51 protein-coding genes are annotated in these 41,603 nt (G+C 70.2%); 44 read left to right on the top strand and 7 right to left on the bottom strand.

The features are described 5' to 3' along the window. Positions 1-26: 26 nt before the first annotated feature. Genes ACH4S9_RS46865 through ACH4S9_RS46855 form a run of 3 tightly spaced genes read right to left on the bottom strand, consistent with a single transcriptional unit; the run spans position 27 to position 2,332 of the window. On the bottom strand, positions 27-1,667 hold the full coding sequence (locus ACH4S9_RS46865) for a recombinase family protein (protein ID WP_398377775.1): 1,641 nt from the start codon (positions 1,665-1,667) through the stop codon (positions 27-29). Then, positions 1,664-2,017 (bottom strand): hypothetical protein, encoded by a 354-nt coding sequence (locus tag ACH4S9_RS46860; protein WP_398377773.1) that lies wholly within the window; start codon positions 2,015-2,017, stop codon positions 1,664-1,666. The genes ACH4S9_RS46865 and ACH4S9_RS46860 overlap by 4 nt, the downstream gene beginning before the upstream one ends. 30 nt (positions 2,018-2,047) lie before the next feature. After that, positions 2,048-2,332 carry a hypothetical protein gene (locus ACH4S9_RS46855; RefSeq protein ID WP_398377771.1) on the bottom strand — a complete coding sequence of 95 codons (285 nt, stop codon included), beginning with the start codon at positions 2,330-2,332 and terminating at the stop codon, positions 2,048-2,050. A gap of 626 nt (positions 2,333-2,958) precedes the next feature. Between ACH4S9_RS46855 and ACH4S9_RS46850 the strand changes: the two genes are divergently transcribed. From ACH4S9_RS46850 to ACH4S9_RS46760, 19 genes are all read left to right on the top strand, one after another. Continuing rightward, a complete protein-coding gene (locus tag ACH4S9_RS46850; protein WP_398377769.1) occupies positions 2,959-3,141 on the top strand; it encodes a hypothetical protein in 183 nt (60 codons plus the stop codon). Between the two features lie 68 nt (positions 3,142-3,209). After that, complete coding sequence (locus ACH4S9_RS46845; RefSeq protein WP_398377767.1) at positions 3,210-3,563, top strand: hypothetical protein; 354 nt, start codon at positions 3,210-3,212, stop codon at positions 3,561-3,563. Beyond that, entirely contained in the window at positions 3,560-3,937 is a 378-nt protein-coding gene (locus tag ACH4S9_RS46840) for a hypothetical protein (RefSeq protein ID WP_398377765.1), read from the top strand. The genes ACH4S9_RS46845 and ACH4S9_RS46840 overlap by 4 nt, the downstream gene beginning before the upstream one ends. Continuing rightward, on the top strand, positions 3,934-4,998 hold the full coding sequence (locus ACH4S9_RS46835) for an ERF family protein (protein WP_398377763.1): 1,065 nt from the start codon (positions 3,934-3,936) through the stop codon (positions 4,996-4,998). The genes ACH4S9_RS46840 and ACH4S9_RS46835 overlap by 4 nt, the downstream gene beginning before the upstream one ends. Continuing rightward, complete coding sequence (locus tag ACH4S9_RS46830; RefSeq protein WP_398377761.1) at positions 4,995-5,564, top strand: hypothetical protein; 570 nt, start codon at positions 4,995-4,997, stop codon at positions 5,562-5,564. The genes ACH4S9_RS46835 and ACH4S9_RS46830 overlap by 4 nt, the downstream gene beginning before the upstream one ends. After that, complete coding sequence (locus tag ACH4S9_RS46825) at positions 5,561-6,190, top strand: hypothetical protein (RefSeq protein WP_398377759.1); 630 nt, start codon at positions 5,561-5,563, stop codon at positions 6,188-6,190. Before ACH4S9_RS46830 ends, ACH4S9_RS46825 begins: the two co-directional genes overlap by 4 nt. 74 nt (positions 6,191-6,264) lie before the next feature. After that, on the top strand, positions 6,265-7,221 hold the full coding sequence (locus ACH4S9_RS46820) for a mucin-2 (RefSeq protein ID WP_398377757.1): 957 nt from the start codon (positions 6,265-6,267) through the stop codon (positions 7,219-7,221). Beyond that, entirely contained in the window at positions 7,218-7,922 is a 705-nt protein-coding gene (locus tag ACH4S9_RS46815) for a cell surface glycoprotein (RefSeq protein ID WP_398377755.1), read from the top strand. The genes ACH4S9_RS46820 and ACH4S9_RS46815 overlap by 4 nt, the downstream gene beginning before the upstream one ends. Continuing rightward, positions 7,919-8,398 (top strand): hypothetical protein, encoded by a 480-nt coding sequence (locus ACH4S9_RS46810; RefSeq protein ID WP_398377753.1) that lies wholly within the window; start codon positions 7,919-7,921, stop codon positions 8,396-8,398. Before ACH4S9_RS46815 ends, ACH4S9_RS46810 begins: the two co-directional genes overlap by 4 nt. Then, on the top strand, positions 8,395-8,565 hold the full coding sequence (locus tag ACH4S9_RS46805) for a hypothetical protein (protein WP_398377751.1): 171 nt from the start codon (positions 8,395-8,397) through the stop codon (positions 8,563-8,565). The genes ACH4S9_RS46810 and ACH4S9_RS46805 overlap by 4 nt, the downstream gene beginning before the upstream one ends. 129 nt (positions 8,566-8,694) lie before the next feature. Further along, positions 8,695-9,207, top strand: coding sequence for an HNH endonuclease signature motif containing protein (locus tag ACH4S9_RS46800; protein ID WP_398377749.1), 513 nt, complete (start codon positions 8,695-8,697; stop codon positions 9,205-9,207). Next, positions 9,207-9,692 carry a single-stranded DNA-binding protein gene (locus tag ACH4S9_RS46795; RefSeq protein ID WP_398377747.1) on the top strand — a complete coding sequence of 162 codons (486 nt, stop codon included), beginning with the start codon at positions 9,207-9,209 and terminating at the stop codon, positions 9,690-9,692. The genes ACH4S9_RS46800 and ACH4S9_RS46795 overlap by 1 nt, the downstream gene beginning before the upstream one ends. A 118-nt stretch (positions 9,693-9,810) precedes the next feature. Continuing rightward, positions 9,811-10,524, top strand: coding sequence for a hypothetical protein (locus ACH4S9_RS46790; RefSeq protein ID WP_398377745.1), 714 nt, complete (start codon positions 9,811-9,813; stop codon positions 10,522-10,524). Between the two features lie 282 nt (positions 10,525-10,806). Beyond that, on the top strand, positions 10,807-11,652 hold the full coding sequence (locus ACH4S9_RS46785; protein WP_398377744.1) for a hypothetical protein: 846 nt from the start codon (positions 10,807-10,809) through the stop codon (positions 11,650-11,652). Between the two features lie 177 nt (positions 11,653-11,829). Then, positions 11,830-13,056 (top strand): hypothetical protein, encoded by a 1,227-nt coding sequence (locus tag ACH4S9_RS46780; RefSeq protein WP_398377742.1) that lies wholly within the window; start codon positions 11,830-11,832, stop codon positions 13,054-13,056. 66 nt (positions 13,057-13,122) lie between these two features. Beyond that, positions 13,123-13,656 carry a hypothetical protein gene (locus ACH4S9_RS46775; RefSeq protein ID WP_398377740.1) on the top strand — a complete coding sequence of 178 codons (534 nt, stop codon included), beginning with the start codon at positions 13,123-13,125 and terminating at the stop codon, positions 13,654-13,656. Positions 13,657-13,735: 79 nt separating this feature from the next. Continuing rightward, a complete protein-coding gene (locus tag ACH4S9_RS46770; RefSeq protein WP_398377738.1) occupies positions 13,736-14,029 on the top strand; it encodes a hypothetical protein in 294 nt (97 codons plus the stop codon). Positions 14,030-14,260: 231 nt separating this feature from the next. Beyond that, entirely contained in the window at positions 14,261-14,785 is a 525-nt protein-coding gene (locus tag ACH4S9_RS46765) for a helix-turn-helix domain-containing protein (RefSeq protein ID WP_398377736.1), read from the top strand. Continuing rightward, the gene (locus ACH4S9_RS46760; RefSeq protein ID WP_398377734.1) at positions 14,775-16,001 is read left to right on the top strand and encodes a PBSX family phage terminase large subunit; all 1,227 of its coding nucleotides are present in this window, start codon (positions 14,775-14,777) and stop codon (positions 15,999-16,001) included. Before ACH4S9_RS46765 ends, ACH4S9_RS46760 begins: the two co-directional genes overlap by 11 nt. A gap of 9 nt (positions 16,002-16,010) precedes the next feature. Here the strand turns inward: ACH4S9_RS46760 and ACH4S9_RS46755 are convergent, their stop codons facing one another. Then, on the bottom strand, positions 16,011-16,337 hold the full coding sequence (locus ACH4S9_RS46755) for a hypothetical protein (RefSeq protein WP_398377732.1): 327 nt from the start codon (positions 16,335-16,337) through the stop codon (positions 16,011-16,013). A gap of 281 nt (positions 16,338-16,618) precedes the next feature. Between ACH4S9_RS46755 and ACH4S9_RS46750 the strand changes: the two genes are divergently transcribed. Further along, complete coding sequence (locus ACH4S9_RS46750; protein ID WP_398377729.1) at positions 16,619-18,094, top strand: phage portal protein; 1,476 nt, start codon at positions 16,619-16,621, stop codon at positions 18,092-18,094. Positions 18,095-18,484: 390 nt separating this feature from the next. Here ACH4S9_RS46750 and ACH4S9_RS46745 read toward each other — a convergent pair whose 3' ends face one another. Then, the gene (locus tag ACH4S9_RS46745; protein ID WP_398377727.1) at positions 18,485-19,495 is read right to left on the bottom strand and encodes a hypothetical protein; all 1,011 of its coding nucleotides are present in this window, start codon (positions 19,493-19,495) and stop codon (positions 18,485-18,487) included. 60 nt (positions 19,496-19,555) lie between these two features. Here ACH4S9_RS46745 and ACH4S9_RS46740 point away from each other — a divergent pair, with 60 nt between their 5' ends. The 21 genes from ACH4S9_RS46740 to ACH4S9_RS46640 all read left to right on the top strand — a co-directional run bounded on the left by ACH4S9_RS46740 (position 19,556) and on the right by ACH4S9_RS46640 (position 36,825). After that, a complete protein-coding gene (locus ACH4S9_RS46740) occupies positions 19,556-21,775 on the top strand; it encodes a phage minor capsid protein (RefSeq protein WP_398377725.1) in 2,220 nt (739 codons plus the stop codon). Positions 21,776-21,785: 10 nt separating this feature from the next. Beyond that, on the top strand, positions 21,786-21,956 hold the full coding sequence (locus tag ACH4S9_RS46735; RefSeq protein WP_398377723.1) for an Rmf/CrpP fold protein: 171 nt from the start codon (positions 21,786-21,788) through the stop codon (positions 21,954-21,956). An 84-nt stretch (positions 21,957-22,040) separates the two neighbouring features. Continuing rightward, positions 22,041-23,030, top strand: coding sequence for a hypothetical protein (locus ACH4S9_RS46730; protein WP_398377722.1), 990 nt, complete (start codon positions 22,041-22,043; stop codon positions 23,028-23,030). A gap of 259 nt (positions 23,031-23,289) precedes the next feature. Continuing rightward, positions 23,290-24,039 carry a hypothetical protein gene (locus ACH4S9_RS46725; protein ID WP_398377720.1) on the top strand — a complete coding sequence of 250 codons (750 nt, stop codon included), beginning with the start codon at positions 23,290-23,292 and terminating at the stop codon, positions 24,037-24,039. Positions 24,040-24,104: 65 nt separating this feature from the next. Next, complete coding sequence (locus ACH4S9_RS46720; protein WP_398377718.1) at positions 24,105-24,962, top strand: phage head protein; 858 nt, start codon at positions 24,105-24,107, stop codon at positions 24,960-24,962. A gap of 20 nt (positions 24,963-24,982) precedes the next feature. Next, the gene (locus ACH4S9_RS46715; RefSeq protein ID WP_398377716.1) at positions 24,983-25,123 is read left to right on the top strand and encodes a hypothetical protein; all 141 of its coding nucleotides are present in this window, start codon (positions 24,983-24,985) and stop codon (positions 25,121-25,123) included. Between the two features lie 4 nt (positions 25,124-25,127). Further along, positions 25,128-25,520, top strand: coding sequence for a hypothetical protein (locus ACH4S9_RS46710; RefSeq protein ID WP_398377714.1), 393 nt, complete (start codon positions 25,128-25,130; stop codon positions 25,518-25,520). Continuing rightward, on the top strand, positions 25,517-25,834 hold the full coding sequence (locus ACH4S9_RS46705) for a hypothetical protein (protein WP_398377712.1): 318 nt from the start codon (positions 25,517-25,519) through the stop codon (positions 25,832-25,834). Before ACH4S9_RS46710 ends, ACH4S9_RS46705 begins: the two co-directional genes overlap by 4 nt. Then, positions 25,831-26,184 (top strand): minor capsid protein, encoded by a 354-nt coding sequence (locus tag ACH4S9_RS46700; protein ID WP_398377710.1) that lies wholly within the window; start codon positions 25,831-25,833, stop codon positions 26,182-26,184. The genes ACH4S9_RS46705 and ACH4S9_RS46700 overlap by 4 nt, the downstream gene beginning before the upstream one ends. Next, entirely contained in the window at positions 26,177-26,605 is a 429-nt protein-coding gene (locus ACH4S9_RS46695; protein WP_398377708.1) for a minor capsid protein, read from the top strand. Before ACH4S9_RS46700 ends, ACH4S9_RS46695 begins: the two co-directional genes overlap by 8 nt. A gap of 11 nt (positions 26,606-26,616) precedes the next feature. Then, entirely contained in the window at positions 26,617-27,072 is a 456-nt protein-coding gene (locus ACH4S9_RS46690; RefSeq protein ID WP_398377706.1) for a phage tail tube protein, read from the top strand. Continuing rightward, positions 27,069-27,527, top strand: coding sequence for a hypothetical protein (locus ACH4S9_RS46685; protein ID WP_398377705.1), 459 nt, complete (start codon positions 27,069-27,071; stop codon positions 27,525-27,527). Before ACH4S9_RS46690 ends, ACH4S9_RS46685 begins: the two co-directional genes overlap by 4 nt. Positions 27,528-27,775: 248 nt before the next feature. Further along, on the top strand, positions 27,776-30,001 hold the full coding sequence (locus ACH4S9_RS46680) for a hypothetical protein (protein ID WP_398377703.1): 2,226 nt from the start codon (positions 27,776-27,778) through the stop codon (positions 29,999-30,001). A 3-nt stretch (positions 30,002-30,004) separates the two neighbouring features. Continuing rightward, entirely contained in the window at positions 30,005-30,883 is an 879-nt protein-coding gene (locus ACH4S9_RS46675; protein WP_398377701.1) for a phage distal tail protein, read from the top strand. Between the two features lie 12 nt (positions 30,884-30,895). Beyond that, on the top strand, positions 30,896-31,894 hold the full coding sequence (locus tag ACH4S9_RS46670; protein ID WP_398377699.1) for a hypothetical protein: 999 nt from the start codon (positions 30,896-30,898) through the stop codon (positions 31,892-31,894). 35 nt (positions 31,895-31,929) lie between these two features. Further along, complete coding sequence (locus ACH4S9_RS46665) at positions 31,930-33,006, top strand: hypothetical protein (protein WP_398377779.1); 1,077 nt, start codon at positions 31,930-31,932, stop codon at positions 33,004-33,006. 2 nt (positions 33,007-33,008) lie between these two features. After that, positions 33,009-33,722, top strand: coding sequence for a hypothetical protein (locus ACH4S9_RS46660; protein ID WP_398377697.1), 714 nt, complete (start codon positions 33,009-33,011; stop codon positions 33,720-33,722). A gap of 25 nt (positions 33,723-33,747) precedes the next feature. Further along, positions 33,748-35,355 carry a phage tail protein gene (locus ACH4S9_RS46655; RefSeq protein ID WP_398377695.1) on the top strand — a complete coding sequence of 536 codons (1,608 nt, stop codon included), beginning with the start codon at positions 33,748-33,750 and terminating at the stop codon, positions 35,353-35,355. A gap of 81 nt (positions 35,356-35,436) precedes the next feature. Continuing rightward, entirely contained in the window at positions 35,437-36,240 is an 804-nt protein-coding gene (locus ACH4S9_RS46650) for an N-acetylmuramoyl-L-alanine amidase (RefSeq protein WP_398377777.1), read from the top strand. A gap of 73 nt (positions 36,241-36,313) precedes the next feature. Further along, complete coding sequence (locus ACH4S9_RS46645; RefSeq protein WP_398377693.1) at positions 36,314-36,562, top strand: hypothetical protein; 249 nt, start codon at positions 36,314-36,316, stop codon at positions 36,560-36,562. Next, positions 36,559-36,825 carry a hypothetical protein gene (locus ACH4S9_RS46640; protein WP_398377691.1) on the top strand — a complete coding sequence of 89 codons (267 nt, stop codon included), beginning with the start codon at positions 36,559-36,561 and terminating at the stop codon, positions 36,823-36,825. Before ACH4S9_RS46645 ends, ACH4S9_RS46640 begins: the two co-directional genes overlap by 4 nt. A gap of 76 nt (positions 36,826-36,901) precedes the next feature. On the opposite strand, the gene ACH4S9_RS46635 is transcribed toward ACH4S9_RS46640, so the two are convergent. Both ACH4S9_RS46635 and ACH4S9_RS46630 read right to left on the bottom strand, forming a co-directional pair. Continuing rightward, a complete protein-coding gene (locus tag ACH4S9_RS46635; RefSeq protein WP_398377689.1) occupies positions 36,902-37,120 on the bottom strand; it encodes a DUF397 domain-containing protein in 219 nt (72 codons plus the stop codon). Beyond that, a complete protein-coding gene (locus tag ACH4S9_RS46630; protein WP_398377687.1) occupies positions 37,117-37,977 on the bottom strand; it encodes a helix-turn-helix domain-containing protein in 861 nt (286 codons plus the stop codon). Before ACH4S9_RS46630 ends, ACH4S9_RS46635 begins: the two co-directional genes overlap by 4 nt. Positions 37,978-38,214: 237 nt before the next feature. On the opposite strand from ACH4S9_RS46630, the gene ACH4S9_RS46625 reads away from it, so the two are divergent. The 3 genes from ACH4S9_RS46625 to ACH4S9_RS46615 all read left to right on the top strand — a co-directional run bounded on the left by ACH4S9_RS46625 (position 38,215) and on the right by ACH4S9_RS46615 (position 41,387). Further along, positions 38,215-38,649, top strand: a complete 435-nt coding sequence (locus tag ACH4S9_RS46625; protein WP_398377685.1) for an ATP-binding protein — start codon at positions 38,215-38,217, stop codon at positions 38,647-38,649. 714 nt (positions 38,650-39,363) lie between these two features. Beyond that, entirely contained in the window at positions 39,364-40,251 is an 888-nt protein-coding gene (locus ACH4S9_RS46620) for a radical SAM protein (RefSeq protein ID WP_398377683.1), read from the top strand. Beyond that, positions 40,191-41,387: a methyltransferase domain-containing protein gene (locus tag ACH4S9_RS46615; RefSeq protein ID WP_398377681.1), complete on the top strand. Its 1,197-nt coding sequence runs from the start codon at positions 40,191-40,193 to the stop codon at positions 41,385-41,387. Before ACH4S9_RS46620 ends, ACH4S9_RS46615 begins: the two co-directional genes overlap by 61 nt. Positions 41,388-41,603: the final 216 nt, after the last annotated feature.

Here is a 41,603-nt window from a genome sequence, read left to right as displayed (position 1 = left end):
CCCAGCTGTCTCTGTAAAACACTCGACTACGGCGCGGTAGCTGTCCCCTGCTCCTTGGCCTTTTTCTGCCAAGGGTCCGGCTCCCACACCGGGTGAATCTCTACCTTCGCCGCGCTCGCTTCGCCGTCCTCGCCGTCCTCGGCGTCTGTCCGTACCAACGCCACCCGCCGAATCAGCTGCTTCAGCAACGCGTTCTGCTCGCTCACTTCCAGCGTCGACCACTCGGCGGCGAGACTGACGATCATGGGCTCAAAGTCTGTGCGGTCCGGTGCCTGCTCGACCTCGACGCACTTGTCGAGGGCGGCTTGTGCGGTGGCCTGCTGGCTTCTGATGCGGTCGCGGGCCGCCTCGTACGCCCCGGGAGGGTAGTCCTGCGGGTTGACGGCGCGGTCGGCCTGTAGCCGGGCGAGGCCGGCGTCGAGCTTGTCGAGTTCGGCCTGTAGGCGTTTCCGTTCACGTGCGGCGTGGGCCCGCTCGTCGAGGACGGCGGCGCGCTGCTGCGGTACCGACGGCGCCGCATCTACGCCCGCGGCGGCCTCTCGCAGCACCCATTTCCACACCTCCCGTTCGATCTCGTCGCGGTGCATCCGTACGCCCTGGCAGCCGGCCCCGCCGGTCTTGGCCCGCACGCTGCATCGGTAGGCGTTAGGGCCGATGACAGTTGCGCTCCCCCGGCATCCTGCGCAGCGCATGAGTCCGGTAAGGCGGTAGAGCGCTTGGCGGGCCCGGGGCGGCGTGGCGCGCACCTCCCTGCGGCGCCGCTGGTACGCCTCCCACAGGTCCGGCCCCACGCATTCCTCATGAGCGCCGTTGACCAGTACATAGTTCGGGCACCGAAGACCTTGTTTGGCCCGGTCACAGGGGCACTCTCGGTCGTGCACACGCAGCAGGCCCGCGGGAAACCCGCTGTCCATGTAGTGCTTGATCGTGGATTCGCTCCACAGGCCACCCGCGTTGGTGCGGTAGCCGTGACGGTTGAGCCACCCTGCCAACACCTCGAATCCGTGGCGGCCTTCTGCATAGTCGCGGTAGAGGTCGGCCAGGACCGGGCCCCTGTCGGGGTGGATCTCGTACCACTCTTTTTGGATCTTCCAACCGCCCTCGCCGTCGGGGATGCGGCGGGGATGCCATATGTACCCCCATCGCGGTCGGCCAGATGAGGGCAGTTCGAGTTTGGTTCGGCGGTGGTCATGGGTCTCGATCCATTGCTCGCCGGCTCGGTCGCTCTCGTAGTTGCCGAACGCGAAGATCATGTCTCGCTGGAAGCGGCCGATGGCGGTTCGTGCGTCGATCTGCTCGGTTGCTGATTCGAGCTGCCCGCCGGCCCCTTCGAGACGGGCGAGGTTGGTCACGTTGCCCGTGCGGCTGCGGCCGAACCGGGAGTAGCGCCATACGGCGATGCCTCGGGCCTCGCCGCGCTCTACGCGCTCGATGGCCCCCATGATCTTTCGTTTGAAGTTCCGGCCGGTGGCGTCAAGGTCGATGATCAGCGGTTCGAGCAGTCGGCGCCCGGTGCGGGCTGCCCATGCCCGGATGGCACTTTCCTGAAGCTCCGGGCTGATCTGTTCCTCCTTCCACGTGCTCACTCGGATGTATCCGAGCCACGGCTCGCCGTCCTCGGTGGTCGGCGAGCCGCGTAAGGCGGCTGGGATGTCGAGTTGGGTCACTGTGCTTTCCGTCCAGGTTGTTTCCAGTGGTGTGGGCGCAGTGTGATCACGTTGCCCGTGACCTGCTCGGCGCGGTCGCCTGCCCGGCTGCCCGGCGTGGGCGGGGCGGGTGCGTCGAGCAGGCCACGCGCGACGTGGTCGAGGGCGCGGAGGTATCCGGCGCGGTCAGCTTCGGCGAGCTGGTGAGCTGTGGCGAGCTGGGAGTTGTGCACAGTACGGATGATCGTTAGGGGGATGGCGGCCAGGACGATGAACAGCCCTACCCGCCAAAGGTCGTCGTTGTCTCCGAGTAGACCGAGGACGCCCGCGGATAAGCCCACCACGAGGAGGCCGAAAGCGAAGATGGGCATGTATCGGTGGGTCACTGTGCCTCCGTGCGGTCAATTCTCGGCGGTTTGTCCCTCGCCGCGCTCCGCCCGCTGCTGTCGCAATGTCTCGGTCATAGAGACGAACAGCGCACGCGACTGGGGGTCGGTAATGCCCAGTTCATCCGCTGCTTGCTCCGGGGTGAGGGGGTCGGGGCGGGGGCCCTTGCGTTGGACGGCTTGCAGCTCGTTGCGGCTGAGGACGCCAGCGGCGACGAGCACTTCGGCGAGTGGGAGTTCGAGGGCTTCGGCGAGCATCTGAAGTACTCGTGTCTCCATGGCGCCCTGCCCGCGCAGCATGCGGCTTACGGTGCCAGCGCCAATGCCGGAGTCTTGGGCGAACCGTGTCTGCCCGCCGCCCCTCGGTCGTAGATCGTAGCCGCGGCGTTCAAGCTGCCGCCTAAGCCAGGCAGCGAAGTCGGCGGGGGTGGCGTGGTTGTTCCCCTGCACATTCCTGTGTTCCATGGTTGGAACATACCGCGCATGGACAGTCCCGGGCGCACAACCGCTTGACCTTGTCCGGAATGCACTCCACCAACACGGACTACTCCCCTGAGCTGCGGCAATAGATCGAACTAGTGACCGATTGTTGTCGCATGCGTGCTCACTGTCAACGCGGTTCGAGACACACCTCGCGCATTCGTTCGACTCATACGTCACAGCATCATGCTAACGTTCCATCCGTGGACGGAACCTATCCGGCCACGGAAGGACGATGCCCGTATGTACGACCGCGCCGCCCTGGTCTCCGCCGCTCGAGAAGCGGGGGACCGCAATCCATCAGACACGGCAAGGCGGTTGAAGGTTGCACGTAACACCGCATGGCGTTTGTGGAACGGCCGCACCGCCCCGAGCGCTGTTGTAGCAGCGGCCGTTGAGCAGCATTACGGCGTTTCCGCTGGCCAGCTGGTCAAGCGAGCCGCCGCATGAACGGTGCCGTGATTCCGCGCGAGCAGGCGTTCGTGAACGCCCGCCGAATCCTCGACGCCGCCCGCGCACGGCGCGACCACGACCGCGCCGCCGGCCGCCTCGGCCCCGAGGTCGAACTCACCTTGCGCCGCCTCGAACGCCAGCAGACGCGCGCCGTCGAGCACCGCACCGCCGCCTGAAAACGAACGAGGGCCGCCCGGATGCGACCCGGACGGCCCTCCCGACCGAACCCCGAGAGGCACCGATCGTGAACACCCAACAGCCTACCGCCACGCCGGACGCCGAGGCCGAGCGGAAGCACCTCGCCCGCACGGGCGTGATCGCCCGGCAGCTGGACCAGATCGCCCCCGGTACCGCCCGAGTGCGGACCGTCCCCGTGACGACCAACCGCGACGGCGAGCAGCGCGTCGCGACGTGGGTCGCTCTCGACGACGCCCTCGGCGGGCCCATCGAGGCTGACCGTGAGGCGCACCGCGCCGCCCGCGGCCTGCTGCGCCGGATGTTCCCCGCCGCCGACTGGACCCACCCGCAGGTCTACGACGCGATCACGGGCGACCTCGCCCTCGACGAGCCGACCATGCCCGAGGAGCTGCACCGATGATCCGCCCCCAGCTGTCGGCCGACGGCCTCGCCGTCCGTCTGCCGATCGCCGCCCGCGTCGAGCAGTTGCTCGACGATCTCGCCCTCGCGTACGTCGAGGCACCCGACGACCTCGGCCGCCTGCTCGCCCACCACGGCGAGAACGTGCGCGCCCTCGACCACGCGATCTCCGCGCACGACGTGCCCGACCACGTGCGGGCGATGCGCGCCGCCGTCGCCGACGGGAGCCGCGAGGCACTGGCCGCCGAGGCGCCGATCGCCGCCGACCTCGACGACCTGCTCGACCCCGACACGGCGATCACCCTCGCCGGTCGGATCACCCGCCTCGCCGCTCATATCCGCCACCGCCGTACGAACCGGAGCCCGCGCCCGTGACCGTCACCACCCTGCCCACTGCCCGCGCGCACGCCGCGCCGTCCATGTCCGACGCCCTCGCGCGCGTTGAGGTCACGTACGTGCCCGCACCCGCGGGCGCCCCCGAGGACGCCCCGCGCATCTTCTCTGTGGTCAACGCCGTCATGCGCGACACGGTGCCTGTCGGCAAGAACCAGGAGAACCAGCAGCAGCGGTACAAGTTCCGGGGCATCGACGACGTTATGTCGGCCATGGCCGGGCCGATGCGCGCGCACGGCCTGTTCATCCTGCCGAGCATCGCCGACCACCGGGCCGAGCGCCGCGGCGAGAAGATGACCCACGTCGTGATCACGATGCGGTACCACGTTTACGGGCCCGCGGGTGACTGCCTGGTCGCGGACGTGCCCGGCGAGGCGAGCGATTTCGCCGACAAGGCCACCAACAAGGCCCAGTCCGCCGCCCTTAAGTACCTGCTGTTCACCCTGTTCATGATCCCCGTGGACGGCCGCAGCATCGACGACGGCGACCGCGAGCACCCCGTCGAGCCGACCCCGCAGCAGCGCGCCGAGCAGCAGCAGCGACAGCAGCGCCAGCAGGACCGGCGCCAGCAGCGCGGGCAGCAGCGGCAGCAGCCGCGCCGCAGTCAGCGCGCCGAGCCCGGCCCGTGGGAGCAGCAGGCCCCGCAACAGGGCCCGCGCCGCGACTACCTCGCCGAGGCCCGGAAGGCGCCGACACCCGAGGCGTTCGCCAAGGTGCGCGCCGCCGCCGTCGCCGACGGCGCCCCCGACAACTACCTCGCCCAGCTGGACCAGGTCGCGGAGCAGAAGCGGAGGGCCGCCCAGCAGCAGCCGCAGCAGGCCCAGGGCGGGCAGCAGCGCGAGACGCCCGAGCAGGCCGAGGCGCACGCGATGGCCGTCGGCGAGCTGTTCGAGGCCGCCCGCAGTGCGGGCGTGACCGACCGTGCCGAGGTCGAGCAGCTGTTCAGCGCGCGCCACGGCGTGAAGCCGACCGGGGCAACCGTCGAGCAGCTGCGCGAGATGCGCGACGACCTGCTCGACGCCGCGAAGGGGGCGAGCGCGTGAGCGCCGAGCAGCAGACCGGCGAGCAGCCCGTCGAGTCGCTGCGCGACCTCGCCACACAGGAAGCCGTGTTGAAGCTGCTCGCCGAGCGCGTAGCCGCGGCGCAGAAGGACGTGAAGGCCCGGACACAGAAGGCCCTCGACGCCGCCCAGAAGCGCGACGGGACCGAGCGCGTCGGGGCGTACCTCCCCACCGGCGAGCAGGTCGCCACGATCTCAATCCGCAAGGGCGAGACCGGGCCGGTCGTCGAGGACGAGGAAGCCCTCGCCCGGTTCGTTCGTCAGCAGTGGCCCGACGAGGAGTGGACCGAAACCCGCATCGTGCGCACGGTCAAGCCGTGGAAACTCGCCGAACTGCTTGGCGAGATGGACGCCGCCGGCGTCGCGAAGCTGGTCGACAAGATCACGGGTGAAGTCCTCGACGTGCCCGGCGTCGCCATCAAGCCGACGCGCGCCCGCACGCACGGGATCACGTGGCGCACGGGCGGGAAGGTGGCGACAGCCGAGGCGTGGCGCACGGGCGCCCTCGCCGGACAGCTCGCCGCGATCACCGCGGGGGGTGAAAAGTGACCGCCCGCGCCACCGAGGCCAGCCTCGACGCCACGCGCCGGCTGCTCGACGCCGGGCCGGTCGAGCAGGTCCCCGGACAGCTCGCCGTCGAGGGCGTGCCCGAGGAAGCCGGCCCGCACAACGTCCCCGAGGGACTGGCGAAGGCGTTCGCCGCCCGCACCCGCTCGACGGACGACGGACACCGCGAGTGGAGCGGACGCCCCGCCAAGGGTGGGGGAAGGTTCCGGCACAAGGGCCGCGACTACACCGCCTTTCAGGCCGCATTCATCCTGCGGACCGGGCGCGAGCCCGTGGGCAGCGTCCGCCCGTCGTGCGACCGGCCGCAGTGCTGCGACCTCGCGCACGTCGACGACCAGGCCACCCGGCAGCGCGACCGCGCGGCCCTCGCCGTCGTCAAGGGCATGCAGCACCGCGCCCCGTCGTGCGACCACGACCAGGCCGTACACGGCCGGCACCGCGGCGACGGCCGCCGGTACTGCAACGCGTGCAACAACCCCGGGTCGGCCGACGGATGCGCCCACGGGAACCCCCGGTGCGACGCCCAGCCGGTACGGCCGTACCCGTGCGGGTGGCGATGCGACGAGCACCAGCCGGCCCACACCCGCCCCTACTTCACCGCCGCATGACAGGCCCGGCGGCGAGGACGAGCCACCGACGCCCCTCCCCGCCGGCGCCCCTCCCCGACAGGAGCACAACCCCCGTGACGTGGTTCAAAGTCGACGACACCGCGCACGCGCACCCCAAGCTGTTGAAGGCGGGAAACGCCGCCCTCGGCCTGTGGGTACGCGCCGGCGCCTACGCCGCCCAGCACCTCACCGAGGGCGTAATCCCGGGCGTCGTCGCCCAGCTGTACGGCACCGCGCCCCAGGCCCGGAAGCTGGTCGCGTCCGGCCTGTGGCACGCCCACGGCCACGACTGCACCCGGTGCAAGCAGCCGCCCGCCGGCGACTACGTAATGCACGACTTCCTGACCTACAACCCGACCCGCGCGCGCGTCGAGGACGACCGCGCCCAGGCCGCCGAGCGCCAGCAGCGGGCCCGCGAACGGGCGGCCGAGCAGCGGAACCAGGAGCGTAATCCACTCGATTCGTCGGCGAATCGTCCGCGAATCGATGACGATCCGAGGCCGGAAAATCGCGAACCGTCCGCGAATCAGATCGAGTTTCCGGAAGACATCGCAGGTCAAGGCGACCCGTCACAGCGTGACGCCGTCGACCCGTCACGGTCCCCCCGACCCGACCCGGCCCGTCCCGCTGTACCTCCTACGGAGGTACAGCAAGCTAGCTACGGCTCGACCCCCGCCGTGCCGCCGAACCTTCGGCCGTTGCGTGACGCGCTCACCGCCGCCGGCGTCGTCGTCGAGTGGTCCCTCGCCGAGGCCGATTGGTTCCGCCTTGAGGCGATCGTGAAGCGGACCGCCGTCCCCGCCCTGGTCGACCACGCCCGCGAGCAGTGGCGCCGCGCCCGCTCCCGCCCGCGGTCGGTCCGGTACTTCCTGCCCGGCTGGACCGCGCTCCCCCCGGTGCGCGCCGGCGCCCCGACCTCGCCCGGCGCCGACGTTATCCCCCTCGACGCCGCCCGCCCCGGCCGCGTGCAGCGCGCCGCCGACCTGTTCCGCACGGCCGCCCTCGACGACCCCCAGGAGTCCGCCCAGTGAACCGCCGCGAAGTCGCCGCCCTGCTCGCCTACGCCGTGAAGCTGGACCCCCGCAGCGCTCCCGCCGACCAGGCCGCCGCCGATGAAACCCTCGACCAGTGGGCCGACCTGCTCGCCGACGTGCCGCCGACCGCACCGCACCCCAACGGCCGGCACTGGGACGCCTCACAGGTCGTACGCCGCCACATCGCGACCAGCCCGTACCCGATCAAGCCGTCGGACGTGTCCCGCCCGTGGCATGAGTTCCGCCGCGACGTGGTCGACCGCCACCACGACCCCGTTCCGGCCGCCGACCCGGACAACGCCGCCGCGTACCGCGCCGAACTGCTCAGCCTCCGGCACGCCGTCGCGACCGGAGCACTGACCGCCTCGACCGTCAAGGAACTGACCGGCGGGCCCGCCCCCGAGGTCGCCGAACGCCTCGCCGCTCTCGGCGAGTACGTCCCGCGCAGCGTCGCCCAGCAGCTCGCCGCCTACCGGCCGCGCCGCGCCGAGCGCGAACGCCTCGCCGCCGCCGATCTGCCCGACCCGCTCGACGTGGCGTGCACGTGGTGCGGCGCCCCCGCCGGCGAGCCGTGCCGAGGTCGACGGGTGAACCCCAAGGGCGGCGAGATCAAGAGCCGACGGAAGGCCAGAGCGCACCCGTGCCGCGCCGAGGTCGCCGCCGCCCACCATGCCGCCCGACAGGAGTCCGCCGCATGAACCGCAACCGGAAGCACCCGCAGCGCGCCCCGCACCGCCGCCGTGCCTCGGCGACCGACCGTACGAAGAACATCAGCGGGTACCGGATCACCGGATCGTGGGACCAGCGTCCGGACCGGCCCGCGATCAAGCCAACGCAGGACCGCAAGGCCGCCCGCCGCATCGCGCGCGAGTTGGCCGAGCAGGGGGCTTACGTGGTCGTCGAGCGGCACGACGGATACGGCCTGTGGTCGACATGGTTCGAGGTCGACGGTCCCGCCCTGCTCGCCGAGCGCCGAGCCGCCGAGGAGGAGCAGCGCCAGCGTGCCGCCGAGGAGTACCGCCGCGCCCAGCGGGAAGAGGCCGAACGCCTCGCCGCCGCGGAGCAGTGCGCCCGCGACCGCGACGCCCTCGCCCGCCTTATGGTGCGCCCGCCGGTCGCTCGCGAGCAGTGCGGGCGCCGCGACGCCCGGCACGTCACCGGGGCGCAGCGATGATTCCCGCCGCCGCCCTCGCCGTCGTACGCGCCGGCGTCGAGAACGCCCGGGGGAAGGGCCTCGACACGGCCGAAGATGTGGCCGAGCAGGTCGTCGAGGAACTGGTCTCCATGGGATGGACGATCGCCCTCGCCGAGCCCGACGACGACCGCCCAGGAGCCGCGTAACGCCCCGCCGGGGGGCGGTAATCCGAACGGACCACGCCGCCCCCTGACATGTATCTTCCATCCATGGAAGGCATACGCCGGCCATGAAAGAACATTCGGAACGACTACATCCCGACGGAGGTGCATCCCATGGAACGGCCCACCCCGGCCGCCCGGTTCGCCGACAAGGTGAACACCGCGGGCCCCTGGTCACTCCGCCGAGACTGCCCCGGCCCCTGTCACTTGTGGGACGGATCGCAGAACGAAAAGGGCTACGGCACGTTTTGGGTCGACGGCCGCACCGTCAAGGCCCACCGCTACGCCTACCAGCAGGCCAACGGCCCCATACCCGCCGGCCTCGAAGTCGACCACCGATGCCGCCGCCGCGAGTGCGTCGCCCCCAGCCACCTCGAAGCCGTCACCCACCGCACGAACATCCTCCGCTCGACGAACCACGTCGCCGCCCGCGCCGCCGTCACGCACTGCCCCGCCGGCCATCGCTACGACCAGGCGAACACCATCCGCGCCAAGAACGGAACGAGGAAGTGCCGGGCGTGCAAGAACGCATCCGCCCGCGCCATCCGCGCCGCAAAGCGCGAGGCCCGCCTCGCCGTCGTCGAGCCCATCCGACCGACCGCCCCCACCCTCGAAAGGGCCGCGTAATGAGTGGCGAGACCACCATCACCATGACCGGCAACGTCGTTGCGGACCCCGAACTCAGGTTCACCCCGTCCGGCGCCGCCGTCGCGAACTTCCGCATGGCCAGCACGCCCCGGAAATTCGACCGCCAGACCAACGAATGGAAGGACGGCGAACCCCTCTTTCTCGCCGTCGCCGTATGGCGTGAGCAGGCCGAGCACGTCGCTGAGTCCATACAGCGCGGCATGCGCGTGATCGTCGTCGGCCACCTCACACAGCGCCAGTACGACGACAAGGAAGGCAACCACCGTTCCTCATATGAGATTCAGGCCGACGAGGTCGCTCCCAGCCTGCTTCGCGCGACGGCCGTCGTCACCAAAGCCAGCAACGGCCAGAACGCCCAGCCGCGCCCGCAGCAGGGATACGGCCAGCAGTCCCAGGGATATCGCCAGCAGCCCGCCGCCGACCAGTGGTCGACCCAGGGATACAGCGACGAGCGCCCGTTCTGATCGAGCCCCCGCGACCGGCGCGCGTCCGGTCGCGGGCCCGCCCGCGCGCGTGAGCCCCGGGCGTACTTCACGTTCATCAACTTCCGTACGAAGAAACCAGGAACAGGAGCACCACCCCTTGACCCGCACTCCCGACGCCGTCGCCGTCGCCTCGCTCGACACTCACCGCCTGATCGTCACCGTGCCGAACGAGGGACCGGCCGACATCGCGTGCAACCTCCCGCACCCCGTGGCCGCCCGCGTGCTGCGCCAGATCGCCGACAGCCTCGACGGTCCCGCCGGCCAATGCGCGACCGCCCTCGCGACCGGCGCGCCGTGCCCGATCCACGACGGGCCCGCCTCGCCATCCGAGGCCATGCTCGCCGCCAGCGCCGAGGCACCCGCAGCGTTCACCCGCGGCATGGCGAGGCCGCAGCGCCCCGCCGGCCTCGACGCCCTACTCGACGCCGTCGCCGCCCAGCTGCCCGCCGATGACCCCGACCAGGCCGCGGCGGGCCTCGCCGAGATGAGCACCCCCGCCGAGCGGGCCGTCGACGAGGCCCGGCAGTGCCTCGCGTTCAACGCCGGCGAGCAGTCGCCGACCCTCGCCTCGCTGCGCGACATCCTGCTCGACACCGAGGAGCGCACCCCGGCCGCCGCCCTCGCGATCGCGTACGTCCTGCTCGCCGCCCACACCCGCGAACTGTCCGCCCTCGCCCGGAAGCGCCACGCCGCCACCCTCGACGAGCACGGCCTCAACCGCAGCACCCGCGGCCTGCTCACCGGCATGGACAGCGTTCGAAAGCTGCTCGACTCCCACGCCGACAGCCTCGACGCACAGGCACAGCGGTGATCCGAGGCCACTGGTTCCGCGCCGACCGTGCCGACGAGCCGTGCCGCTACAGCGGATGCGGCCGGCCGCAGTTCGAGCACGTCGAGTCGGTCGGCGAATGGCTGGACCCTCGCCACTGGTTTCGACCGAGGCCGCGCCGACTCTCGCACTGCGCACGCTGCGGCCGACCGTTCGACCACTCAACGCACCGCGGTAGCCGAGAGAACCGCCGCCTGTGGGGGCGCCGATGAGCAGCGCTGCCGCCCGCGCCGACCGCACGCACCGAAGACAGGAGCAGCCATCATGACGACCACCCTCGCCCCCGCCGCCCCGCCAGTCGCCCGCCGCGCCGCCGTCGACCTCGCCGCCGTGCGTGAGCAGTGGGGCGACCTGCTCGCCGCTATCGGCCGCCGGCCGGCCGCCGAGTGGCCGCCCCGCGACTCCCGCGCGTACATCGACGGACACCTCGCCGAGCAGGCCGACGGCGCCGAGGACGAGCAGCCGGTCGAGACCGTCGGCCGACTCCCCTTGTTGCTGCGCGAGCACCCCGCCCCGCTCAACCTCGACGCCCTCGACGCCGCGATCGAGGTCGAGCGCGAGCTGTTCGACCTCGCCGACGCCGTCGCCGAGCAGGTGCAGCGCTCCATACGGCCGGACCGCGACGCGCACGGCCGGTTCATCCTCGACCGAGCCGACGCCGCCGACCCGGCACGGTGGCACCCGCCCACGCACCGCGACGCCGGCCCCGCGAGTGCCGCCTCGGCCGGTTCCCGCGCGTTCGGTCTGCACTGGGCCGCCGTATGGCTGGAGGGCCGCGCCCTCGGCGAGCCGAATGGTGATCTGTTCGAGGTCATGCCGGCCCGCCTGCTCGACCACGTCGCCGAGAGCGCGCACCGCGCGCGCCTCATGGTCGAGCGGGCCCTCGGCCGCGACGGGCGGACGACCGTCATCGACGCCCCGTGCCCATTCTGCGGCGGGCAGCTCGCCGGCCACACCCAGCCGGGCGGCGAACCTGTGGTCACCTGCTCAACCGGCCCGGAGTGCGCGGCGCCCGTCCTGCTCGACAGCCGCCGGCGCCGGGCGTGGCGGGGCGCCGACCTGGTCGGCCTGTGGGTCGCCCTCGACGCGCGCCGGCGGGGCGAGGAGTAGCCGGCCCCCGGGCGCAGCGGCCGGCCAACCCGCGGGGGGCATAGGGCAGTTGCCCGCGCCCCCCATTTGTGAACTGACTTGTGAACCCGCTTGTGTAGCGACTTGTGAAGTGGCTACAGTGACGTTCCCGCCGGACTCCACCCGGCACCCAGACAGACGAACAGGGAGCAACCCCCAATGAGCGTCACGATTCCCGGAGCACTCGCCGACCACCTCGCCGCACAGTGGATCGGCGACGAGGAGACCGCCGCCACACTCGACGCCGCCCGCCGCGGTCGCGGCCGGACGCTGGTCATTGAGCCGACCAGCACGCGCGTACTGCACGTGATCAGCCGGCACGCCGAGCACATCCTCAGCATTCGCGGCGCCTACAGCCGCGCGCAGATCGCCGCCGCCCGCCTGTGGATTCAGCGCGCCGGCAACGCCCCCGCGATACTCACGCACCGGTTCGAGGACACCGAATCGGCGTACAACGCGACGCAGTGCCGCGACGACATCCGCGAGGGCGACGTGTTGATCATCAAGCGCGAGGGCGTCGTCGGTTTCCTCCGTAGCGCGTGGCCGGTCGCCGTCACCGTCGCGTACGGCGAGCTGCACCGCATCACGGGCGACCCGCGTACCCTCGACGACGGCCGATACGCCGACAGCGCCATTCGCGCCGAGCGCATCGCCACCGAGCACGGGTTCGCCCTCGCCGAGCAGCAGCTCGCCCCCATCGAGGCCGCGCCCGTCGAGGACGCCGAGGCACTGCTCGCCGCCCAGCTGGTCACCGAGGCCGAGGCCACCGACGGTACGTGGCGGGGCGACTGGATCGGCCAGCAGGCCGGCGACGCCCTGTTCGCCCTCGAACTCCCCGCGGAACAGGGCGCCCTGTTCGACGACCGCGCCGCCGCGCCGGCCGCCGAGGTCGAGGTCGAGGTCGTCGACACCGTCGCCCCCGAGGTGACCCGCGCGTCGGTCGACGCCTACCTCGCCCGCGAGTACCCCGCCCTGTTCGCCCCCGAGCAGCCGCGCCCCCTCGCGCTCGAGCCCGCGCTCATGTGGGCGGTGACGCACCGCGTCGTGATCCGTGGCGAGTGGCAAGGGCTGATCATGTGCGGACTCGGCCGCCGCGAGGCCGAAGACCGCGCGGGCGTGCTGCGCTACACCGGCAGCAAGGCCGTTGAGGTCGTGCCCTGCGAGCACGGCCCGAACGCCCACCGTGACGCCCGCCTCGCCGCACGCTGCGAGGGATGCGGGTACGTGATCCCGCGCGGCGAGCAGTGGCACGACTCGTGCCGCCCCCGCCCGCGCCTCACGACCGCCGAGCGCGCCCGCCGAGCCCGCGAGCTCGACGCCGGGCACGCGCGCGCCCTCGACGCGTCCGCCCGCGTCGCCGCCCTCGACGGCGAGCCCCCGTTCTAACTGACCCGACCGGCCCGCCCTCGACCCGGGGGCGGGCCCCAACCCGCACCGACAGGAGCAGCACACGTGAACGCCACCGACCAGCCCGACGACGCCGAGCAGCGCCCCGCGGCCGACGACCACCAGACCGGCCGCACCTACTCGGCCGCCGAGATCAGTCGGCGTGTCAAGGGCCGCCGCCTCGAGCCCACCGACGATGCCCGCAACCTCGCCGAGCAGCTGCTCGCCGAGGTGATCCAGCAGCACCGCGACCGAGCCACGGCCGACGACGGTCGGGGCGACCCGTTCACTCGCGCCAACCTGCGCAATTTGGCCAACGCGTACCGCGACGCCACCCGCCCCGACCCACGCGGCGACCTCGACCGCCTGCTCGACGGCCTCGCCGCCGAGCTCGACCTGTTCGACATTCGCGCCCTGCGCCTCGCAGGCGAGGCCGCCGTCGCCGCCACCCCGCGCGCCATCAAGGCCGCCCGCGACCGCGGCATGAGGCCGGGACCGATCGCCGCCGCGCTCGGCCTCACCCAGTCGCGCGTCTATCAGGTGTTGCGCGCCCTCGACGCCGAGCAGGGCGAGCAGCCGACTCCCGACGGCGACCAGTAGCCCAGACAGCAGCGCGGGCCCGCCGCGGCGACTCCACCGCCGGACGGGCCCGACTAACCACGATCGGAGCAACCCCGACATGGCCAAGCCCAAGCCTACCCAGCAGCCCACCGACGGCCCGAACCTCCCTCCGCCCATCGGCCGCTCCCTGTCCGTCCGCATCCTCGACGAAGGCATGTACGACGACCTACGCGTGATCATGCAGACCGGTTGCGACGCGAGTGCCGCCGTCCGACAGGCGTTGCTTCTCCTTTCGGAGGCGTATTACGCCGCATGGTCCCGCGGGATCTACCCGACCGGGACCGTCCCCCTGATCGAGAGTGTGACCTTCAGGCCGTACCGCCCCGTCCGACAGCCTGACCAGGACGTATGACAGCTGCGCGCCCCGCTGTATGACACGGCGGGGCGCGCCGTGCACCGGACGCGCGGCCCGTCATGCGCGTGTGGCGTGGGCGTCGTACAACGCCGGTTGCGTCGTTATCAATCTGTGATCTACAGTTGGGCTCGACCTCGGCGTGCCCGGAAACGGACGCCCTACCGAACGCCCCGCCGCTACCCGTCCAGCGGCGGGGCGTTCGCACGTCCGCCGGCGAGGGGGTGAGTCATGGCCCGCCCCATCGACGACAACGACCGCAAGCGCGTGCGCGAGTTGCACGCCGCGGGCAAGTCCCGGAACGACATCGCGAGGGAGATCAACAGGTCGCCCTCGACCGTGTCCAAGATCGCCGGATCGTTCGACCCGCCGCTCAAATTCGACCGCGCCGCCGAGGTCGAGACAGCCACCCGCGTACGCCGCGCCGACCTTGCCGCGCGCCGCGCCGACCTCGCGATCACTCTTCACGACATCGCCGAGCGCGAACTCGCGAAGATGACCGAGCGCACGCTGTATTTCGAGTGGGGCGGGAAGGATCACACCTACGCCCAGAAGTGGCAAGACGAGCCGATCCCCGCGGACCGCCGCACGATGATGGCGACCGCCGGCGCTGCCCTCGACCGCTCCCTCAAACTGGCCCCGCCGCGCGACGAGGCCGGCGAGCGGTCCCGTTCCGTGATCGGCCGCCTTATGGACGGTCTCGCCCGGAACTACGCCGAGCGCCACGGCGAGCGGGGCGGCGACGATGCCGACTGACCTCGCCCTATCCCCCAAGCAGATAGACAGCATCGTCGAGGCCGCCTCGTTCCTGAACCTGTGGGAAGGGTCGGTAAGAAGCGGGAAGACGATCGCCAGCCTCATACGGTGGTTGGGGTACGTCGCCGACCCGCCGCCCGGAGGCGAGCTGGTCATGGTCGGGCGCACCCGCGACAGCCTCGCCCGGAACGTGTTCGGACCCCTCATGAACCCGGACGTGTTCGGCGAGGTCGCGCAAGATATCCACTACACCAGCGGGGCGCCGACGGCGACCGTCCTCGGCCGGACCGTGCACGCCCTCGGCGCCAACGACGCCCAGGCCGAGCCGAAGGTACGAGGCTTGACGTGCGCCGGCGCGTACGTCGACGAGGCGACGACCCTCCCCAAGTCGTTCTTTGACCAGCTCACCGCGCGTTGCAGCGTGGCCGGATCGGCGATCTTCGGCACGACCAACCCCGATAACCCGAACCACTGGCTACGCCGCGACTACCTGCTCAGGCCGCGCGAGGCCCGACTCAGGTCGTGGCACTTCCAGTTGGACGACAACCCAGGCCTTGACCCCGAGTACATAGCGCGGATCAAGTCGACGCATACCGGCCTGTTCTACAAGCGGAACGTACTCGGCCTGTGGGTACAGGCCGAGGGCGCGATCTACGACATGTTCGACGAGTCCGAGCACGTCGTCGACGAACTACCCGACATGCGCCGGTACTGGATCGGCATCGACTACGGCACCGTGAACGCGACCTCGGCGATCCTGCTCGGCGAGGGCGTCGACGGCCGGCTGTACGCATGCGCCGAGTGGCGCCACGACTCCCGCACCGCGCACCGGCAGATGACCGACGCCCAGTACAGCGCAGCACTGCGCAAGTGGGTTGCCGAGCAGGGCGTCGCCCCCGAGTGGACGTTCATCGACCCCAGCGCGGCGAGCTTCATTACGCAGCTGTGGGCCGACTCCTATCCGGGCGTGGCCCGCGCTTCAAACGAAGTGGTGGGCGGTATCCGGTCCGTGGCGAGCCTGCTCGGCGCCAGCCTGCTCCGCGTCCATCGATCGTGCGAGGGACTGCTCGACGAACTGCCCGGTTACGTGTGGGACGAGTCCGCCGCCGACAAGGGCGAAGACAAGCCCGTCAAACAGAACGACCACTCATGCGACGCATTGCGCTACGTAATCCATAGCACGGCGCACGAGTGGCGCCATCTACTCACCAATTGATGAAGGCCCCTAGACTTCTGGCCGTTCCAACACGCTCCTCAGATGTGTCGCAAGTTCACGCTTGGCCCGTTCAAACTCGCCTATCCGCGCCCAGAGTCCGGTCTCAAAATCCTGGTGGATGGGAACCGTCCTTGAATCCCAGATTTTGACCAGCTCATCGTGAAATTGTCGCACTGCAACCCACATCTCATCCGAGCATTGCACGATTCCTTCCGGCCCGACCAATTGAATCCGAGAATTCAGCTGGTAGAGAGTGCGCGAAGCGTCGTAGACCCTCTCCGCGACTGCTTCCACAGCTGACCAGTCAGGCGATTCAGTAGCCAGCAGATTGTTCACGTATTCCGAATCTACTAAGTGAACAGCGTCATCCACGGGCTCAAGCGCTTCAAGAAACGCCAAGTAAGCCGAACGCCGTTCTTCCCTTAGCCGATGCGCGTGCTCAAAGCGCCCCTGATCGCTCGTCTGTCGCCGTGCAGCTACGTACGTCAAGCATGCGGTTCCCAAGGTCCCAACAACCGCTACTGACGCCCCGAGAACTGCCGCTAACCCTTGATCCATCGCAAGAGAGTGCCTTATGGCGCCCACTCACCACCAGCCCAGCAATGGAGGTGATCAGAATGGCTCTGCCCGAATCGGGCGCAGCGTGGCCGCCGCCGGCGTGGGCCCCGTACTACGCCGCGATGCGCGTCGACGACGCGTGGTACAGCGGCGACCGGAAACGCCTCGGCCGCGCCTACTCCCACCACGGGCGCCCCTCTGAGCGGCGCCGCCTATGGGGCCGACGATCGTTCGAGCACCGCGCCGACCGGCGCGACAACCGCCTACACGTCCCCCTCGCCGGCGACATCGCGGCGACCAGCGCCGACCTGCTGTTCGCCGACATGCCGACGATCACCATCGAGGACAAGACCACACAGGACCGCCTCGACCAGCTGCTCGACGAGGGCCGCGCCCAACAGGTGTTCCTCGGCGCCGCCGAGCAGGCCGCCGCCCTGTCCGGCGTGTTCCTCCGTGTGACGTGGGACCGCGACCTAGCGCCGCGCCCCCTGCTCACCGTCATGCAGCCCGACGGTGCCGTACCCGAGTACCGGTTCAACATGCTGCGCGCCGTGTCGTTCTGGCGAGAGTTGGACGGCTCGGCCGAGTCGACCGTATGGCGCCACTTCGAGCGACACGAGTCCGGCCGCATCGTGCACGCCCTGTATATGGGGACGCGCGACAACGTCGGGCGCCGCGTGCCGCTCACCGAGCACCCCGATACGGCCGAGCTGGTCGACTCCCTCGACACCGAGGGCGACAGCATCGCGACCGGCATCCGAGAACTGACCGCCACGTACATACCCAACATGCTGCCCAACCGGCTGCACCGAGGGAGCCCGATCGGACGCTCGGACTACGCGGCGCCGATCTACGACCTGTTCGACGCGCTCGACGAGACGTGGACGAGTTGGCTCCGCGACATTCGCCTCGCCCGCGCGCGGCTGATCGTCCCCGACGGATACCTACGCAACGAGGGCGCCGGCCGCGGAGCGTCGTTCGACGACGACCGCGAAGTCTGGCACAGCCTCAGAATGCCGCCCAACGAGGGCGCCGGCATCACGTTGAACCAGTTCGATATCAGGGTCGAGGAGCACGCCCGGACGGCCGAAAGCATCATGCGACAGGCCGCCCAAGCCGCCGGCTACTCGCCCCAGTCGTTCGGCCTCGACGGCGAGGGACAGCCCGTCACCGCGACCGAGGTCGACAGCCGCGACGCCCGGTCGATGGTGACCCGCCGGAAGAAGGCCGGCTATTGGCGCCACGGAATCGCCGACATGTGCCACGTCATGTTGCAACTCGACGCAGCGCTGTTCGGCAGCAAGGTCACGCCCGCCCACCCCCGCGTGGAGTTCGGCGACGGCGTCGCCGAGTCCGCCGAGCAGACGGCGACGACTCTCGACCTGCTCAACCGCGCCGGCGCCGTCAGCACGGCAACGAAAGTGAAGATCTTCAATCCGACGTGGGACGACACCGCCGTACAAGCCGAAGTGCGGGCGATCCTCGCCGAGACCGGTGCAGCCGCGCCCGACCCCGTCGGAGCGTTCCCCATGTGAGTGGCCCTACGCACGGAAGATGATACGGAGCAGCCGCTCAGCGCGGTCCCGCACAACTGGATCAGAGCACGCCAACGCCACGAGGATGAGGCACGCGAGAACTGCGCAGAGCAGGGACACACCAGGGTTCTGGAGCAGGTCTGTTGTCACGAGAAGGACCGTAGGCGTAGCGCCAACCTGGTCGCAAATACCACATTGACACATGGGGCGTCAACCCCGTTACGGTTGCGTCAACCCATCACCTTGAAACCACAGGCCACAGCACATCCCACCTTGAGGCTCAACAGGCATCAAGTGACACAAGTCACAGATAAGTTAGGGGGTAGTGGCGGTCCATCTGGGCCTAGTCGAAGACCTCGCCGCCACACAGCCCCGACAACGAGTCTCGGTTCAGGCGATGGGCCAACCAACGAACTTGTCGCCGTCCTCGTACACGAGTTTCATACCGGCGGACTCGACAAGCTCGGCCAAGTCATCAACCGGGCGCTCGGGAAGCAGTACAACAAGCTGCGCGTCGTTCGGGGGGATGTGCCGGTGGTAGTCGAGCAACTGCCCAATGGCCATACGGACGGCGTTGCGGCTGCTGCTGCCCTTGAGCTCGTACAGCACGTTGTCGGTCGCGTCGTAAAGGTCCGTCCAGAACGTTGACGTCAGGCCCTTAATGCGGATCTTGAAGCGGTCGACCGAGTGCCCCTCACCCTTGAGGAAGGCGAGGAAGCGGTCACTCAACTCCGCCTCCCGTCGCGTTACTTCGACGGCATCGCTCGCCTTACGGGTGACCTGCTTCTTACTGTTCTTCTCCGGCTTGGTGGCCTGTCCGCTGGTCGACTCTGCCGGCTGAAGCTCGAAGTATGGGTCACTGCTGACCGGAACGGCTGGCAGGGTCTCGGTGACGTCGTCGCCTGCCGCGGGAACGAAGTCCTCGGGCAGTTGCTCAAACTCGGCCACCGGGCGCAGCCGGAAGACGTAGACCCATCGCATGTCGTGGTTCTGGTCGAGGGCTCGTCGCCTCACGAACGGCTCGTCCTCGTCGACCTTGAACTCGCCGACGTAGCGATGCAGCTTGGGCCCGCTCTTGCCCTTGACGTAGCCGACGCACATGAACACGCGCAGCGTGCGCCCATCGTCGGCGTGGTTCAGTACGGACCCGTTGTTGCCCTTCAGGGTCTGGTCGCCCTCGACGCCCTGACCGGTGTACTCAAAGATCGGGCCCTTCTCGTCTTCCTCGGCAAGCCAACCGTCCTGATAGCCGTAGTCCTTACCGCTGTCGTGATCCGAGAAGATCAGGACGTTGTCGGTCGTGGTGGACGGGATGATGCCGCCCTGGGGGCCGCCGCCGAACTTCGCTTTCAGTTGCGCGCGGGTAAGTTCGTCGCCGGGCTGGATCTGCGCAGAGGTCATGCGCACGACCGTATCGGGCACCACTGACAATGCGTCCCGCGCATGTGCTGGGGGGTGGTCATGCCCGTACACCCCGGAATGGTCGAGGACCTCTCGGCCAGCGCACGTGACCTCTACGCGGAAGCCGAGGAGCGGCTTTTGGGCATCATCGCCCGACAGCTCGCCGCCGGCCTCGACGCGCCGGGGTGGGTCGAGCTCAAGCTTGCCGCTGTTCAGCAGCTGCGCCGTGCCTCACAGACCGTCGTTGACGAGTTGGGGAAGGCCGTCGAGCTGGAGGTGTTCGACGTCGTCGCCGAGGCGTACAACGCCGGACACCGCGCCGCGGTCGCCGAGTTGGGCGCCCTGTCCGATGACGCGCGCCGGCTGGTCGACGACGTCGCCCCGAACGCGCAGGCGGTCGACCGCCTCGCACAGGAAACCGTCGATGTAGTCACCTCGACGCACCGCTCGATTCTGCGGGCCGTCGTCGACCGGTTCCGGGCGATCGTCGCCCAGGTCACCGCAACGCCCCTGATCGGAACCGGAACCCGCAGGCAGGCGACCCAAGACGCCATGCGCCGGTTCGCTGACGAGGGAATCCGATCGTTCGTCGACCGCGCCGGCCGCCGATGGCAGCTCACCTCTTACGCGGAGATGGCCGTACGGACATCCGTCGCCCGCGCCGCGACCGAAGCACACATGCGGACCCTGTCCGACGCCGGTATCGACCTGGTCATCGTCAGCGACGCCCCGCGCGAGTGCCCGCTCTGCCGTCCGTGGGAGGGGCGCGTACTGGCCATCGATGGCCCGACGGGCGAACGCACGGTCGAGGTCGAGCACGCCCTCGACGACGGCCTCATGATTCCCGTACGGGTCGCCGGCACCCTCAACGAGGCCCGCCTCGCAGGGTTGCAGCACCCCAATTGTCGGCACTCCGTCAGCGCCTACACCCCAGGTCTGACAGTGCCCGAGCAGGCCACCAGCGACCCCGCCGGCTACGAAGCCGGCCAGCGACAGCGTGCCATAGAGCGGCACATCAGGAAGTACAAGCGCCGCGAGGCCGCCGCCGTCACCCCCGAAGCGCAGCGCGCCGCCCGCTTGAAGGTGCGCCAGTGGCAAGGCGCCATGCGGACGCACCTCGCCGCACACCCCGACCTACGACGGTTGAGGCACCGCGAGCAGCCGGGCGCCTCGAACCTCCCCGAGCAGCGCACCGAGGCGACGCCCGAGCAGGTCGAGGCCGCGCGCATGTTGTCAGGCGACGGGCAGTCGGTACGCGAGATGAGCGACGACCAGCTCGCCGCCGCCGAGGGTTCCCGCCTGCTCGACGATCGCGCCCGCGCGAGGATCGAGGCCGAGGTCGACCGCCGCGACCTCGACGACCTGCTCGCCCGCGTACGGCCCGGCGGCACCCTCGCCGAGGACCTGACACCGTTCAGCGACACCGAGCTCGCCCGCGCGTTCATCCACCTCGACGACGGCGACACACTACGTGTCATAGCGGAGATGGACCGGCGCGACCTCTCCACCCGCCTACCGGGCGTGTCCTGGGATCTGGTCGGCGTGTCCGACCACGACCTCGCCGCGCGCGCCCGCGGAGCCGATCCGGACACGCTCGCCCTGATCGCCACCGAGGCCGGCCGGCGCGACCTGCTCGCCCGCCTGTTCCCCGGCGGGCAACTGCTCGCCGATCTGTCCGACGTGGGCGACGACGAGCTCGCATGGTGCATGCAGTACGCCACCAGCGAGGAACTGTTCAGGATCGCCGCGGAGATGGACCACCGCGACGCCGTCGACCTCCCCCAGCCAGCCGACACCGGCGACGCCGTCGCCGACATGCTCGCCGACCGCGACGCCCTCGCCGAGGCCATGGCGCCGGCGCCGGACCCGGAAGAGTGGGGGCGCCTCGCCGACGACGAGTCGTTCGCCGCCGAGGCCGCCGCCCTCGCCGCCCACACGGACGAGGACGGCGACGAACCCGACGAACGGCACACGATCACTCGCCGCGAAGCCCGCGCGCTGTATGACGAGTACGTGTATCGCCAGTACCTCGCCGCCGAAGAGGACTGCAACGGCTACCTACTCAACAAGAAGGCCAAGGCCGCCGGCATCAACCCGGCAACGCTGTTCAGCGGGCCCGCGCGCATTGCGTACGCGCGTGCCAGCGATGAGCTGAAAGAGTGGTGGGCCGAACAGGGTCGACTCACTCAGGCCGAGTTCATCGAGCAGGTGACCGGCAAGTCGCAGCGATGGGCGGAGGGCGCGCGCAAGAACGAGTCTGACCACCAGGGCAAGAGGTAGGGGGCGCAGCGTGGGCACACGCGAGGACATCGCACGGGCAGTCGAGGCCGGCCGCGAGGCAGGCAGGCAGAAGGAGAAGCCGACCGTTTGCCCGTACCCGCGGTCGTCGACGCTGCGTACCGCGTGGATTCGCGGCTATGCGGAGACGAACCCCCTGCCGTCCCAAAACCAGGACATTTAATCCCTGGTCATGCTGTGGCACCGAATCCTCTGATCTGCCTCAAATCGTGCCCAGTGACCAGTGTGCGCCCGCACAGTTGGGTCTATGACACTTTGGCGGCGGAGCATCGACCGGATGCGTGCCCACTGGAAGCTCGCTTGGGTTCCCCTCGGATTCTCGGCCACCCTTTATGGCAACAGCCTTTACGGGACCTCCCATCAGCGTCTCGGCTTGGTGCTCTTCCTTGGCGGCTGGGTCCTCACAGTCTGCGGGATGCCAGCCTTGAAGCGGTTCGTAGATGAGAATCCGCTTCGTGAGGAGAACGAGAAGGTAGCCCTGTTAGGGCTCGTCCTGCTCTCCGTCATGGGGAAACCTGTTTCCACTGTGGCCAAGGCCGTCTGGGGAGTGGCCCAGCCGGGCGATTACCGCACTGCCGCCACATCGCTGGGCCTTATCTACTTCGTGCTCCCGTTGGCCGTACGGTGGGCCGTACCAAAGGGATCCGACCTCCGACGGCTCCCCAACCGCATCCAGCAGGCCGCCATTTTCCGAACCCTCGCGAACGCAGCCGGTATCGGCGCTGTCGCCATGTTTCTGAGCGCACGGTTTGTCGTCGCCTACCCTGCACCGCTGATCTCTACCGCCTTGACCCTCATGGTCGCCATGGCCGTGGTCACGCACAAGACTTTCGCGCGAGCGCGGAAGCTGTGCACGCAGACCCACATCGACGTACAGAATCTGCTTCGGGACATGGACGATCTCGACGATGCAAAAGGTTACGACCCAGCGGCGAGGAAGCTGAGCAACTGGCGGCCGAGGCCGCGCACCGGCCAGGGGAGGGGCGACAAGCACGCCGACAAGCGGATGGCGGCCCGCCGGAGCTGGGATGTCCTCAAGCTTGACCTCTGCACCACCGTAGACAGCGGCTACCGCCTGTTCGGGCTGCCCTTCCTCGCCGATGACGCGATAGCCGATCTGGAGAGGAAGGTGCTGGTCGGGATCGAAGCTGCCGAATCCGATGCTACCGACCCGGCGCGTGATGACCTCCACGCCATCCTGAACGCATGTGTAGGGCGCATCGACGTCTTGGCCTAGCAACTCCGTGCTTGGACGGGGCTTCGCGCCAGCCACTTGCTCCCGGGTGCCGAACGGGAGTACAGGGCCTATCGCAGCGCCTCACCTCGAATACTGCATGCTTGGAACACTGCCTCTTCCCCAATCCCGAAGACGACCAGTTAGCACCACCGACAGCACCACCCCGAGGGGGCCCGCCAGGCGCGGGCCCCCTTTCGCATGCCCCGACACGCGGAGCGCCAGGCGCGCGCCGCCCTGACTACGGCTCCAGGAGGGCCCTATGTCCACCCCGACCCCGCCCATCCCGACCGCCTCGACCACTCCCGCCGCGCCAGCCACGCCGACCACGCCGGCGTCGAACCCGACGACCCCGCCGGCCCCCGCGAGCACCCCGCCCGCGCCGGCTACGCCGCCGACCACCACCGCGCCGACCACCCCGCCGGCCACGCCCCAGGGGGGCGAACCGCAGGATGTCGCGAGCCTGCCCGCGTGGGCTCAGAAGCTCATCACGGACACCCGCGCCGAGGCCGCGAGCTACCGCACCCGAGCGCAGACCGCCGAGCAGGGAACGCAGCCCGTCGCCCCCGCGCCGGCCACCCCGACCGCCCCGCCGGCGCCGGCCGACGCCCCCGACGGCGACGTAAGCCGACTCCCTCAGTGGGCACAGCGCGCCATCACCGACAGTCAGGCCGCCGCCCGCCGCGCCGCCGTACAGGCCGCGATCATCCAGGCCGCACCGGGCGCCGGCGCCGACCTGGCCCGCCTGCTCGACTCCCAGTCGTTCGCCGCGACCATCGCGAACGTCGACCCCGCCGACACCGCCGCGATCACGCAGGCGATCACCAACGCCGTGACCGCACAGCCATGGCTCGCCGCAGCCGCGCCCGGGCCGGCCCGCGGGGGCGCCGACTTCGGCGGCACCGGAGCGGGCGAGGTCACCCCTGCCCAGTTCGCCGCCATGTCCTACGCCGAGCGCGTCGCACTGCACCAGTCCGACCCCGACACGTACCGGCGCCTCGCCGGTTCCTGACACCTCCCGGCACCGCGCCGGGCCCCAACGCCCGGCGACCGCGCCGGAGAAAGTGAGCAGCAGCAATGCCGCAGACCACCGCCGCCGCGATGATCGTCCCCGAGGTATGGGGCGACATGGCGCAAGGCCAGTTCATCGGAAAGGTGCGCGTCGCCGGTTCCTCGGCCGTCCTCGACGACAACACCCTCGAAGGCGCGCCCGGCGACACGATCCACTTCCCGAAGTGGGGCGCCCTCGGCGAGCTCGACGAGCTCACCGAGGCAACGCCCATGACGCCGGCCGCGATGTCCACCGACGACGCCACGGCGACGATCAAGGAAGTCGGTAAGGCCGTCGAGATCACCGACAAGGCGCGCCTTGTCTCCCTCGGCGACCCCGAGGCCGAGGCCCGCCGACAGTTCGGCGTACTGGCCGCCCGCAAGGTCGACGCCGACCTGATCAAGCAGGCGCAGGCCGACGAGACCGCGCAGGGCGGGGGCAACCCGTTCCGCTTCACCACCGCGGCGGGGAAGACCAAGTTCACATGGCTTGACGCCATGGTGCCCGCCATCGGCCAGTTCGGCGACGAGTGGGAGCCGGACGACTTCGCCGGCCTCTACATCAACAGCGTGCAGCTCGGCGAGGCCATGGCCGACCCGCAGTTCGTCGACGCGTCCAAGCTCGGTAGCGGCGAGTCCGCCGCCGTGACCGGCAGCATCGGCCGTATCGGCGGCGTGTCCGTGTTCGTGACGAACCGTGTCGCCGCCGGAAAGTTCCTGCTCCTCAAGACGGGTTCGCTCGGCCTGCTCTACAAGCGGCGCCCGCTGGTCGAGTCCGACCGCGACATCCTCGCCCGCTCCACCGTCGTGACCACGACCCTTCACTACGCCGTGAAGCGGCTCGACGACCGCGGCGTTGCCGTCGGCACCCTCGCCACCACCTGATCAGGAAGGAGGGCGCCGCCGTGTTGCTGCGCCGCTACCACCCCCGTGACCCCGAGGAGTCCGACACCGAGTCGGACGAGCAGGAGGCCGCCACCGACGCCCCACAGGCCCCCAAGCCGGCGGGGCGTTCGCGTTCCAGCAAGACCGCGAAGGAGGGGTGATCCGGTGGCCGGCCATGTCTACGCCACCCCCGAGCAGCTGACAGCGTGGACCGGCCAGCCCGCCCCGCCGGACGCCGAACGGCTGCTCGCCCGGGCGTCCGAGGACATCGACGACGCCCTACTCACCGCCGTATACGCGACGAACAGCGCGGGCATGCCGACCGATCCGGCCGTCGTGACCGCCCTCGCCGACGCGACGTGCGCACAGGTCGAGTACCAGCTCGCCACGGGCGACGACGGCACCGGCGCCGCCGGCCGATGGGACAGCGTCTCTATCGGCCCCGTGTCCCTGTCCGGGCGCAAGGAGGCCCCCGCCGCCGCCGGCGACGTAGACCTCGCCCCCCGCGCGCACCGCGCCCTGAACCGGGCCGGCCTGCTCCCGGGGGTGATCTGGTGAACGTCCCTCGGTGGCTACTGCGGCACCGGATCACGGTCGAGCCGTACCTCGGCGACAGCGCATACGGACCGACCTACGGCGACCCCGTCAAGGACGTGCCCGCCCTGGTCGCCGAAGAGATCAAGACGGTGCGCGACCGCGAGGGCCGCGAGGTCACCAGCACCGCGCAGATCATCGCCGAGCCCGGCCTCAACTGCTCGGCCGAGTCGCGGATCACCCTCCCCGACGGCCGGATCACCAAGGCGATCAGCGTCGCCCACCACACCGCGCCGGGCCTACCGGTGCCGCAGTCCACGGAGGTGAGGGCCGAGTGACCCAACGGGCCCGCCTGAGATGGAACGGCGCTGCCGCCATGCGCGGCACCCGCGCCGGCGCCGTGCGAGGTCTACGGATCGCCGCCGAGCACGTCCTCGCCGAGTCGCGCAAGGTCGTTCCGATCGAAGAGGCCACCCTCGAACGGTCGGGCGTGGCCACGGTCGACGAGTCCAGCCTCACGGCTGCCGTGTCCTACGACACGCCGTACGCGGTCAGGCAACACGAGGAACTGAGCTATCGGCACGACGCCGGTCGCTCGGCGAAGTACCTCGAACGCCCCCTCACGCAGGAAGCGGGCACGGTCGCCGAGATCATCGCGGCGCAGCTGCGGAGGTCGCTCCGTGGCTGACCTCGACCCGCTCGACGGCGTCGCCCGCCTGCTCGCCGCGCGCGGCCTGGTCACCTACGACCCGACCGGCACGACCGGTGACCTGTTCGTCGAGGTCATGCCGCCCGCCCCCGATGCCGCGGTCGCTCTGTGGCTGTACGACGGCGAGGCGCCCGATGCCCGCAACGCCTACGACACCCCGCGCCTACAGGTGCGCGTACGCGGCGGGCCCGACCCGCGCGTCTCGCGCCGCCGCGCGTGGGCGATCTACAGCGCGTTGCACGGCCTCGCCGGCGTCGCCCTCGACGACGGGACGTGGCTCATCCTCGCCGCCGCGCGCGGCACCCCGGCCCCGATGGGCCCCGATTCCAACGGCCGACACGAACACGTCGTCAACTTCGACCTTGACGTGTCGGCCCCCACCGACCACCGCACCGAATAGGAGGCCCCCACGTGGGACGCCCCATCGACGCCCGCGGCTGGGAATTCGAGGTCGAGACTGCAACGGCAGGAACGTTCGTCCGCCTCGGCAACCTCACCAGCTGGACCCACAACCCGGGCGAGAACGAAGAGACCGCCGACACGACCACGTTCGATTCCGACGGGTATTACGAGCAGGACATCATGCAGCGGGGCGCGACGATCGAGGTCAGCGGCCTGTACGCGGCTACGTCCGGTACCCGCGACCCCGGACAGGACTACATCGACAAGACGTGGGCGTACAAGTTCGGCGAGGAGTCGCGCGGGGCCATGCGGTACCGGCACACCTCGCAGAACGAATGGACCGTGTGGGAATGCACGGTCACGCCCGGCGAGACCGGCGGCGAGACGAACGCCAAGACCTCATGGGGTGCGACGTTCACCCGGTGCGGCGCCCCGACTACCGCCGCGGTGGTGACGGGCCCGTGACCGACCCCCTGATCGAGCAGGCCGACGGCGAGGTCGAGGTCGCCGACTTCGACGCGTTTTTCGCCGAGCAGGCCGAGCCGGAACGCCAGGGCGTACCGCTCAAGCTGTACGGCCGGACGTACGTCCTCCCGCCGTCCCTGCCCGCCCTGTTCACTCTCCAGCTGCATCGCGTGCAGCACTCCGCCCGGCCCGACGACATCCGGCGCCTGCTTGGCTCGCTGTTTGGGCCGGACGCCGTCGGCCACTGGGCCGAGGCCGGCATGTCCGACCGGCAACTCGGGATCGTCCTGCTGTGGTCGACCGCCAATGTCGCCGAGCCGGGCGCCGTGTCCATGGAGCGCGCGGCGCGGCTGTACGACGAGCGCGAGGCCGCCAAGGGAAAAGCGGTGCCGCGGCGGGCCCAGGGCAAGCCTCGCCCGAAGGGCAAGCCGCGGAGTTCTGGCAAGCGGTCGTAGCCAATTGGGCTGCGGTCGAGTCCGACCTCGCCCAGGCGTACGGCCTGTCGGCCGAGGACATCGCGCGCCTGTCCACGCGCGCGTTCCTGGTCCGCCTGTCCGGCCTGCCCTCCGAATCCCGGTTCGCGCACGCGTGGCGGAGCACGCCCCGCATGGTGACGGACCCCGACGAGATCGCCCGACTCACCGGGCAGTGGTCAACAACCACAACTGAATAGCGCGCGGCGCGCGCCGATAGGGGGTGCGCCTTGTCTCTCACTATCGGCGAGCTGACCGGCTATATCGACCTCGACGACTCCGGGGCACAGCGCGGAGTCGACCGCACCGAGGCCGCCCTCGCCGGTCTCCAGCGGGATGCCGACGGCCGGCTCAGGGACCTACGCGGTCGGTTCGCCTCTGAGGGCGCCCTCATGGGGATTGCCCTTGGCGAGGGCGTCGGCAGGGGTGCGGCGGAAGCCGAGCGGGGGCTCGCGGGTATCGGCCCGTTGCTCGGCGCGGCGAAGACTTCGACTCTCGCCCTGTCGGGCGCGTCGCTGGTCGCGGCGGGCGCGCTCGCTGCGGTTCCTCTGGCCGTGATCGGTCTCGGCGCGAAGGTGCTTGCCGAAAACGAGCAGGTCAAGGGCGCGTTTACGTCGCTCGGCGAGCACGTCAAGGGCGAGATGCAGCAGCTTGCCGAGCCGCTGGTCAAGCCGTTCGTTGCGGCGGCCGACCAGCTACGCGGCATCTTCGATGACCTCGCCCCGCAGATCGGACAGTTGTTCGAGGGTGTCGCCCCGCTGGTCGAGCCGCTGGTCGACGGTATCGGCGCACTCGCCACGGGTGCCATGCCGGGCCTGGTGTCCGCGGTCGAGGCCGCGGGCCCCGTCATCGACGCGTTGTCGGCAGGGCTCGGCGCGGTCGGCCAAGGCATCGGCGGATTCTTCGAGGGCGTTTCGGCGGGCGCCGGGGGCGCTGCGGAAGGGCTGGGCGGCCTGCTCGGCGCGGTCGGCGACATCCTGCCCGCGCTCGGCGAGCTGGTCGGCGCCCTCGCGCAAGCTGGCGGGCCCGTGCTCGCCGCGCTGGCCAACGCGATTGCACCCGTGGTGGCGCAGCTGCTCGACGCGCTCGGCCCTGCCCTCGCCTCGCTCGGACCGCCGCTGGCGCGGCTGGCAACCGCGATCGGGGACGCCCTGACTCCGATCATGGATGAGCTCGGCCCGGTGCTCGACTCGGCCGCGGACGCGTTCGGTTCGATCATCGACGCCGTGTCGCCGATCCTGCCCGTGATCGGCCGCCTTGTGGCTCAGCTACTCCCGCCGCTGGCGCCGCTGTTCGATGCCATCGCGCAGGTAGCCGACCAGCTCGCCCCGATCATCGAGGACGTGGCCGGCGCGCTCGGCAAGGGGCTACAGCCGGTGTTCGCGGTGCTGCCCAGCATCGTGAAGCCTCTCGCCGACCTGCTGTCGATGCTCGCCACAGCGGTGTTTCCGGTCCTGTCTGACCTGCTGATCGCGATTGCGCCCTCGCTGGTGACCATGGGGCAGGCGTTCGCCGACATCCTCGCCGCGGTCGGCCCGCTGATCCAGGCGTTGACGCCGCTCATCGCCGATCTGTTGACGGCGCTGCTGCCTCTCCTGACGCCCATCATCGGGGCCGTGGCCCAGCTGGCCGCGCTATTCGCTGAGGGGCTGGCCGCCGTCATCACTGACGTTGTCGTGCCAGCGCTGATGTCGATCGTCGCGCTGCTGAGCGGCGATTTCAGCGGCGCATGGGATCTGGCAAAGGAAGCCGTGAGCAACGCTGCCCGGCTGGTCGGCGAGGCCGTCGGCAAGCTCGCCACAGGAGTCGGCGAGGGCATCAGCGCGGCGGTCAGCTGGGTGGCTGGTCTCCCCGGTCGGGCGTCCGCGGCCCTCGCTCCCCTCGCCGGTCAACTGCGCAGTCGTGCCGTGGAAGGGCTCGGGAGGTTCAAAGACTCCATCGTCAGCAAAGCGGGCGAGGCAGTCGACTGGGTGCGCGGCCTACCGGGCCGCCTCTCTGCTGCGGTCGGCAGCCTGAAAACCCTGCTGTACGACAAGGGGAAAGACGTCGTCCGCGGCCTGTGGAACGGCATCAAGGACATGGGCTCGTGGTTGAAAGACACCCTCACCAGCTGGGCAAAGAGCATTGTTCCGGGGCCGATCGCTGATGCTCTGGGCATCGCCTCGCCGTCCAAGGTCATAGCGCGCGACGTGGGCCGGTGGATTCCCGCCGGTCTGGTCAAGGGCATTGAGGGCGGCGCCGGCGCGGTCGAGCGCACCATGCGGAACCTGGTCGCCCCGCCGGCTGTCCCGTCCCTCACGCCCGCGTTCGCGGGCGCCGGTGTGTCCGGCTCCCCGTTCGCCGCCGCGGCGTCCGGCGGCGCCCTGGTGCACGTCGAGCACTGGCACGCGGCCGAGAACGGATCGCCGGACGACAACGCGAAAGCCCTCGCGTGGCTCGCGAAGGCAAGGGGGTGAGTCGTGGCCGCTGGTGACAAGGTGACCCGCCCGGGACAGGTCCAGTACGGCGACCTGCTGCTCGGCCCCGGCACCCCCTACCGATGGCGCTCGGTCGCCGGTTGGGAAGACCTCCCCGCCCTCGACTCCGGCACCGTGGCGCGGTCCGACGCGCACGGCGCGTTCCCGGGCCGGCTGCTCGCGCAGGCTCGCACGATCACCCTCGACGGCCTGATCGTGCGGGCCCCCCGCGCGACGATCGGCGCGGTAGTCGCCGCCCTGAACTCCGGCACGGTGCCGGTCGAGGACGAACGGCCGTGGGTGGCGTGGCTCGACGACCGCGGACCCCTGCTCGCGTACGCGCGCGCCACCCGCCGCACGGTCCCCGCCGGGCCCGGATACCGCCTCGGCACCATCACGGGCGCCGCGATGGAGTTCCAGGCGACCGACCCCCGCCGGTACGAACTCGCCGAACGCAGCGTGTCGGCGACCCTGCCCATGTCCGAGCCGGGCCTGTCGTGGCCGCTGGTGTGGCCGCTCGCGTTCGGCGCACCGGGAAGCACCGGCGCCCTGTCGACCGCCAACGAGGGCGACGCCGAGACACACCCCGTGATCGAGTTCCGGGGCCCAGTGATCCGGCCCGCGTTGACCAACCTCGCCACCGGCGACGTGATCGAGTACGACATCCCCCTCGCGGCCGGCGACCTGCTCACCGTCGACACCCTCGCCGGAACGGTCGTCCTCAACGGCACCGCCTCGCGGATCTACACCGCGACCTCGCGCTCAGTGCCAGAGCAGACGTTCACCCTCGCCCCCGGCATCACCAATCTGATCTTCCGTGCCGCGCCCGGCAGCACGCCGACGGCGTCGGCGACCGTGCGCTACCGCTCGGCCTACTGGTAAGGAGACCCGCCCATGTCCGTACGTTCGGCATGGCTGCTGCCCACCGGGCAGACCCGAGAAGACACCCGCCTTACGCCCGTCGGCACCTTCGCGCCCGAATCGGAGCTGCGCACCCGCGACGGCGTGATCGCCGGCGGGAATCCGTTCGCCGCGACCGGCGCCGGCGCCATGTCCCTACAGATCGGCATCGGCCGCGCCCTGGTCCAGGGCACCGACGCACAGGGCGCGTACCCGATCACCGTCGACGCTCCCGAGGTCGTGACCTTCCGCGACGGCGAGGCACAGTTCGCCCGCATCGATTCTGTGGCGCTCCGTGTCTACGACCAGCTGTTCGACGAGTACGGGCAGAACCTCGCCCGAATCGAGATCATCGGCGGGCAGGGATCGGCCACGCCGACCGCGCCGAGCATGCCCCCGGCCTGCCTGCGCTTGTGGGATGTCACCGTTCCCGCCGGTGCCTCTGCGGGCGTGGGAGGTATCGACTGGAACGCCGCCCTCGCCGACCGGCGCCGGTACACCTCCAGCTACGGCGGGATCATTCCCCCGGGGCGGGGAACGAACTTCACCGGGGCCTACGACGGCCAGTACCGCGACAACGGCGGCGTTCTGGAGCGCTGGAACGCCGCAGCCGGCGCGTGGCAGACCTACCGGCCGCCCCTCGCCGTCGAGTCGGCCACAACCGGGTTCGCCGTCGCATCCGGATACACGCTCAATCAGTACGTGGCACGCCGCGGCAACGGCATGGCGTTCTTCGTACTGGAGGTCACCCGCAAGGGCGCCCAGCTGGACGTACCGGCCGCGGGCAACATCACCCCCGACGAGTCGATCGGCACCGTACCCGCCGGGTGGCGCCCGCCCGCCGATATCGAGTTGCCGGTGTCGGACGGGTTCGGCGAGGGTTCCGCCCGCCTGAACACCTCCGGCGGCCTCACCCTGCGCACGTGGTCGGGCGGGGGCGCCCTGCGCAACGACCGCAACATTCGCATGTCGGCGACCTACTTCCTTGCCTGACAGGGGGTGCCGTGCCTCTCCCGCCCCCGTACCGGATGCTGTTCTGTGACCTGCGGTCCGACCAGCTGCTCGACGCCCTGCCCGTACAGGGCCTGTCCCTCGACGACTACATCGGCAAGACCGGCCGCCTGACCGGCACCGTGCCCATCCCGAACCGCGCCATTGCCGAACGGGCCCGCCGGGCGATCCTCCCGGGCCGGACGGGCGTGTGGGTCGAGCGAGGGCGCGACATCTGGTGGGGCGGCATCCTGTGGACGCTCAGCCTCGCCAGCGACGCCCGCGGCTTCCTCAGCGCGCAGGTTCAGGCCGGCGGCTGGGAATCGTACCTGTACCGGCGTTTGCTGTTCGACACGCAGATCGCCAAGCAGGTCGACCAGTTCGACATAGCGCGGCAGCTGGTCGACTACGCGCAGATGGCCGAGGGCGGAGACATCAGCATCACGTATGAAACGGCCGTCTCTGGCGTTCTCCGCGACCGTGCGTTCTCGCGGTACGACCTCCACAGCATCGGCGACCTGCTCGACGACCTCGCCGCCGTCGAGCAGGGTTTCGAATGGCGCATCGCCAGCTACCGCGACAGCGACGGCCGACGCGTCAAGCGGCTGATGATGGGACACCCCGTCATACGGACCGGCACGACCGACATCGTCCTCGACCACCCCGGCCCCGTTCTGTCCTACGCATGGCCGACGGACGCCACGGCCAAGGCGAACGCGTGGCAGTCCCGCGGGGCGTCCGTGAACGGCAACCTCGCTACGGACAGCTACCCGCTTACCTCGCCGCTGCTGGTCGCCGAGGACGACCTCGCCGCCGGCTGGCCGCGACTCGACGGGAGCAGCGACTACACGACCGTTGAGGTACAGAGCACGCTCGACGCGCACGCCCGCGCCGACGCCACCGCGGCCCGCAACCCCGTGACGATTCCGGAAATCACGGTTCTGCTCGGGGGCAACATCACGCCCGCCCTGCTCGGCGCCACGGTCCGGCTGCGCATCCGTGACCTGTGGCACCCCGACACCCTCGACGCCCGATACCGCGTGGTCGGCCTCTCCATCACCCCGCCCGAGCGAGGCCGCCCCGAGACGGCCCGCCTGTACCTGGAGGTCCCGTAACCGTGCCGTACGTACCGCAAGACGTGCTCGACCGCCTCGCCGCCCTCGAACGACAGGTTCGACAGCTCGCCGGACGCGCCAACATCCGGCCTGCGCTGAACCAGGTACTCAACGGCAACGTCGTCATCGGCGAGGGCGGGCAGCTGCTCGTACAGGCACCCGGCGGGCCCGCCGTCGTACAGGTCGGCAAGCTGTACGACGACCGCGCCGAGTTCGGGACCGTGCTGCGACGGGAAGACGGCTCTATCGCCCTGGGCATCTACAACGGCAGCTTGGCCCCCGACGACCCGCAGGGAATCCGGATCAAGGACGCGGGAGGCCGCGAACTGTTCGCCGAGGATGTGAAGGGCGGAGGACTCGCCCGCCCGTACCTGCCCCTTCCGCTCCCGCAGACCGAGAGTACGTCAGCCTGGCCCGGGACGACCTCAACGTCATGGACAACGCTCGCCCGGTCGCACGGCATCGTTCAGCATCCGTACGTACGGGTGAGCGCCACGCCAGCACTGGACAGCGCCACCAACGGGCAAATCCGTCTCGTCGCCGACGGCACCACCCTGGCCACCGGAGCCGAAGACAGCGTCCTCATCGCCACCGCCGCCCTCCCGAGCTTCACATGGGGCGCAACGGTCGAGTTCGAATTGCAGGCCCGCCGGACCGCCGGCACCGGAACCGTGCGCGCGATGACTCGCTACCTGTACGGCGTCCAGTCCCCGTGATCCCCGCCCGACAAGGAGTCGCTTCGTGCTGCCCGAAAGCATCCCCACCGTGAAAGTCACCGGCCGCTACCTCGACCCGTCCGGCAAGCCGCTGTCCGGACAGGTCGTATGGCGCGCGCCGGCCCTGCTGACGTTCGCCGAAGCGGACGTGATGCTGTCCGGCCCCGTTACCGCGCCGCTCGACACGAACGGCACGTTCGCCGTCGTCCTGCCCGCCACGGACGCCCCCGACATGGACCCCACCGGCTGGGCATACACCGTCACCGAACAGTTGACTGGCGTGTCGAGCAACCGCTCGTACAACGTCCTGCTGCCCGCCGCCAAACCCGAGGTCGACCTCGCCGACCTCGCGCCGACCGACCCGACGACCCCGAACTACGTCCCCGTACAGGGCGAGTCCGCGTACGAGGTCGCCGTCGCCGACGGCTACACCGGCACCGTGACGCAGTGGCTCGCCTCCCTGGTCGGCCCCGCCGGGCCCAAGGGCGACACCGGCCCACAGGGCCCGGAGGGCGACGACGCATACGAGGTCGCCGTCGCGGGCGGATACACCGGCAGCCGTGCCCAGTGGCTCGCCTCGCTGATCGGTCCGAAGGGAGACAAGGGCGATCAGGGTACGCAGGGCCCGCCGGGCGTTGTGCAGTCCGTCAACGGCATCAGCGCCGCCGCGGTGACCCTCACAGCCGCCAACGTCGGGGCGATCCCCTCGACCGCGGCCGGCGCCGCGAACGGCGTCGCGCAGCTGGACGCGTCCGGGAAGGTTCCCGCCGCGCAGCTGCCGGCGAGCAGCGGGGGCGGGGGTGTGCAGACCATCAACGGCGTCAGCCCGGACGGCTCCGGGAACGTCGCGCTCACCGCCGCCAACGTGGGAGCCGTCGCCACCGCCGACAAGGGCGTCGCAAACGGCGTCGCCACGCTCGGCGCCGACGGCAGCCTGACCAGCGCGCAGCGCCCGGCCTACACCGCGGCACAGGTGGGCGCCATCGCGACGACCGCGCGGGGCGCCGCGAACGGCGTCGCGCCGCTCGACGCCAACAGTGACGTACCGGTCGCCAACCTCCCGACGGCCGCTATCCCGGGCGTGTTCCTCCCGTCCGACCTCGGATTCAAGGCATGGACGTTCGACCCCGCGCTCACGGACGCGACCGCCCAGTATTGCCAGATCGGTTACGTGTACCTCATGGGGATCATGCTGCGGGAAGCGGCGACCCTGTCACGGATCTGCTTCTACACCGCGGGCAACGGCGCCACGCAGCCGAACAACCAGTCGTTTGCCGGCCTCTACAACGCGTCAGGGTCCCGCGTCGCCCAGACCACCAGCCTGAACAACTGGTTCACGACGAACAAGGGCGCCACGGTCGAATGCGGCCTGTCCGCCAACTACTCGGCCGCCACCGGCCTGTACTGGATCGCCCTCCTCATCAACGGACCGTCGACCCCGACCAGCGGCCCCGGGTTCGCCCGAGGCGCTGCCGCCGGATCGAACCCGTCCGGGCAGGCCCGGGCGTCGTCCGTGTCGTTCATCCGACACGGCCGACTGTCCACCACCAGCCTTACCGCGCTCCCCGCATCGTTCACGCCGACGAGCGCCATCGTGCCCGACGCAAACGCCATGTGGGCCGCCGTCTACTAGGCCGCCCCACCCCCACACCCGTACGCCCCGGCACCGCGCCGCGGGCGTTTTCTCATGTCTGGAGTTCTCCCCGTGGCACGCATGCCCGGCGCCAAGTGGCGCCCGATTCCCGTCAACTACACCAAGGGCGGACAGGCCGACGTACGCGGCGTCGTCGTTCACATCATGGATGGCAGCTACGCCGGTACCGATTCGTGGTTCCGCGACCTCAAAGCGAAGGCGTCCGCGCACTTCGGCACCAGCCGCGCCGGCGACCTGTGTCAGTGGGTAGACACTGCCGACCGCGCGTGGGCCCAGGCCGACGGAAACCGTACGTGGCTGTCCGTCGAGAACGAGGGCCGCGGGGGCGATGCCCTCAGCGACGACCAGCTCGGCCGGTGCGCCGAGGTACTGGCGTGGGCCCACAAGACCTACAGCGTGCCGCTTCAGGTCGCCAACGGCCCCAGCGGGCGCGGCCTCGGCTATCACGCGATGGGCGGTAGCGCGTGGGGCGGGCACACGTCGTGCCCGGGTTCCCGCGTCGTCGCCCAGCTCGCCGAGATCGTCGCCCGGGCGAAGAAGCTCGCCGGCGGCACTGGGCCCAGCGCACCGAGCCCTGCCGCGACCATCAGCGTGTCGAAACTCATCGCCGCGGCGAAGAAGGACCCGGCCAAGGCTGGCACCCCCATTTCGTACGCCGCCGCCCGCATCGTCGAGGAAGCCCTCGCCGCCGAGGGACTGCTCGACCGGAAGCGCGTCGACGGCCACTTCGGCCGCGACACCGTGACGGCTTACGCCAAGTGGCAGCGTCGTTGCGGCTACTCCGGCGCTTCCGCCGACGGCATCCCCGGCCGCGATTCCTTGGTCACGCTCGGCCGACAGCACGGGTTCACCGTCACCGCGTGACCGCGCCCCCATCCGTACCGCCCGCCCAACCGGCCACCGCGCCCCGGGGCGGGCCCCTGAGCAGGAGCCCCGCATGAGCCCCGCCAACAAGCGCACCGTCCGCACCATGATTCAGACCGTCGTAGCGGTCGCCGTCGCCCTGCCTGCCATCGTGAACGCGTCCGGCGTGCCCGAGTCCCTGCCGTGGGTCGCCGGCGCCCTCGCCGTCGCCGGCGGGCTCGCCCGCGTCATGGCGCTGCCGAGTGTCGAGCAGCTGCTCGACCGGTTCGGTCTCGGCCTCGGCGACGACACCGCGACGCCCAGCGGGGGCGCCCCGCAGTGACCACGAACCCCCCGCCGTCGGACCCGACCGCCGTCGCTCTCGAACTGGAGCGCATACGGAGGACGATCGAGGTCGGTTTCACCCGCACCGACGGTGCCCTCGCCCTGCTGGTGCAGCGCCACGACCAGACCGATCGACAACTCGCCGATCACGACACCCGCCTCGACTCCCTCGAACGCGGTCGATGGCCCCTGCCATCCGTCGCCGCCGTCGTCGGCCTGCTCGGACTCATCTTGTCCGCGTGGCAGTTCGTTACGCGATGAGCGCACAACGCCCCTCACACGGCCACCATGGCCGTGTGAGGGGCGTTCTCTGCGTTTTCGGCCCCGTTCCTGTGTGCTAAACGCTGCGTAGTGTCTCTGAGCTGAGCGCGGTAACGAAGTCCTTCGCCGCACCGCGGCGTATCAGCAGCGCCGGTCCTGCTGGGTTCTTGCTGTCCCGCACCGCGACAAGCTCATCGTTGACGATGCCGAACTCGACGCACTGGGCCCCTGTGTCGGAGCGCGACGACTTCCACCAGGCGACGGCGAGCGTCGATGCGTCTTGAATGTGGCTCATGCCAGTTCTTCCCTTATCTCCGCGATGCGTTCGGCGGACGCGTCGACCGGCAACGCAGCAGCCTGCAACCGCTCGAACGCGTCCCGATAGACGGCCACATCTTCCCGAGCCTCGACGTACAGCGCAGACGCGAGGCTTTCGATGTGGACCACATCAAGGTCAACGTGTTCTTCAAACCCGAGGATGGAGAACGCGCCCATCTGACCGACGTGAAGCAGGGCGTCGGTCGGCAAAATCTGGATGTTGACGTTCGGTCGCCTGCCGACCAGCAACAGCCGGGACAGTTGCTCGCGCATCACCCCGTCACCCGCGCACCGGTTGCGTAGCGCGCCCTCGGCGATGACCGCCCACAGGGCGACCGGCTGTTCGCGGGTGAGTACTGCTTGCCGGGCGAGACGCACCTCGACGAGCGCGTCGACCTGGGCCTCGACAGCCGCATGCATGGCGGTTGTCGCGATGATCTCCCGCGCGTAGTCGCCCGTATGCAGCAGGCCCGGAATCGCTCCTACCTGCCATGTACGGATCGTTGTGGACTCAGCTTCAAGGCTGATCAGGTCCTCATACACAGGCGAGAGCACACCGCGGTAACTGTGCCACCAACCACGGCGCCCACCCTCACGAGACAGCGTGAGCAGGGCGGCCCGCAACTCGGGCTCGACGCCGCCGTAGAGGTCGAGCAACATCTCGACATCCGGTGCCTTGGCCGCTGACTTGGCTGTCTCCAACCGAGACAGTTTGGCAACCGTGATCCGGCCGGCTGACTTCTCGGCCACGTCGTCGAGAGTGAGGTCGAGTGCGTCGCGCAGCGCGCGCAGCTTGGCGCCAAGTCTGCGACGCCGCACGGTCGGTCCGCTCACACTTCCCTCCGCTTCTGAGTCCGTGCCGACAGTCTGCCGCCTGGCCTCTAACCATGTCACCTCGGTTGACCTCTCCGTATCCGTCAATCTCGCACGCAGATGCAAATTCTCATCTTGCAGTGAGAGGGTTGCACGAGAAGCGAGGTAGGGAGCAAGCTGGTGCTGCGAAATGTGATTGTGCCATCACTGGCGTGACATCGTCCCCCGCCAACTCGCACGACGCACGAAGGGGTTTGCATGGTGCCCGAGCAGCCCGGCAGATTAAGGGCTTCCCGCTGTCGACCGCCTGTGGGAGTCCCCTTACAGGCCACGTTCCCTCACGGCCCGGAAGCTCCGGGCGCCGCGCGAGCGTTCGCCCGCGACCTCCTCGAACAGGAAGCGCCTGACCTGTCGCCTGATGCGCTGGGCGAGGTGTTGGTCATCGTGTCCGAACTGGTCACGAATGCCTATCGGTACGCCACGAAGCCGGGCGAGGTGGTGCTCGTCGCCATCCTGGTATCGGCCGAACTGGTGCGCGTGGAGGTACACGATCCGGTGCAACGTCGGCCACGATTTCAGGTGGCGACTGCAAACGGCGGCCGTGGCCTGCGCATCGTAGACGCGTTCGCCAAGCGCTGGGATGTCGACGTTCGACCGGACGGCAAGTCCGTCTGGGCGGAGGTGGCCCGGTGACAGAACCGCTCAGCTTCCGCGCCATCCCCGGCCCGGGCTTCATCGCCAACACCGCCATGTCAACGTGGCTCGACGCGGGTTCGCCGTCCGGCCCAGTGGCATGGATCCTCGTCGGACACCCCCCACCACGACGCCCGGGCGAGTCGGCCGATCGCGTCGAGTACGGCTTGCTGGGCCTTGCCGACGGACTACGGCTCGTACAGCCAGCGCGCAGATTGCCCTTCATCGGTAACCGGCTGATCATCCGGGGGCCGCATACGGTCCTTGACTACGGACACCCCGAGTACGCCATGCGGCTACCGTCCCCAGGTCCGGCATGGCGCGAGCACGTCGCGGGTGGCGGGAACGCCTGCGTCATGATCGGGCTCGATCCGATTGCGGCGGGCGCGGGTCCGGAAGAGATCGAGGCGTACGTACTCCGGAGCGGCAAGACCGGACGGGCCCGAATGGGCTTCACACGCATACGCCCCAGGTAGCGCCCAGCCACGAAGGCACGCTCGCCGTCTGGTCGAGCGGCGCCCATTCAGACCCCCGCCCGCGTCAGCGAGGCCATCCTCCCCTACGGCGCATCCTGGCGCGGGCGGGCCCCCTGGGCCATCGTGACGATTGCAACGGACAGCATCGCCATCCGGCGGCCCGGGGTCTACAGCACAACCGTCATGGCGACCGCAACGGCAAGGGTCGCACCTCACCGCACCCATCGAAGGGAACGGAATGAGCACGGAAGCGCTAGCCGGTATCCAATCCATCGAGTTGGAGATCACAGGCACCTGCCAACTCCGGTGCACACACTGCTGCACCGACAGCAGCCCGCAGACCCCCGCCGGAAAGATGACGCGCGAGGACTGGCGGAAGGTCATCGCCGAGGTGGCCGACCTGGGCATCCCCATGGTGCAGTTCATCGGCGGCGAGCCGACACTCTCGCCCCACCTGCCTGACTTCATCGACCAGGCCCTCGACGCGAGTCTCGGCGTAGAGGTCTACTCGAACCTCACGCACGTACGGCCCTCGATGTGGCACGCCCTCGACCGCAAGGGCGTATGTCTCGCCACCAGCTACTACAGCGACGACCCCAAGCAACACGAGGAGATCACCCGCACCCGCGGCAGCCTCAACCGCACCCGCGCCAACATCGCCGAAGCCGTCCGCCGCGGCATCCCCATGCGCGCCGGAATCGTCGAAGTGATCGAGGGACAGCGCGTGGCCGAGGCCGAGGCCGAGCTACGCCGTATGGGCGTGTCGACGATCAAGGTCGACCGTACCCGCAAAGTCGGCCGCGCCGCCGATCCAGCCGCGGACACGCCGAGCGTCAGCGAGCTGTGCGGACGCTGCTTCCGGCACCGCGTCTCGGTATCCCCCGACGGCGCGGTATCCGGCTGCATCCTTTCGCGCTTCCTGGTCGCCGGCAATGTTCGCGAGCAGAGCCTCGCCTCGATCCTCGCCAGCGACCGATGGGGGCAGCTCACCAGCAGCGTCCCCGTTCCGCGGGCCGCTTGCGGGCCCGACGATTCGAGCGATTGCGACCCGGCCAACACGGAGGCATGCGAGCCTGCATTCGACGCTTTCCCCGCTCGCACACCTTCTCTCGGAGTCTCCGCGTGAACTGGTCGCCCCGCGCCGTCGCTCTGGCCGACGCTGCCACACACCCGCACTCCCGATGGCGGCCGGCCGTCGCCGCCACGCCGCGGCACCTGTTCATCCCCCGATGGTGGGAGCGAGGTACCGGCGGGTGGAAGCTGCACGACGGGCCCGCCGACCCCGGCCGCTGGCTTGATGCGGCGTACCGTGACGCGTCGGTCGTGACACGTGTCGGCCCGCTGCACGCCGACTACGCCACCCCGGATGCCCGGCCGCACGGGCAGCCGACCTCCTCGGCCACTCTCCCGAGCCTGGTCGTACAGATGTTCCAGTACGCCCGCATGGGCGAGGAGGACCGGCTACTCGACGTGGGGACCGGCAGCGGTTACGGCGCCGCGCTGGCTGCCCGCCGACTCAGCGATGAGCAGGTTGTGAGCGTCGATGTTGACCCGTACCTCGTGGAAGCTGCCCGCGGGCGGCTCAATGAGGCTGGTGTCGCTCCGACGGTCGACGCGGTCGACGCGACCGGAGATCTGCCGTACGAACGGGCGTCGTTCGATCGAATCGTCGCCACGGTAGCCGTGCGCACCATCCCTGAAAGCTGGCTCGGCGTGCTCCGGCCCGGCGGTCGGCTGGTGGCCACGATCGCCGGTACCTCTCTCCTCGTGACAGCCGTGAAGGGCGACGACGGGGGCGCGACAGGGCGCGTCGAGTGGGACCGGGCAGGGTTCATGCACGCGCGCCACGGTGAGGACTACCCGCCCGGCATCGCCGTTCTCCTCGCCAAGGCTGCGGAACTGGAGGGGGACGATGTCACCCTCGGCCCGTACCCAGTCGTGGACGTGGCGAACGCGTGGGACCTGTCGAGCATGCTCGATGTCAAGGCACCCGGCATCGAGCATGAGTACCGGGAGGACGGCGAGCAGCACATCGCCCTCATGGCGCACGCCGATGGATCGTGGGCCCGCGCGGTCGCTGCCGGCAGCGACCGGCCGACCGTGCACCAGGGCGGGCCGCGTCGCCTGTGGGACCTGCTCGACGAATGCCGTAGCTACTGGCTCACGCATGGTGAGCTTCCGGTGCGCGGTGCTCGGGTGTTCATCAAGCCGGACGGGAGGACCGTTCTCGCCCGGGGGAAGTGGCACGCGAAACTGAGCTGATCACGCACAAGGCGCGGCCCCGGTACTTCCGAATGGGGGATACGGGGCCGCGTCGCATGTTGGCCCCCAAGCACGCGGGCCCCGCTCGCTCTCGCTCCCCAGCGAGGGCGAACAGGGCCCTTTGCTATGCCCGGACGGCCGCCCCCTACCTGCTTTCGCAGGTCAGGGGCTCGGCACCCGTTGCGGGTGTTTCACCGCAACAGGTGCCCAGCTGTC

The organism is Streptomyces sp. NPDC021225 (assembly GCF_044332865.1).
Lineage (GTDB): Bacteria > Actinomycetota > Actinomycetes > Streptomycetales > Streptomycetaceae > Streptomyces.
This window is presented reverse-complemented; position numbering and strand designations above follow the sequence as displayed.

Bases quoted from the DNA above. Each gene is read 5' to 3' on its own strand.
- ACH4S9_RS46720 (WP_398377718.1), top strand. From the start codon at position 24,105: ATGCCGCAGACCACCGCCGCCGCGATGATCGTCCCCGAGGTATGGGGC.
- ACH4S9_RS46785 (WP_398377744.1), top strand. From the start codon at position 10,807: ATGACGACCACCCTCGCCCCCGCCGCCCCGCCAGTCGCCCGCCGCGCC.
- ACH4S9_RS46770 (WP_398377738.1), top strand. From the start codon at position 13,736: ATGGCCAAGCCCAAGCCTACCCAGCAGCCCACCGACGGCCCGAACCTC.
- ACH4S9_RS46670 (WP_398377699.1), top strand. From the start codon at position 30,896: ATGTCCGTACGTTCGGCATGGCTGCTGCCCACCGGGCAGACCCGAGAA.
- ACH4S9_RS46625 (WP_398377685.1), top strand. From the start codon at position 38,215: ATGGTGCCCGAGCAGCCCGGCAGATTAAGGGCTTCCCGCTGTCGACCG.
- ACH4S9_RS46810 (WP_398377753.1), top strand. From the start codon at position 7,919: ATGAACCGCAACCGGAAGCACCCGCAGCGCGCCCCGCACCGCCGCCGT.
- ACH4S9_RS46650 (WP_398377777.1), top strand. From the start codon at position 35,437: ATGCCCGGCGCCAAGTGGCGCCCGATTCCCGTCAACTACACCAAGGGC.
- ACH4S9_RS46615 (WP_398377681.1), top strand. From the start codon at position 40,191: ATGCGAGCCTGCATTCGACGCTTTCCCCGCTCGCACACCTTCTCTCGG.
- ACH4S9_RS46840 (WP_398377765.1), top strand. From the start codon at position 3,560: ATGATCCGCCCCCAGCTGTCGGCCGACGGCCTCGCCGTCCGTCTGCCG.
- ACH4S9_RS46765 (WP_398377736.1), top strand. From the start codon at position 14,261: ATGGCCCGCCCCATCGACGACAACGACCGCAAGCGCGTGCGCGAGTTG.
- ACH4S9_RS46645 (WP_398377693.1), top strand. From the start codon at position 36,314: ATGAGCCCCGCCAACAAGCGCACCGTCCGCACCATGATTCAGACCGTC.
- ACH4S9_RS46665 (WP_398377779.1), top strand. From the start codon at position 31,930: ATGCTGTTCTGTGACCTGCGGTCCGACCAGCTGCTCGACGCCCTGCCC.
- ACH4S9_RS46860 (WP_398377773.1), bottom strand. From the start codon at position 2,017: ATGCCCATCTTCGCTTTCGGCCTCCTCGTGGTGGGCTTATCCGCGGGC.
- ACH4S9_RS46855 (WP_398377771.1), bottom strand. From the start codon at position 2,332: ATGCTGCGCGGGCAGGGCGCCATGGAGACACGAGTACTTCAGATGCTC.
- ACH4S9_RS46635 (WP_398377689.1), bottom strand. From the start codon at position 37,120: ATGAGCCACATTCAAGACGCATCGACGCTCGCCGTCGCCTGGTGGAAG.
- ACH4S9_RS46740 (WP_398377725.1), top strand. From the start codon at position 19,556: ATGCCCGTACACCCCGGAATGGTCGAGGACCTCTCGGCCAGCGCACGT.
- ACH4S9_RS46805 (WP_398377751.1), top strand. From the start codon at position 8,395: ATGATTCCCGCCGCCGCCCTCGCCGTCGTACGCGCCGGCGTCGAGAAC.
- ACH4S9_RS46780 (WP_398377742.1), top strand. From the start codon at position 11,830: ATGAGCGTCACGATTCCCGGAGCACTCGCCGACCACCTCGCCGCACAG.
- ACH4S9_RS46760 (WP_398377734.1), top strand. From the start codon at position 14,775: ATGCCGACTGACCTCGCCCTATCCCCCAAGCAGATAGACAGCATCGTC.
- ACH4S9_RS46745 (WP_398377727.1), bottom strand. From the start codon at position 19,495: ATGACCTCTGCGCAGATCCAGCCCGGCGACGAACTTACCCGCGCGCAA.
- ACH4S9_RS46850 (WP_398377769.1), top strand. From the start codon at position 2,959: ATGAACGGTGCCGTGATTCCGCGCGAGCAGGCGTTCGTGAACGCCCGC.
- ACH4S9_RS46795 (WP_398377747.1), top strand. From the start codon at position 9,207: ATGAGTGGCGAGACCACCATCACCATGACCGGCAACGTCGTTGCGGAC.
- ACH4S9_RS46750 (WP_398377729.1), top strand. From the start codon at position 16,619: ATGGCTCTGCCCGAATCGGGCGCAGCGTGGCCGCCGCCGGCGTGGGCC.
- ACH4S9_RS46800 (WP_398377749.1), top strand. From the start codon at position 8,695: ATGGAACGGCCCACCCCGGCCGCCCGGTTCGCCGACAAGGTGAACACC.
- ACH4S9_RS46725 (WP_398377720.1), top strand. From the start codon at position 23,290: ATGTCCACCCCGACCCCGCCCATCCCGACCGCCTCGACCACTCCCGCC.
- ACH4S9_RS46620 (WP_398377683.1), top strand. From the start codon at position 39,364: ATGAGCACGGAAGCGCTAGCCGGTATCCAATCCATCGAGTTGGAGATC.
- ACH4S9_RS46730 (WP_398377722.1), top strand. From the start codon at position 22,041: ATGACACTTTGGCGGCGGAGCATCGACCGGATGCGTGCCCACTGGAAG.